Annotated in this window: 48 protein-coding genes and 3 pseudogenes (2 of these 51 cut by a window edge); 42 read left to right on the top strand and 9 right to left on the bottom strand. The window is 47.7% G+C overall.

Translation table 11 applies throughout. The annotated features are described in order from the left end of the window. From ACYU8Y_RS21735 to ACYU8Y_RS21720, 4 genes are all read right to left on the bottom strand, one after another. Nucleotides 1-291, bottom strand: partial view of a hypothetical protein gene (locus ACYU8Y_RS21735; protein ID WP_460940206.1) — the 5' portion only. It extends 612 nt beyond the left edge of the window; 291 of the gene's 903 nt are visible here — the first part of the coding sequence; it begins with the start codon at nucleotides 289-291; the stop codon falls past the left edge of the window. A gap of 367 nt (nucleotides 292-658) precedes the next feature. Continuing rightward, complete coding sequence (locus ACYU8Y_RS21730) at nucleotides 659-958, bottom strand: hypothetical protein (RefSeq protein WP_460940205.1); 300 nt, start codon at nucleotides 956-958, stop codon at nucleotides 659-661. 260 nt (nucleotides 959-1,218) lie between these two features. Then, entirely contained in the window at nucleotides 1,219-1,827 is a 609-nt protein-coding gene (locus ACYU8Y_RS21725; RefSeq protein WP_460940204.1) for an NADPH-dependent FMN reductase, read from the bottom strand. Between the two features lie 103 nt (nucleotides 1,828-1,930). Then, nucleotides 1,931-2,890, bottom strand: a complete 960-nt coding sequence (locus ACYU8Y_RS21720; protein WP_460940203.1) for a helix-turn-helix transcriptional regulator — start codon at nucleotides 2,888-2,890, stop codon at nucleotides 1,931-1,933. Between the two features lie 197 nt (nucleotides 2,891-3,087). On the opposite strand from ACYU8Y_RS21720, the gene ACYU8Y_RS21715 reads away from it, so the two are divergent. The 11 genes and pseudogenes from ACYU8Y_RS21715 to ACYU8Y_RS21665 all read left to right on the top strand — a co-directional run. Further along, nucleotides 3,088-3,753, top strand: a complete 666-nt coding sequence (locus tag ACYU8Y_RS21715; protein ID WP_460940202.1) for an RNA polymerase sigma-70 factor — start codon at nucleotides 3,088-3,090, stop codon at nucleotides 3,751-3,753. 52 nt (nucleotides 3,754-3,805) lie between these two features. After that, nucleotides 3,806-4,804 (top strand): FecR family protein, encoded by a 999-nt coding sequence (locus ACYU8Y_RS21710; RefSeq protein WP_460940201.1) that lies wholly within the window; start codon nucleotides 3,806-3,808, stop codon nucleotides 4,802-4,804. 24 nt (nucleotides 4,805-4,828) lie between these two features. Beyond that, nucleotides 4,829-8,218: a SusC/RagA family TonB-linked outer membrane protein gene (locus ACYU8Y_RS21705; RefSeq protein ID WP_460940200.1), complete on the top strand. Its 3,390-nt coding sequence runs from the start codon at nucleotides 4,829-4,831 to the stop codon at nucleotides 8,216-8,218. A gap of 39 nt (nucleotides 8,219-8,257) precedes the next feature. Then, on the top strand, nucleotides 8,258-9,925 hold the full coding sequence (locus tag ACYU8Y_RS21700; protein WP_460940199.1) for a RagB/SusD family nutrient uptake outer membrane protein: 1,668 nt from the start codon (nucleotides 8,258-8,260) through the stop codon (nucleotides 9,923-9,925). A 165-nt stretch (nucleotides 9,926-10,090) separates the two neighbouring features. Continuing rightward, nucleotides 10,091-11,851, top strand: a complete 1,761-nt coding sequence (locus ACYU8Y_RS21695) for an FAD-dependent oxidoreductase (RefSeq protein ID WP_460940198.1) — start codon at nucleotides 10,091-10,093, stop codon at nucleotides 11,849-11,851. A 23-nt stretch (nucleotides 11,852-11,874) separates the two neighbouring features. Then, nucleotides 11,875-13,869, top strand: a complete 1,995-nt coding sequence (locus ACYU8Y_RS21690; protein WP_460940197.1) for an FAD-dependent oxidoreductase — start codon at nucleotides 11,875-11,877, stop codon at nucleotides 13,867-13,869. A gap of 901 nt (nucleotides 13,870-14,770) precedes the next feature. After that, nucleotides 14,771-15,178 (top strand): hypothetical protein, encoded by a 408-nt coding sequence (locus tag ACYU8Y_RS21685; RefSeq protein WP_460940196.1) that lies wholly within the window; start codon nucleotides 14,771-14,773, stop codon nucleotides 15,176-15,178. Between the two features lie 465 nt (nucleotides 15,179-15,643). Beyond that, nucleotides 15,644-16,108: a hypothetical protein gene (locus tag ACYU8Y_RS21680; protein ID WP_460940195.1), complete on the top strand. Its 465-nt coding sequence runs from the start codon at nucleotides 15,644-15,646 to the stop codon at nucleotides 16,106-16,108. Between the two features lie 287 nt (nucleotides 16,109-16,395). After that, a complete protein-coding gene (locus tag ACYU8Y_RS21675; RefSeq protein ID WP_460940194.1) occupies nucleotides 16,396-17,022 on the top strand; it encodes a helix-turn-helix domain-containing protein in 627 nt (208 codons plus the stop codon). 112 nt (nucleotides 17,023-17,134) lie between these two features. Further along, a complete protein-coding gene (locus ACYU8Y_RS21670; RefSeq protein WP_460940193.1) occupies nucleotides 17,135-18,469 on the top strand; it encodes a serine hydrolase domain-containing protein in 1,335 nt (444 codons plus the stop codon). A gap of 152 nt (nucleotides 18,470-18,621) precedes the next feature. After that, nucleotides 18,622-18,762 (top strand): annotated as a pseudogene (locus ACYU8Y_RS21665) (transposase); the annotation flags it as partial. Between the two features lie 213 nt (nucleotides 18,763-18,975). Here the strand turns inward: ACYU8Y_RS21665 and ACYU8Y_RS21660 are convergent. Next, nucleotides 18,976-20,001 (bottom strand): LacI family DNA-binding transcriptional regulator, encoded by a 1,026-nt coding sequence (locus ACYU8Y_RS21660; protein ID WP_460940191.1) that lies wholly within the window; start codon nucleotides 19,999-20,001, stop codon nucleotides 18,976-18,978. Nucleotides 20,002-20,301: 300 nt separating this feature from the next. Here ACYU8Y_RS21660 and ACYU8Y_RS21655 point away from each other — a divergent pair, with 300 nt between their 5' ends. From ACYU8Y_RS21655 to ACYU8Y_RS21575, 17 genes and pseudogenes are all read left to right on the top strand, one after another. After that, entirely contained in the window at nucleotides 20,302-21,699 is a 1,398-nt protein-coding gene (locus ACYU8Y_RS21655) for a Gfo/Idh/MocA family protein (RefSeq protein WP_460940190.1), read from the top strand. 46 nt (nucleotides 21,700-21,745) lie between these two features. Further along, nucleotides 21,746-22,501 (top strand): glucosamine-6-phosphate deaminase, encoded by a 756-nt coding sequence (locus ACYU8Y_RS21650; RefSeq protein ID WP_460940189.1) that lies wholly within the window; start codon nucleotides 21,746-21,748, stop codon nucleotides 22,499-22,501. 87 nt (nucleotides 22,502-22,588) lie between these two features. Next, nucleotides 22,589-23,902: a dienelactone hydrolase family protein gene (locus ACYU8Y_RS21645; RefSeq protein WP_460940188.1), complete on the top strand. Its 1,314-nt coding sequence runs from the start codon at nucleotides 22,589-22,591 to the stop codon at nucleotides 23,900-23,902. A 70-nt stretch (nucleotides 23,903-23,972) separates the two neighbouring features. Then, the gene (locus ACYU8Y_RS21640; RefSeq protein WP_460940187.1) at nucleotides 23,973-25,190 is read left to right on the top strand and encodes a Gfo/Idh/MocA family protein; all 1,218 of its coding nucleotides are present in this window, start codon (nucleotides 23,973-23,975) and stop codon (nucleotides 25,188-25,190) included. Nucleotides 25,191-25,212: 22 nt separating this feature from the next. Beyond that, the gene (locus tag ACYU8Y_RS21635; RefSeq protein ID WP_460940186.1) at nucleotides 25,213-26,235 is read left to right on the top strand and encodes an FAD:protein FMN transferase; all 1,023 of its coding nucleotides are present in this window, start codon (nucleotides 25,213-25,215) and stop codon (nucleotides 26,233-26,235) included. Between the two features lie 622 nt (nucleotides 26,236-26,857). Next, nucleotides 26,858-27,068: pseudogene (locus ACYU8Y_RS21630) on the top strand (integrase core domain-containing protein); the annotation flags it as partial. Between the two features lie 308 nt (nucleotides 27,069-27,376). Continuing rightward, entirely contained in the window at nucleotides 27,377-29,515 is a 2,139-nt protein-coding gene (locus ACYU8Y_RS21625; RefSeq protein ID WP_460940185.1) for an outer membrane protein assembly factor BamB family protein, read from the top strand. Between the two features lie 153 nt (nucleotides 29,516-29,668). Further along, nucleotides 29,669-32,326 carry a glycoside hydrolase family 78 protein gene (locus tag ACYU8Y_RS21620; RefSeq protein ID WP_460940184.1) on the top strand — a complete coding sequence of 886 codons (2,658 nt, stop codon included), beginning with the start codon at nucleotides 29,669-29,671 and terminating at the stop codon, nucleotides 32,324-32,326. A gap of 634 nt (nucleotides 32,327-32,960) precedes the next feature. Next, nucleotides 32,961-34,013: a glycoside hydrolase family 5 protein gene (locus ACYU8Y_RS21615; RefSeq protein ID WP_460940183.1), complete on the top strand. Its 1,053-nt coding sequence runs from the start codon at nucleotides 32,961-32,963 to the stop codon at nucleotides 34,011-34,013. Between the two features lie 100 nt (nucleotides 34,014-34,113). After that, a complete protein-coding gene (locus tag ACYU8Y_RS21610; protein ID WP_460940182.1) occupies nucleotides 34,114-37,305 on the top strand; it encodes a SusC/RagA family TonB-linked outer membrane protein in 3,192 nt (1,063 codons plus the stop codon). Nucleotides 37,306-37,329: 24 nt separating this feature from the next. Next, on the top strand, nucleotides 37,330-39,021 hold the full coding sequence (locus tag ACYU8Y_RS21605) for a RagB/SusD family nutrient uptake outer membrane protein (RefSeq protein ID WP_460940181.1): 1,692 nt from the start codon (nucleotides 37,330-37,332) through the stop codon (nucleotides 39,019-39,021). A gap of 86 nt (nucleotides 39,022-39,107) precedes the next feature. Then, nucleotides 39,108-39,965 (top strand): sugar phosphate isomerase/epimerase family protein, encoded by an 858-nt coding sequence (locus ACYU8Y_RS21600; protein ID WP_460940180.1) that lies wholly within the window; start codon nucleotides 39,108-39,110, stop codon nucleotides 39,963-39,965. 2 nt (nucleotides 39,966-39,967) lie between these two features. Further along, nucleotides 39,968-41,128 (top strand): Gfo/Idh/MocA family protein, encoded by a 1,161-nt coding sequence (locus tag ACYU8Y_RS21595; RefSeq protein WP_460940179.1) that lies wholly within the window; start codon nucleotides 39,968-39,970, stop codon nucleotides 41,126-41,128. A 21-nt stretch (nucleotides 41,129-41,149) separates the two neighbouring features. Further along, on the top strand, nucleotides 41,150-42,043 hold the full coding sequence (locus tag ACYU8Y_RS21590; protein WP_460940178.1) for a phytanoyl-CoA dioxygenase family protein: 894 nt from the start codon (nucleotides 41,150-41,152) through the stop codon (nucleotides 42,041-42,043). Nucleotides 42,044-42,062: 19 nt separating this feature from the next. Next, on the top strand, nucleotides 42,063-42,980 hold the full coding sequence (locus ACYU8Y_RS21585) for a sugar phosphate isomerase/epimerase family protein (RefSeq protein WP_460940177.1): 918 nt from the start codon (nucleotides 42,063-42,065) through the stop codon (nucleotides 42,978-42,980). Between the two features lie 26 nt (nucleotides 42,981-43,006). After that, on the top strand, nucleotides 43,007-44,395 hold the full coding sequence (locus tag ACYU8Y_RS21580; protein ID WP_460940176.1) for a glycoside hydrolase family 140 protein: 1,389 nt from the start codon (nucleotides 43,007-43,009) through the stop codon (nucleotides 44,393-44,395). 85 nt (nucleotides 44,396-44,480) lie between these two features. Continuing rightward, nucleotides 44,481-45,392 (top strand): ThuA domain-containing protein, encoded by a 912-nt coding sequence (locus ACYU8Y_RS21575; protein WP_460940175.1) that lies wholly within the window; start codon nucleotides 44,481-44,483, stop codon nucleotides 45,390-45,392. Between the two features lie 114 nt (nucleotides 45,393-45,506). On the opposite strand, the gene ACYU8Y_RS21570 is transcribed toward ACYU8Y_RS21575, so the two are convergent. Further along, the gene (locus ACYU8Y_RS21570) at nucleotides 45,507-46,535 is read right to left on the bottom strand and encodes a substrate-binding domain-containing protein (protein WP_460940333.1); all 1,029 of its coding nucleotides are present in this window, start codon (nucleotides 46,533-46,535) and stop codon (nucleotides 45,507-45,509) included. Nucleotides 46,536-47,078: 543 nt separating this feature from the next. On the opposite strand from ACYU8Y_RS21570, the gene ACYU8Y_RS21565 reads away from it, so the two are divergent. From ACYU8Y_RS21565 to ACYU8Y_RS21545, 5 genes are all read left to right on the top strand, one after another. After that, entirely contained in the window at nucleotides 47,079-47,582 is a 504-nt protein-coding gene (locus ACYU8Y_RS21565) for a hypothetical protein (protein WP_460940174.1), read from the top strand. Between the two features lie 575 nt (nucleotides 47,583-48,157). Next, a complete protein-coding gene (locus ACYU8Y_RS21560; protein ID WP_460940173.1) occupies nucleotides 48,158-48,844 on the top strand; it encodes an ATP-binding cassette domain-containing protein in 687 nt (228 codons plus the stop codon). A gap of 182 nt (nucleotides 48,845-49,026) precedes the next feature. After that, nucleotides 49,027-49,311: a hypothetical protein gene (locus ACYU8Y_RS21555; RefSeq protein ID WP_460940172.1), complete on the top strand. Its 285-nt coding sequence runs from the start codon at nucleotides 49,027-49,029 to the stop codon at nucleotides 49,309-49,311. 147 nt (nucleotides 49,312-49,458) lie between these two features. After that, a complete protein-coding gene (locus tag ACYU8Y_RS21550) occupies nucleotides 49,459-49,797 on the top strand; it encodes a hypothetical protein (protein WP_460940170.1) in 339 nt (112 codons plus the stop codon). A gap of 24 nt (nucleotides 49,798-49,821) precedes the next feature. Continuing rightward, entirely contained in the window at nucleotides 49,822-50,178 is a 357-nt protein-coding gene (locus ACYU8Y_RS21545) for an immunity protein Imm33 domain-containing protein (protein ID WP_460940169.1), read from the top strand. Nucleotides 50,179-50,435: 257 nt separating this feature from the next. Here ACYU8Y_RS21545 and ACYU8Y_RS21540 read toward each other — a convergent pair whose 3' ends face one another. From ACYU8Y_RS21540 to ACYU8Y_RS21530, 3 genes and pseudogenes are all read right to left on the bottom strand, one after another. Further along, nucleotides 50,436-51,482 (bottom strand): amidohydrolase family protein, encoded by a 1,047-nt coding sequence (locus ACYU8Y_RS21540; protein WP_460940167.1) that lies wholly within the window; start codon nucleotides 51,480-51,482, stop codon nucleotides 50,436-50,438. A gap of 515 nt (nucleotides 51,483-51,997) precedes the next feature. Continuing rightward, nucleotides 51,998-52,522 (bottom strand): annotated as a pseudogene (locus ACYU8Y_RS21535) (transposase); the annotation flags it as partial. Nucleotides 52,523-52,653: 131 nt separating this feature from the next. Further along, nucleotides 52,654-52,791, bottom strand: coding sequence for an FAD-dependent monooxygenase (locus ACYU8Y_RS21530; RefSeq protein ID WP_460940166.1), 138 nt, complete (start codon nucleotides 52,789-52,791; stop codon nucleotides 52,654-52,656). Between the two features lie 93 nt (nucleotides 52,792-52,884). Here ACYU8Y_RS21530 and ACYU8Y_RS21525 point away from each other — a divergent pair, with 93 nt between their 5' ends. From ACYU8Y_RS21525 to ACYU8Y_RS21485, 9 genes are all read left to right on the top strand, one after another. Further along, nucleotides 52,885-53,274, top strand: a complete 390-nt coding sequence (locus ACYU8Y_RS21525; protein ID WP_460940165.1) for a hypothetical protein — start codon at nucleotides 52,885-52,887, stop codon at nucleotides 53,272-53,274. Nucleotides 53,275-53,285: 11 nt separating this feature from the next. Beyond that, nucleotides 53,286-53,621 carry a hypothetical protein gene (locus tag ACYU8Y_RS21520; protein WP_460940164.1) on the top strand — a complete coding sequence of 112 codons (336 nt, stop codon included), beginning with the start codon at nucleotides 53,286-53,288 and terminating at the stop codon, nucleotides 53,619-53,621. Continuing rightward, a complete protein-coding gene (locus ACYU8Y_RS21515; protein ID WP_460940163.1) occupies nucleotides 53,614-53,847 on the top strand; it encodes a helix-turn-helix domain-containing protein in 234 nt (77 codons plus the stop codon). The genes ACYU8Y_RS21520 and ACYU8Y_RS21515 overlap by 8 nt, the downstream gene beginning before the upstream one ends. A gap of 168 nt (nucleotides 53,848-54,015) precedes the next feature. Beyond that, nucleotides 54,016-54,501: a type II RES/Xre toxin-antitoxin system antitoxin gene (gene parS / locus ACYU8Y_RS21510; RefSeq protein WP_460940162.1), complete on the top strand. Its 486-nt coding sequence runs from the start codon at nucleotides 54,016-54,018 to the stop codon at nucleotides 54,499-54,501. A gap of 3 nt (nucleotides 54,502-54,504) precedes the next feature. After that, entirely contained in the window at nucleotides 54,505-55,023 is a 519-nt protein-coding gene (locus tag ACYU8Y_RS21505; RefSeq protein WP_460940161.1) for an RES family NAD+ phosphorylase, read from the top strand. A gap of 204 nt (nucleotides 55,024-55,227) precedes the next feature. Then, the gene (locus ACYU8Y_RS21500) at nucleotides 55,228-56,040 is read left to right on the top strand and encodes an oxidoreductase (RefSeq protein ID WP_460940160.1); all 813 of its coding nucleotides are present in this window, start codon (nucleotides 55,228-55,230) and stop codon (nucleotides 56,038-56,040) included. A 4-nt stretch (nucleotides 56,041-56,044) separates the two neighbouring features. After that, nucleotides 56,045-56,617: a Crp/Fnr family transcriptional regulator gene (locus tag ACYU8Y_RS21495; RefSeq protein WP_460940159.1), complete on the top strand. Its 573-nt coding sequence runs from the start codon at nucleotides 56,045-56,047 to the stop codon at nucleotides 56,615-56,617. Between the two features lie 119 nt (nucleotides 56,618-56,736). Next, nucleotides 56,737-57,147 (top strand): hypothetical protein, encoded by a 411-nt coding sequence (locus ACYU8Y_RS21490; protein ID WP_460940158.1) that lies wholly within the window; start codon nucleotides 56,737-56,739, stop codon nucleotides 57,145-57,147. 222 nt (nucleotides 57,148-57,369) lie between these two features. Continuing rightward, nucleotides 57,370-57,671 carry the 5' end (the start) of an AraC family transcriptional regulator gene (locus tag ACYU8Y_RS21485; RefSeq protein WP_460940157.1) on the top strand. The gene runs 514 nt beyond the window's last position, so the window shows 302 of its 816 coding nt (coding positions 1-302); it begins with the start codon at nucleotides 57,370-57,372; the stop codon falls past the right edge of the window.

The following is a 57,671-nucleotide window of genomic DNA, read 5'->3' as shown; positions in this document are numbered from 1 at the left end:
ACTTACTTGCTGATCAGCGTTATAAAGCAGATTAATTGTAACGCCATTCTCACTGCCGGGATTACCATACTCGTAGGTAGTTGTAATATGATCTAATTTTCCTTTAGGTGTAACTGAGGCTTTGATAATACTAGCAAAGTCAGGTATTACGACGTTCAGCAGTGAATCGTCCAATGCGCTGGGCCTTGTGGATGTTGGATCTGTTGTTGACGGTTCTAGCTGACCAGATTTGCAAGCCTGCAACAGAGTAATAGCTAACATAATGAAGCTCAACTGACGAAATAAATGCATAATGAAAGAGATTGGCTAACAAGTTTTATAAAATGAAGACACTGAATCCTATACAAAGTGTTGCATAGGAACTCTGATAAACTCATTGATTTACTACCGAACTCCATCGGTAGGGCGAAAGGTGGTCTTGTTAAGTACGATAAGTGAAAGTGGCAAAATCTTCTTCATGCATATAATGACCTCTCTTCCAACAAAGAGTTGAAATAATTTAAACTGTTGTATAGTGGCGTGGCTGTTGCAAAAGTCTTGCAGACCATTGAGAAGCTCAGAAAAGAGGGTGTTACAAGTTACGTTTTCTGCTTAGATCTACGGGTCGAGCAGTAATCGGCAACGCCATTTCGACTTTTGCAACAGCCGCGGCACTATGTTAATAGCCTAAGTTATCGAGGGCCATTTTTTGGCTAGTAAACTCCGACCAGGTATCGAAAAACTCAGTCAATGGGTATTCGTCGTCACCTGGTCCCGACCAAGTCAAATGGACAACGACTAATGTATCCCCTTCTCTGCCAAACAGTACATCATCGCTTGCAAAGCTCATTCCAATGGGGTCAAGTTGCTCTCCAAACAAAGGATGGCGAAAGGTCATCTCTGCTTGTAGCTGATTCTCAAGAACTGCTTTCTGGCTTTCGGAAACAGCTCCCCAAGGCTCTAACCAAGTTTGGTTCATCGAGTACTTTTCTGTTGTATAATTAATGTTCTGTTAGCTAAAGTACGAGACGCAAGGCTAACTACTTATAAATAAGCCGTTTCAGAAAACGCCCCATCTTATAAACAGATCCATGAAAACTTCGTCTACCCGGCACAAGCCTATTTAATAACGATTATTCGTCTCAAGCAGGAGCCTTACGTGAGATTATACCAGACGGTGAGGTTAGTTTGCGTTTCACAATGCTCGAAGGTCTAGCCCGAGTGAGGGCTAGACTCGTTCTAAGCTACTAAACTTGCCTTCTCCGCGCGTACGTTGCGCATCCCCTTCGCCCAGGCTAACAGTTGGGCCAGCATCAACTCGACTGAAGTCGTTAGGGGGGCAGTTGGAACAAAGTCACCCGTCCCAAAGACTGCATGCGTTGACACACATACCTGCGCCCGTACGGTGGCAATTTGAAGTTCTGGTAAAATAATACGGAGCGTCTCAGCGGCTCGGGAGCCGGATGCCCAACCCCCATAACAGACAATTCCGGCCGCCTTGTCATTCCACTCCTTGTAGACATAGTCCAACGCGTTTTTTAAGGCTCCCGGTATGGAGTGGTTGTATTCTGGGGTAATAAAAACATAGCCATCGAAGCTGTCAATTAATTTTCCCCATCGACGCGTGTGCTCATGTTGGTAGTTTTGCAGCGACGGATTGTTGGGCTCATCCAGGTTACCCAGCTCGTAATCAGCCAGGTCGATGAGTTGGTAAGCAGCTCCACCGTAGGCGTTGGCCCTCTCCAGAAGCCAGGAAGCCAGCTTGTCACCTCGGCGACCAGGTCGAGTGCTGCCTAAAATCATGCCAATACGAAGTTGAGTAGGGGGCATTTGGTTAGTAGCGTCCATGCGTGAAAAGTGTATTGAATTAATTATTCTTTTCGCAAAGGTCTGACGGTCTTTACCGATAAAATAGCCCTTTTGGGCGCATTACTGTTCGTATCCGGCGGAGCTATGGCTCTTTCTTTATTGATAAGGCCGCCTGGTAGCGTTTGGGGGTGAGGCCATACTGCCGTTTGAATAGCTGCGCAAAATGGCCCAAATTAGTAAAGCCAAGCTGGTGACCTACTTCCGATACCGACCACTGGCTTAGTAAGCGCCTGGCTTGCTGTAAGCGAGCTACCTGATAGTAGGCATAAGGACTGGTGCCGAATACCTGATGGAATAACTGCTTAAGTTTAGTTTCACCCAAGCCCACCGTCTGAGCCAGTTGAGCCAGGCTGGGTGATTTGTCTAGCTTAGCGAGCAGAAGAGCCTTCACCTGAAAAATGCGCGCTACATCCGTCGAATGCAATACCATGGAATTACCAATCGAGCGCTGGCCCAGTTCTCGAAACAGCCAATAAAGCAACTCCTGCACCTTGATGCGATAAAATAACCCATTCAACTCATCCTCAGGGCGTAGGGCAGTTATCTGCTGTAAGGCTGTCTGGATTTCAGGCGTGAGCAAGGCTTCCACTAACCGGGGTTGCTGATTGGGGAATAGGCTTAATGGTCCAGCCTGGGGGTGGCCCAACCAATAAGCTAACACGGTTTTTTCCACGACTAGTCCAACGAAGAAAATGAGGGTATGTGCGGGTAGGACGGTCCTGACGGTAAGGGTTGTGGAAGCGAGCTGTGCGGTCGACAGGTGACCAGCAGCGGCTAGAGCAGGGTCAACGGATTGAAATGAAACCAATAATCGTTCCGACTGATTCTCTTCGGCTAGGCGTTCTACGACGGTTTCTTCCTGCAGCCAGTATCGGTGAATGGTCAGCAGTAGACCAGGTTCGATGGAGACCAGCTTAATAAAGCCATTACCCAAGCTGGGTGGCAACTGTAGATAGCCATCCACCAGTTTCCCTCCGTGGGCCACGGCCTTGTCGAAAAGCATCTGTAAGCCATTCGCCACTGGGATCGAACGGGTTGGCATCAATGAGTTGTGGTTAGCTAATTCCCTGTACTGATTCACAATATTGCCGAAATAAATGATAGCAAGTACCCTTTAAAACCCAGTTAAAAAATCCCCCTTTACAAACGGATAATGGGGATTACGAAATAAATTTGAAAAATCAGTAAGGGTAAAATTGTGCAATTAAGTCTTTGATTCGTTTAAGTAATATCGAGTCAATGGCTACCTTTACAGTATTGTCCCCTAATGCCACGCCCGACCCCTGGCCCTCGCCATCCATAAACGAGCCCAAGCCAATGTCGACGGTATACGATTCAGAACTTTTTCTTCGGAAAACCTTTGAGCAAGACCCGCGCAAAGGTTTCGAGTTGCTGTTTCGGCAGTATTACACGCCGTTGTGCAGCCATGCCGTCCGGTTTGTGTACTCCCGACAACTGGCGGAAGACTTGGTGAGCGAAGTATTTTACCAGTTTTATCGGTCGGAGGCTTACAAAAAAATTCATTCGTCGTACGTCAGCTATTTGTTTACGGCGGTTCGGAACGAAGCCTGCACGCATCTTCGGAAAGAATTCGGGAAAACGGATTCTATTGAATCAACTACCGAAAATCACTTGTCGGGCAACCAACCGCAACCCGATGCGGAGGTTCACTTCAATAACCTCTTTCTGGCTGTCAATGAGGCTATTGGCCAGCTTCCGGCGCAATGCCGACGGGTATTTCTGCTGAGTCGCTTCGAGAATAAAAAATACGACGAGATAGCCACCGAATTGCAGATTTCGCCCCGCACGGTGGAAGTGCATATTTCCAGAGCGCTGAAACACCTGCGCCAGACGCTGCGTGAGGAGTGGACCTTACTGCTGCTTGTTTTCAATCTTTTTGCTTAATGGATTAAGGGGAAAAACGGCTTATAAAGTCTCCCGTTCAAATGCTACGAATATGACTCATTCGTTTTCGAAACAAAATCTGTTTGCCTATCTGGCCGGACAGGCTAACCCCCTCGAACGCCAGATGGTGGAAGAATGGCTGAAAAACCCAGCCAATATCGAAACCTTCCATGCCTGGTTGCTGGAATGGGAATCGGGCGCTATCCAGTTTCAGCCCGATCAGGAAGCGGCTTTTGCCAAATTGTCGCTACGTCTGGACCAGACAGTAACCCCGAACACACCGGAAGAAACAGCAACAACATTGCCTTTCAGCCTGTGGCGCTGGCGCCCGTATCTGGTAGCTGCCACCGTTCTGCTCGTCCTCGGCGTAGCTATCAGCCCACTACGTAGTAAAATCTTGTATCAAACGTACCAAACGGCAGCCGGCCAGACGCAAAACCTCCGGCTCGAAGACGGCACCAACGTTACGTTGAAACCCAACTCATCGATTCAGGTGCCACGCTTTGGATTTGCCGACGATATTCGGCAGATAGCACTCGCTGGGGAGGCCCGTTTTTCCGTAACGCACAAGCAGGATAATCAGCGGTTTGTCGTGAAAACGTCCGATCAGTTTCAGGTTGAAGTACTGGGCACGGAGTTTACGGTTTACGCGCGCAATCAAGGCACCAACGTCGTACTGGATCGGGGTAAGATTCGGGTCGATTACAAAACCGATACGCAAAAACAGCAACTGGTGATGAAGCCCGGCGACATGGTTATGCTGACCAAACAGGGCAACATTCACCTGCGCCCATTGGCCCCCGTAAAAGCCATCGACGCTGAAAAAGGGCATCTTTTTCAGTTTCGCAATACGTCGTTATGGGAAGCCTGCTACCTGATTGATGAACACTTCGGCCAGAAAGTAGAAGTAGCAGACGATTCGCTCGCGCAACGGACTATTTCTGGCAATTTTCACGCCCGCACGGCCAGCGAACTCCTTGATCTACTGACGGCTACGTTCACGCTACGCGTCGATTCGACCGATGCAACTCCCATTTTAAAAGATAACTGATTATTCCCCCTCTTTTTCTTAAATATGAAGAAAACCCTACTCCATTTAGGTTTGGTGACGGCTTCACTGACAGGATTTCCGCTTGTGAGTTCAGGTCAGACATTCGCTTCGGCTCAGGTTGTACAACGTCAGGCGAATCGAAGCGTACAGACCCAACTCAAAAATGTATTACTCGATTTGCAGCGCCATTACCGGGTCGAAATTGTGTTCGAAGACCGGATTATGGCCGGTAAAAATGTCTCCACCGACGCGCTGAACCTCAACGCATCGGTGGAGAAAAATTTAAATCAGCTACTGAAAAATACCGGACTACGTGTAAAGAAAATTCGGAAAGACACCTACATTATTACCGAAGTTGTCCGCGAAAAACCAAACGTATTGAGCCGGCCGGCAGAAGTTACTGAATCTACTCCCACCGCGGGTTCGTCTGGTGAAGCATCCGCTGTACACATAGTAGAAGCTACCGCCACCCGCCAGATCGACGTAGCAGACATCAGCGTTAGCGGTACGGTTATCGACGAATCAGGCGCCAGTTTGCCCGGTGTAAGCGTTGTGGTAAAAGGGACAACGCGCGGCACCAGCACCGACAGTAAAGGATTTTATCAGTTGAATGTACCTAACGAGCAAGCTGTATTGGTCTTCAGCTTTGTAGGTTATCTGCCGCAGGAAACCACCGTCGGCAACCGCACAACGATTGGCATCAAGCTCGAAAACGATACGAAATCCCTATCTGAAGTGGTCGTTGTGGGGTATGGAACGCAGAAAAAAGTAAACGTAACGGGCGCTGTTTCCAGCATTTCCAGCGAAGAAATCACCCGTCGTCCTGTTGGACAAACATCGTCGGCCCTGCAGGGTCTAATGCCCGGCGTTACCGTAACGCAGCGTTCAGGCCGTCCGGGCGGAGATGCGGGTTCGATCCGGATTCGGGGCGTTGGTACACTAGGCAACTCCGATCCACTGGTGTTGATCGACAATATCGAGGGTTCCATGAATAGTATCGATCCGAATCTGATCGAATCCATTACGGTGCTGAAAGATGCGGCTTCGGCGTCGATTTATGGATCGCGGGCGGCCAACGGGGTTATTCTGGTGACGACCAAACGGGCCAAAGCGAACCGAATTTCGATGAGTTACAACAATTACATCGGCTGGCAAACGCCTACCAATATGCCTAAAATGGCCAACGCCATCGACCATATGCTGCTGACCAACGAAGCGTATGTAAACGTTGGCCGCGCGCCCTTGTATTCCGACGGTCTGATTAATAAATACCGCACCGAAGGGGCTACCAACCGCGATTTGTATCCCGACACCGACTGGCAGCGCGAAGTATTGACCGGTTCCGGCTTGCAGCAAAGTCATTTTTTCAGCATCAACGGTGGCAGCGAAAAAATCCGATTTCTGACTTCTGCCGGTTATCTTGATCAGAAAGGCGTTATCGAAAATTCCAGTTTCCGGCGGTATACACTCCGGAACAACATGGACATTCAGATTTCCAGAAAATTCAGCGCCCGCGCTGACTTACAGGTTGTTGCCGCCACCACATTCGAGCCGGGACGGGGTTCGGAAGATGTGTTTCACTGGATGAACCGGATTCCAGCCAACCAGATTGGCATCAACTCGAACGGCACCTGGGGCGACGGCTGGAACGGCGACAACCCAATTGCCATGTCGCGCGATGGGGGCACCCGGAAAAATGACAGCCCGTACGTTATGCTCAACGCGGCTCTGGTATACAAACCCGTTGACGGAATCACGGCAGAACTTGTCTATTCGCCCAAATATGCGCTCTCTATCGACAAAAACTTCAACAAATCGGTACAGACTTATAAACCCGATGGTACGGTGAGCTTTCTGACTCCAGCACGTAGCAGTCTGACCGAAACCACCAACCGGTCGATGTACAATACGCTCCGGGCCACGCTTACCTACGACAAGGTATACGGCGATCACGGATTGAAAATACTGGGTGGTTTCTCGCGCGAGGATTTTCGTAACGACAACGTAACGGGCTACCGCGAAGGCTTTTTATTGCCTGATTATCAAGTCTTGAATGCCGGAGCGTCAGACCTTCAGCGATCGTCGGGTGGAGCTTCTGAATGGGCGCTCCAATCCGTTTTCGGACGTATCAACTACGATTTCAAACAGAAATATCTCTTCGAAGCCAACGCGCGTTACGATGGTTCGTCGCGGTTTTCGAAAGGACACAAATACGGATTTTTTCCATCGGTTTCGGCTGGCTGGCGTATTTCGCAGGAATCGTTCATGCAGCCGCTTTTGGGAACAATCAACGAGTTAAAGTTTAGAGCGTCGTGGGGTCAGTTGGGCAACCAGAATATCCAGGGCGGTAATTACCCGTTCATGTCGGCGCTGCAATTTGGGCCTTATACACTCGGCAAACAGATTGTCAACGTAGTGGCGTTGAATACGTTGGCCAACTCGGCTATCTCCTGGGAAACCACCGAAATGACTGATATTGGTATCGACGCTACGGTGTTTTCGAACCTGTCGGTTACTGCCGATTATTACTACAAACAAACGCGGGATATTCTGCTCGATCTGGACATTCCGGCCATTATTGGGTTAGGAAAGCCGTATCAGAATGCTGGTGTTGTCGAAAACAAGGGCTGGGAGCTTGGACTGAATTACAAAGGATCGATCCGGGATTTCCGCTACGATATCGGCTTCAACATTTCGGATGTTAAAAACAAAGTGGTCGATTTGCGGGGCGTGAATGGTGTAGGAACCCTGGCCAACCGCGAAGGCTACCCCATCCAGTCTATCTATGGATTACAGGCTGAGGGCTTATTCCAGACAGTGGACGAAGTATCGTCGCACGCGCAGCAGTTTGGCGTTATCAAACCCGGCGATATTAAGTACAAAGATCAGAACGGTGATGGCATCATCAACGGCAACGACAACGTAGTATTAGGCAACACCATTCCCCGCTTCACTTACGGCACTACGTTGAATGGCTATTACAAAGGCTTTAGCCTGAACATCGTTTTGCAGGGCGTGGGCAAAGCCGACGGTATGCTGTATGAGCAGGGCATTATGCCGTTCTTTCTGGGTGGTACCGTTCAGGAGCAACACAAAGATCACTGGACGCCCGAAACGCCGAACGCTACGTTCCCCCGGCTGGCATTCAGCGAGTCAAACAATGAAAAAATCTCCAGCTTCTGGCTACGTAACGCAGCTTACCTGCGTCTGAAAAATATTCAGTTCGGCTATACAATCCCTACATCGCTGACGCGACGGCTTGGTATCAACAACGTTCGCGTGTTTGCCAACGGTCAGAACATCCTCACATTCGATAAATTCTGGAATGGGTACGACGTGGAATCGCCAGTGGGCACAGGACGTAGCTATCCGCAGGTCAAAATGTACAGTTTCGGGATCGACGTCAATTTTTAAGCACCAGCGCCAATTATTCTATTCCTAAAGACTTTACAAATGAAAAAAATACACTACTGGTTTCTGGCAGTTATGTTGACACTCAGTACGACGTCCTGCGAAGATTACCTCGAACGCTACCCGCTGGAAGGCCCAGCCGACCAGTCTTATTTTGCCAATGCCAGCGAACTGGAACTAGCCGTCAATGGCTGCTACAAAGGCATGAATTTCCACCCGCTCGACGGTATGCCAACGCAGCTATTGCTCGATGACGGTACTGACCTTGGCTGGGATCGCAACAACAGTACACTGCAACAGATCGGGAAAGGCAGCCACGACAGCAACAACGGATTTTCGAAATCGGTATGGGATAACTCGTATAGAATTATCGGTCGTTGCAACTTCATTCTCGACAACATAGGCAAACTCGACGGCAAGATGGATGCTACGTTGCAGGCTCGCTACTGGGCCGAAACCCGCTTCGTTCGGGCGTATATGTATCACTATCTGATCGAACTGTTCGGTGGCGTTCCACTGATTACCAAAACGATAGGTCTGGAAGAATCACAGGTTCCGCAAAGTACAAAAGCCGAATGCGTTACGTTCATTATGAGCGAGTTGGACGCAGCCGCCAAGGATTTGCCTGTTAGTTATTCGGGTATAAATGCAGGCCGGGCTACAAGAGGAGCCGCTTTAGCCACCAAAGCACGTACTGCCCTCTACAACGAAAAATGGGCCGATGCAGCCACCGCTGCCAAAGCGGTTATGGACCTGAATTACCATAAACTGCACACGAATTACGGTCAATTATTCTCGTATGCCGGGCAGACATCGACCGAAATTATTTTCGCGCTTCAGTACCTGAAAACCAGTACGGTTGTCCACAGCACTCCGCAGAATTTTCTGTCGCGGAATGCGCAGGGTGCGTCCAACAAGGTTCCTGGCCAGGCACTTATCGATGCCTATGAGTGTACGGATGGGTTAACAATCGATAAATCGCCCTTATATAATCCGAAAGATCCGTTCAAAAACCGCGACCCCCGGCTCGATTTCACGGTGGCAGTTCCGGGTTCTAACTACTTCAATTTCAAGTTCGAAACCCACAAAGACAGCGTTAAAACGATTAACTACGCTACCGGTGCCCGTGTTGATAATCAGGACGCTATTCACGCGTTTGCTACGTATACCGGCTATTGCTGGCGGAAATACACCGACCTGACCGATGCGAACGATCGTAGCAATTCAGAACTGAACATTAGCCTGATTCGCTACGCCGAAGTATTGCTCATTTACGCCGAAGCCAAAATCGAAGCCAACCAGATCGACCAGTCGGTTTACGATGCCATCAATGCGGTCCGTCAGCGGCCTTCGGTGAATATGCCAGCCATTAAAACCGGCAAAACGCAGGCTGAAATGCGCTCGATTATTCGCAAAGAGCGCAAGTATGAATTGACGAATGAGGGTTTTCGGTTAATGGATATTCGTCGCTGGAAGCTGGCCGATAAGTTACTGGCGGGCAATTTCCTGGGTCGTATTCCGAAAGGTTTACTGGCTACGGCCCCCATCATCGACGCCAACGGTACGCCCGATTATAGCGCGGTACCGAACAAAGCCGACATGCGCGTTGTGGAAGTCCGGATTTTCAAAGCTGATCGGGATTATTTGTGGCCAATCCCCTTCATCGAAACCGTAACAAACAAAGCACTCGTCCAAAACCCTGGTTATTGATTTAATTGATAGTGAAGAATAAGATAACTAATTGATTGTCGGTTAATTTTTGTCATCCTGACGCAGGAAGGATCTTAAGGCTACCTTACTTGTGCAGTAGGGGACATTAAGATCCTTCCTGCGTCAGGATGACAAAAATGGACTATTCATTCTTTATAAACCCTTATGCCTACAACACGCCGTCGTTTTCTGAAAATCTCTGGCCTGAGCGGTCTGGCTTTTTCTGCGGGTCTGCCCGAATTGTATACGAATACAACTATACCTTTAGCCGATAGCGACTATGATTTGATTATTGTTGGTGGTACGCCCGGCGGCATCATGGCAGCCGTATCAGCGTCGCGAATGGGCAAAAGATCGTTGCTTCTGGAACGTACTGCGCATATAGGCGGCCTACCGGCCAATGGTCTCGGGGCGACCGATATTGCTACACGGGGAGCAACCGGCGGCCTGTTTCTCGAATTTGTGAACCGGATCAAAGCGCACTACGTAGCGAAATACGGTGCCGATTCACAACAGGCAAAAGATTGCGCTGATGGGTATCATTTCGAACCATCGGTAGCAGCCAAAATCTTCAATGACTTCCTGACAGAAAGCCCCAACGTTACGGTTATGACGATGCGGCAGTTCGACTTTGAACCCGAAAATCTGACCATTCAGAATCATCGAATTCAGGGCATTCGTGTACTGAACCGTATCACCAAAAAACCGGAAACGTATCAGGGCCGTTTTTTCATCGACGCTACGTATGAGGGCGATCTGATAGCCGCTGCGGACGTGCCGTTTTTTCTGGGTCGGGAAGGCAAGTCGGAGTATGGCGAGATAGGTGCCGGGCGAGTGTACAAATATTGGGCCGGGCCGGAAGGGCCGGGTTCGACATTCGCGGGCGACAATGCCGTACAATCCTACAATTATCGCCTTTGCGTGACTAATGACCCGAAAATCCGGGTTAAAATTCAGAAACCGGCCAATTACAATCGGGCGGAGTACGTATCGTTGATTAACGACGTCAAAACGGGCCATTATACAGGTGTGGCGATGTCGAAACTCACCGATGCGCAGCTAGCCGAGAACGAACGGAAAGCCAAAGCAGGCATCCGCCCCGAGGTGCCCGGTATGCCCAAAGGCATTGCCTGGTTAACGAACATGGTGAAGCTGCCCAACGGCAAAAACGACGGCAACAACCAGCACCACGCCTTCATCTCGACTGATCTGCCCGAAGAAAACTGGCCCTATCCAACCTCTGGCTGGGACTGGCGCGACCGCTTTGCCCAACGATTGCGTGAATACACCGAAGGCTTGTTTTATTTTGCTCAGAATGACCCCGAACTGCCCGACTGGTTTCGCAACGAATGTTCGGAATGGGGTTGGGCCAAAGACGAATATACCGACAACGGTCATTTCCCCCGGCAGCTCTACGTGCGCGAAGGTCGCCGGATGAAAGGCAAATACATCTTCAAAGCGCAGGATGCCATACCCGTAAAACCCGGTGAACGCCCTCCGCTACACGCCGACAGTATCACGGCCAGCCACTACGCCCTCGACTCTCACGCCGTTCGGAAACGGGAGCCAGGACGTATTCATCTGGACGGTTTTATCAGCTACCCGTCGGCAGTCTACACCGTTCCGTTTCGGGTAATTGTGCCCGATTCGCCCCTTGAGAATCTGCTGGCTCCGGTTCCGGCGTCAGCTACGCACATCGGTTTTTCCACGTTACGTATGGAACCCTGCTGGATGGCCCTCGGGCAAGCTGCCGGAACAGCAGCGGCTCTTTGTGTTCAGCAAAAGCAATCGGTTCATACGTTATCCGTTCCTGCCTTGCAGAAATCGCTGCTCCAGCAAAAGGCAATTCTCATTTACAGCAAAAGCATCAACACGGCTGATGCCAATTTTGAAGCGAATCAGTTAGCCGCTCTCCAAGCGAAATAAGGTGATCATCATTAATTGAACTCATGCGATACGTATCAATCATTTGTCTTACTTTTCTTTTAACGTATTCGGCCACTGCCCAGCAGCAGGTCGATATATGTGTTTACGGCGGCACGTCGGGCGGGGTTATAGCCGCTTACACAGCCCGAAAAGCCGGAAAAACCGTGCTGCTGATTGAACCTGGCAAACACCTCGGTGGTATGACCTCCGGCGGACTTGGCCTCACTGATATTGGCAATAAATACGCCATCACCGGCATCTCCCGCGATTATTACCGACGCATCGGAAAGCATTACGGCAAGTTTGAGCAATGGATTTTCGAGCCACACGTAGCAGAGGACTTATTCAACGAATATGTCAAGCGCGGCCAGGTGAACGTAGTGTATTCGCACCGGCTGGCGAGCGTGAAGAAAAACGGCGGCCAAATTCAGGAAATCGTTCTCGAAAATTCCGATAATCCATCCGCGAAACGTAGCGTTCGGGCCAAGATGTTTATCGATGCTACGTATGAGGGCGATTTGATGGCGAAAGCGGGCGTATCCTATACGGTTGGGCGCGAAGACAATTCGGCGTACAACGAAACGCTCAGTGGCGTTCAGCTCATGCACGGGCACCAGCTTCCCGATGGCATCGACCCGTATAAAACGCCCGGCAATTCCGAATCGGGGCTAGTTTGGGGCGTCAGTCCGGCCAAACTCGAACCCAACGGTACAGGTGACAAAAAAGTGCAGGCGTATAATTACCGCATTTGTTTGTCGTCGGACCCCGCTAATCAGGTGCCTATTACGCGCCCGGTGGGTTATGATTCGACTAAATTCGATTTGCTGGCCCGACTGATTGCCGCTCAGCCCAATAAAAAAACGCTCAACGATTATTTCATCTGGAGCGGGATGCCTAACAAAAAAACCGACATCAACAACCGGAACGGCTTCTCGACCGATATGATCGGGATGAATTATGACTACCCCGACGGTAGTTACGAAAAGCGGGCGCAAATTATCCGCGATCACGAGCTGTATACCAAAAGTCTGCTGTATTTCTTCGGTCATGATTCGCGGGTACCGGAAGAACTTCGGCAGTCGATGCTGAAGTGGGGTTATCCTAAGGACGAATACACCGACAATGGCAACTGGTCGCCACAACTCTACATCCGCGAAGCCCGTCGGATGGTGGGTGCTTACGTAATGACGCAGGCGAACTGCCAGGCAAAAGAAGTGGTGACCGATGGCGTTGGTATGGCCGCTTATCAGATGGATTCGCATAATATTCAGCGCATTGTCATCGAAAAAGATGGCAAGAAAATGGCGAAGAACGAAGGCAACGTAGAGGTTGGCGGTTTGGGACCTTACCCTATTTCGTATCGTGCGCTGATTCCGAAGGAAAGCGAATGCCAGAATTTGCTAGTTCCGGTTTGTCTGTCGGCAACGCACATTGCGTATGGTTCTATTCGGATGGAACCTGTATTTATGGTGCTGGGCCAATCGACGGCACTGGCAGCCTCGATGGCGATTGATGGGAAAACCAGCGTTCAGAAAATCGACGTTACCAAACTCCAGCAGAAGCTAAAATCCGACCCATTGTCTGATGGTAGTACGGCTGAAATTCTGATCGATAACGATGACAAAACCCACGTAGCAACGACAGGTTCATGGCGACTGGAAACCAAGAGCAAAGGCGGTTACGGCCCGTCGTATCTGGTGAATGAAGAATCTGCGGGTGGATCTGTTAAATTTACGCCTGATGTTGTCAAAGCGGGTAAGTACCACATTTACACCTATTTCCCCCGTCTGGCCAAGACAGCAACGGAACTAGGCATCACCGTTTCGAATGGTAAGACAAACAAAATTATCCCAATTAAACCCGCCGGTATTGTGGTTGTCGGCCAAGCCTCCGGTGAATGGGTTTCATTGGGAGAATATGAACTACCTAAAGGCAAAACTTCGTCGGTTGAAATCGTTGCCAAACAACCCGACGGCCCCGTGGTGGCGGATGCCGTCTTATTCGTTCCAGCCTTCTAAGTACCTCATACTGAAGCCAGGTAATTGAGCAGGCACAACGGGGAGTTCTCGTAAAACACTGAGAATATTCTCACAAAAGGCTACTACTTGCTCATAAAACACCCCAATCATGTGTTTGCTTCATGATTGGGGTGTTTTATGAGCAAGTAGTTATACCGGAGTTTTTTTCTTTGGGTATCCTGTAAGAAATTAAATAACAGGAAAACTTATGCTTCACGTTAGTCACTGAAGTTGATAGCTCCAAATCTTGATATGAAAAGTAGTTTGACCTTAGTGTGCTTAATCACCCTTTCCGGTTTATCGGCATTCGGTCAGTCAACGCCCCTAAGTAGTAAGCCGGATTCGGTTCCCGCTCAACAACGCTATCACTTTAAGTTGGCTTCAAATAATAGCCCAAAGCAACAGCCGTGGGCGACTGTATTTTTCTATCCATCCAAGAGTCGATCAGACAATGAAATCCGTCTACCCCTCGGTGTTAATCAAACGACCGTTCGACTTAGTTCGGGGGATCGAGTGCTTCAGGTCGATGAGGATTACGTGTTCATTCCCAACGCCAATCGAATCCGAGTGTTGGATGAGGATGCCCTGACTGCACAATATCCAATTAGGATCACTTACCAGGAAATAGCAAGTACAGATAACAAACGGCTTAATTTACGATATAAGCCCTAGAGCCTCATAAAAGGAGTAGCCGATGTAAAAGTCGATATGGCTACGATCTGACTAGTAAAACCAGCAATTCTTAGCCGTTAACTGACTGGTAAAGAGCTATTCATTTATAGCGTTTTGTTGTCCCCTGGATTTTTGCGGCCGCATGGCCGGTCCCGCAACGGCACGGTCCCGCAACGGCGGACCGTGCCGTTGCGGGACCGGCCATGCGGCACTTATATAACAACCAGTAATGGTCAATCTTAAGTACTTTCTCATTGATATTCAGCAGGGAGCTTATTTGGATGCTGCTATAGAGATACCACCTAAATTAGCGGAAGAAACTGGTTTCTGGCGATTCTTGGCCGCACTGTACTTGTACTACATGGCAATACTCATTCTGTCAGGAGGGGTATTGGCGAAACTGGTAGGCCCCTTGCATCTCGATTTTGTACAAGCCTCCCTACTCACGGGGGCTATCCCTTATTTTTTCTACCGACAAGTTCTAAGGCGTTTCGTCATCAACCGGTTTGATTTTGTCTTAACGGATGCCCAAAAAACAAAGTGCGTAAAACTCTACCGCTACGTTTTCGCTGGTGCATTTGGCGTTTTTTCCATTGCTATCAGTATTGTCTATTGTATATCTAAGAGATCCTTCTGAGGTTAAATAAGACGTACATAATCTTTCTTATTTCCACTAACATAAGTGTCGTGGCTGTTGCAAAAGTCTCGAAAGGATTGATTTGGCCCATTTCTAATTTGGAAACAAGAGTCAGTAATGCGAGGGCTAGTACTGGAAAGGACAGGTTTGTGGTAAGAAATAGTACGTAGATTCTTAGGTTGATGTCTGTAAGTCAGTAAACGCCCGGATTATGGAGCAGATGAATATGGCTTCATCGTTTCCTGATGAAGCGTATACACGAATACTGTTCGTCTCAGGTGGGAGCGTTTATGAGAATAAATAAAAAATAATTATTGGACATAGTTTGTTGTTCTTGCTTACTTAAGGGTGAGTATGCTGGGTTGGGTAGAATTTTCCATGATTCAAACGATTTTTGCAACCGCAGCCACGCCACTTATACACCAAAAAAGCACATGTTCGTTTGCCTGATAAACACTCAACCTCATGAACAAACTATTTCTGGTTCTTCCGCTATTAGGGCTTTTTAGTTGTAAATCGGACGATCAACCCGCGGACGTGGCTGCTCGCGCTTCGGGCAAATACATTGTTCAAGTATACAGTGTGTTCGGAGACACTGTATACTCAACCAGCGGTATCAATAAGATTGGCGTGAGCGACTTTTATATAGTCGTTGACCGGAAGGGGCCAGATTCGGTACGAGTAGGGACCTTCTACACCCGCAAGCGCTTGCCCGTTCGTTTTCTAAAAGATGTTCGTGTTACTGAAACCAATGGCAAGTTTCAATTATCAGCTACTAACTATGTTGCTTCGGGTTATCAGGGAATTATAGAAGGAAACACTTTCAAGGAGCGAAGTATAAATGCGGGATTGCTGATTCCGCTTGTTGACTCACTAAAAAGTACCTATGTTCCTTCTCCGGCAGGTATAGTTATCTCGGCTCAGAAGTAAATTAATTTCAGAATTTAACGATACGAGCGTTTTAGGAGAATATATAAATGAGTTACCACCATCTGTTCTGAAAGCCTCTAAGTATCAGGTGATGTGATTGGCACATTCTCTCAATAATCGAACCTACCTAAAACAAACGATATTCACGGTTCAGCTTCTTGACTGATCAGGGGCTTGACATCGGCCTGGTCAATGCAAACACCCTGCGACGACGGTAAAATAAGGCACAGCAGTAGGCGAAGTGACACACACTTATGAATAGCTTTGGGCCTAAATTCTATCGGCCCATGGAAAGTAGTGCCACCTCAACCGACAATGCCGCTACTCAACGTGAGGAGATGAGCAGCCGGATCAAAACCTATCGCCGACAGCGCCACCTTTCTCAGGAGGAGCTCGCCCACTTAGCCGGGCTTTCCCTGCGCACCATTCAGCGAATCGAAAAGGGGGAATCGGTGGGTAGCGCCTATACGCTGCGCACCTTGGCGAGCGCTTTACAGCTAAGTCCGGAAGACTTGACGGCTCCCCAATCACCACCCAACACTGTCTCAAACCCGGCCAGCTTAAACTACCTGCTTAGGCTAAACTGGAGCGCCTTAATCGGTATTATCCTGCCCCTGGCCAATATTATCCTACCGGCCATCCTGCTTTGGCGCTACCGACACGATCCACTGGTTAGGCAGCGTGGGCCGCAGATCGTTAGCTTCCAGCTTATCTGGACGATGAGTACCCTGTTGATGATGCTGGTCATCCCCTTACTATTGGCGGGATTGTCTTTCCTGGTAGGAATGCCCTTTCCCTTATTTATCCCCGTCTATGGGATTGGTCTGGGCGTGAATCTATTCTTCATCTTTCGCATCGCCCTACAATTGCCCAACCCATCATCATTTCTCGATAAGTTGCCTAGGGTGCTCTGAATCAGCCTTGTCACAGAATTGGCGGGAAAATGGCATACCTCTTGTTTAGGGAATTGGGCGCGGAGAATCGAGATTTGCCAACCGAATCCGGTTCAGCAATCGATCATCGCTCATGAGTAGCAAACGTATAACTTTTCTCCTGGTCATAAGTGTGGTTCTTTCCGCTAACGCTCAGCCCGTCAGGCAACAAATTAAACACCTAGTCGATACCTATGCTGCGTTAGGCAAATTTAACGGCAGCATCCTGGTGGCTGCTCAGGGTAAACGCTTACTCAATAAGGGCTATGGCTACCAGGATATCAAACGGAAAACGCGCAATAATCCCCATACGATTTACCAGATTGCCTCCCTTACCAAGTCCTTTACGGCTACCCTAATCTTAAAGCTGGTTGAATCAAACCGCCTGGCCTTAACCGATAACGTCAGTCAGTTTTATCCGGATTTCCCCCAAGGCGATCGCATCACGATTGACCAATTATTATCCCATACATCCGGCCTTTCGGACGACGATTCGAACACCAGGACGAACATCTATTCAGGTTCTGAGGAAGCTAAATTTTTGGCAGCCTTGCGAGATCGGGCCTTGGATTTTAGCCCCGGAACGGACTGGAAATATAGTAATGCGGGCTACATCTTGCTGGGGTACCTTATTGAGCATGTAACCGGCATGAGCTACTATGAAGCAATCCAAACCTACCTGTTTTCTCCACTTGGGATGAACCACAGTAGTTTTGATTTTATTGGCCTGTCGAGTCCCAATAAGGCAACGGGCTATTGGGAGTTCCCCCAAAACGATACGGCTCGTGCGGCCACCCTGATTGACTATCGTGGCCCCCGTGCCGCCGGAGCCATCTATTCCACGACCGGTGATCTCTACCAATGGCACCAGGGCTTACAGAAGGGTAAACTGGTCAGTTCATCCTTACTCAACCAGGCGTACACCCCCGTAAAGAACGACTATGGCTATGGTTGGATGATTGATTCGGTGAGTAGGGCAAAAGTGGTTTGGCACAGTGGTGATATCTGGGGTTTCAAGTCCGAGTTAGCGCGTGTCCCCGCCGATGACATCTGTATCATCATGCTCAACAACATGGAAGACGTGGATTTGCATATCATCGCTCGCAAGATTCTGGCGATTCTTTATCACCAACCTTACCAATGGCCTGCCCACACGAAAATTCAGCTTAGCACCAGGCAGTTGCAGGCGTATGTAGGGGAGTACCTGCTACGGCCCGGGGAATGGATTAAAGTAAGTCTGGAAGGCAATCGTCTGAAGTCCACCACTACGCGCAAACAAGAGCTTTATGCCCAAAAGAAGGATTATTTTCTGTTGGATGATGGCCGTGAACAACTCGGGGTTGTCTTTAACCGAAACTCCTCGGGCTTAGTGACGGATTTGTCGTTTCGTCTTGGCGAGCGGAAAGTGGTCTGCCCCAAAAAGCAATAGTGCTGGACGATTTAGTGTTGATGTATGCTGACAGTACGTTTGGCGGTCATTTTAAAGAGCAGTTAGAAACCATATATGATATGCGGGCCATCATTCCAAAGTCTCCCATCACCAATCAACCTGCTAGTAATAAGCTAATTATTTACCAATGACGATGGATAGTGGAGCGAACTATTTCTTGGTTAGGCAACAATCGACGGTTGGCTAAGGACTACGAGCGTACCCTCTTATCTGCCCAAGCTTTTATTTGGATCGCTCACATCAGGCGTACCATTAAACGAGTTTGGCCATAACTCAAACAACTTCTAAACCGGCGTATTAGTAGGCCGGAGGAGTTACGCCGACAGGTGGATGCGTGGGTTACTGAGCGCAATCACCGCGCAGCCAAGGTGCATTGGAGATTTATGGTAACCACTGCCGAAACCAAACTCAAACGGTGGTATGAACAGGTGAATCCTGCTAACAAGGGCGTCACTACAAGGACTAACTTGGAAGAGTACTTACTGCTAAAAGTTCTTACCCTTAAATGTCGACTCCCTGACGATTAATTCTCCTGGTAGGACGATTTCATTCCCTTTAAAATTACTTTTAGCAATATGTTTCATAAGCAGTTCACAACATTTCATCCCAATTTCATAGGCTGGCTCTGCTACCGTTGAAAGGGTGGGAGAAATAATTTCGCAGATTGGATCGTTGGTAAAACCTATTACGCCAACCTCTTGTCCAACTTTTATATTTTTCCTTTTTAGGGCGACAATCGCGCCAATTGCTTTCCTGTCATTCACCGCAAATATAGAATCTGGAACTGAATCGTTGTCACGAAAAAGAGTTTCAATATCTCTTTCACCCGCTTTTTGTGAAAAGTCCGAATAGACTATCCATTCATCATTTACTGCCAGATTGTTATCTTCCAATGCACTCAAATAGCCTTGCATCCGGTTTTCTGTAAGAAATCCTCCCTTTGGGCCAGTGATGTGTGCAATGTTTTTGTATCCGCCCTCGATTAGGTGTTTTACAGCCATATAAGCACCGTTGTAATCATCCTGCATCACTTTCGAAACGTTTATTGTATTTGGCACCCGGTCGAAAAATACGACTGGCAAACCATCCTCAATCATTTCTTGAAAATGCGTACACAAATTGGCAGGTGAGCAAATACAGGCTAGAAGCCCATCCAGACTGCTAACCGACAGATCCTTGATTATTTTCTTTTCTAGTTCTTCTGAATCGTTGGTGATGTACAAAATGATATTGTAATTATTCTGATGGGCTACTTCCTGGATACCGGTAATGACAGTTGAGAAATAATAGTTGGTAATAGCAGGGATGATCACCCCAATTTTATGTGTACTCCTTTTGACTAGTCCTGTTGCATTAAAATTTGGCTTATAGTTCATTTTTGTAGCCATATCAGTAACCAATTGCTTGGTCTGTGGGCTGACATCATGGGCATCCCTAAGTGCACGGGACACAGTGGCAACTGATATTCCGAGTGCGTGCGCTATGTCCTTAATCGTAGTAAATCGACGCATGTACTTTTTTGGGAATAGATACAGGAATTGAATTAGCGATAACGTTCTCGCTAATATTTAGCTGTTGACGGACATATAACCAAGCAAATTCATTGTAAAATTGTGTCCGTCAGTAAGGAAACGCAAATGAAGAACCAATTTACAGCCTTCACCTAACAAACGGGATTGACCAAATTTAGCGATTTGTTAGCTCTAGCATTGGCAGCCTACTGGTTGGCAGAGATGACTTTGTATGCAACACATACATGTAAACGATGTCCTCATTCTAAGAATTAATCTGAAGGAAGTGAAAAGGAACTTATGAAAAAAAGAGATTTTTTAAAACTTACAGCCTTAGGTAGCATTGGCATATTCAATTACGACACGGCAAACGGACGGCAGCAGTCTCAAGCCTTAGCGGGTTCCCAAAAATTTAACATGAGCGGGTATGCAGCGCCCAAGATAGATACCGTACGTATAGGGTACATTGGGCTTGGTAATCGGGGTTCCCAAGCCGTCACAAGAATCCTAAGTCTTGAAAATGTAGAGGTTAGAGCCATCTGTGACATAAGGTCGGATATAGCTCAAGCTTCTGCCAATAATTTCATAAACAAAGATCTAAAGCCCGCTGTTTACGCTGGTTCGGCGGATGCCTGGAAGAAGCTGTGTGAGCGCGATGATATTGACTTGATTTACATTTGTACTCCCTGGAGCCTGCATACGCCTATGGCCTTATACGCCATGGAACACGGAAAGCATGTGGCGGTTGAAATTCCGGCGGCAAAGACGGTGGACGAATGCTGGAAACTGGTTGAGACGTCGGAACGCACTAAAAAGCACTGCATGATGCTCGAAAACTGCTGCTATGATTTTTTTGAATTGCTGACGCTGAATATGGCTCGGCAAGGCTATTTTGGCAACATAATACACGCTGAAGGGGCATACATTCATGATATTTACGATTCTTTTTTTGATAAAAATAAACGGTACAATCTTTGGCGCTTGAAAGAAAACCAAAGAAATGGCAATCTGTATCCGACGCACGGATTAGGTCCTGTGGCCCAAGTCCTGGATATTAACCGGGGAGATAAAATGGACTATCTTGTCAGCGTGTCCAGTAATGATTTTATGCTGTCAACTCGTGCTAATAAGCTTTCAAAGGAAGATCCTGATTTTAAACAGTTCGAGGGAAAAACCTTCCGGGGAAACATGAATACAACCACGATCCGAACAGCAAAAGGTAAAACCATTATGCTGCAGCACGATGTAACTTCGCCCCGGGTTTATTCAAGGCTGCACCTGATTAGCGGCACAAAGGGCTCTGCTCAGAAATACCCGTTATTATCTGACACAAACAAGGGACGCATTTCGCAGGGTCATGAATGGCTGAGCGATGAGCGTTATAAATCGATTGAGGAGACATACACCCCTGACATCATAAAAAGGATTGGTGAGCTTGCCAGAAAAGTCGGCGGGCACGGCGGTATGGACTTTCTAATGGACTGGCGTTTAATTGATTGCTTGAGAAATGGTTTGCCATTAGATCAGGATGTATACGATGCGGCCTCCTGGAGTGTAATTGCTCCGTTAACGGAATGGTCCATAGCCCATCGTTCCAACTCGATTAATATTCCTGACTTTACCCGCGGTGCCTGGAAGACTAACAAACCAGTAGATACGACTCTCCAACACGGTGGGAATACAGGAGTAAAAGCGTAACGATATAAATCTACTTACCAGTATTCATATTAATAGATTAGTGAAAATGAAAGTTATTATAACTCCGGATAAGTATGAGTTGGGAAATGAAGCAGCGAAGTATGCTTCTGAATTGATCCGTGAGGCCATTTTAGTAAAAGGCCAGGCTAATATTATACTGGCGACAGGAACCAGCCAGTTCGAAACGCTTGACCGATTAACAAGTGAAGATATAGACTGGTCAAAAGTAACGATGTTCCATCTGGACGAGTATGTTGATCTGCCAGTGACACATCGAGCGAGTTTTAGAAAATATCTCTCGGAGCGTTTTATCGAAAAAGTATCTCCGCTCAAAGCCGTACACCTGATCAACGGGGAAGGTGACACTGCACTTGAACTCGAAAATTTAAATAATATCATCAGCCAGCATCCAATTGACGTAGCCCTTGTGGGCATCGGCGAGAACGGGCATCTAGCGTTTAATGACCCACCGGCAGATTTTGACAATCAGACGCCATATCTGCTTGTAAATCTGGATGAGTTGTGCCGCAAACAACAGTTGGGCGAGGGGTGGTTCACAAGTTTTGATCAGGTTCCCAGGCAGGCTATAAGCATGTCCGTGAGTCAGATTATGAAATCGAAATATATTATTTGTTCTGTTCCCGATGAACGAAAAGCATTGGCAGTCAGCAATAGTCTGCAGCAGCAGGTAAGCAACCATTATCCTGCGAGTATTCTGCAGACTCATCCGGCGTGCACATTTTTCCTAGACAAAAGTTCATCATCCCTGTTGTCGAGTGAATTATTAGCAGAAATTCTGTAAGATACTTAATAATCGGAAGCCGGATTTTTGCTCACCATAAATGCCAGCCGGGTTATAGAAGAACACTGATATACGATCTCGAAAGTGATGAAACCCCCGCAATCCGACCAGTATGCTATGCCAAATCCGCGAAGAGACTTTTTTAAAACCTCTTTTTCAGCCTTGGCTCTTTCGTTTACTTCCAAAACAAATTTACTGCCTTCTGTCCCAAACTCAAGACCTGTGATCATGAGAGAGGTACCCATTACTGAAAAAAGTATCATCGGAGGCTATGGAAACTGGGCCGCGTCACTTTTAAAACCTGTGCCGACGTTGTCGTATCGAAATCCAAAGTGGAAAGATCTTTCATCCTGGCACAAACTGGCTTCGGCAAAGGCCTCAGAAGTAATAGCAAGCCCTGCCCGCAGCGCCATTCCACCCACAGTGACTGTTGACAAACAGTACATTTATGACGGGCTTGAGTTTGAAGAAATCTCATGGCAATTGCCATACGGAAGAAGAACGAAAGCAATCGTTTTGAAACCACAAGGTACTTCCAGGCCGTTGCCAGCTATATTGGGACTGCATGATCATGGCGGGAAAAAGTATTTTGGGTATAGGAAAATTGTCAGAACGGGTGATGAGCAACATCCACTTTTAAAGGAACATCGGGATTCTGATTATGGTGGAATAGCCTGGGCCAATGAAATCGCCAAACGTGGATACCTGGTAATGGTGCACGACACATTCGCTTTTGGAAGCAGACGGGTACTCTATGAAGATTTGCAGGGACTCGAAGACAGTCCGGCCAATATCATTGGCCGGACGGATGGTGATCCGGAAACAAGCAAAAACATTGAGGTGTACAATGCATGGGCAGCAGAACATGAGCATATTATGGCCAAATCGCTGTTTTGTGCCGGAACGACGTGGCCAGGTGTTTTTCTTTCCGAGGATCAGAGTGCGCTCGATATTCTATCCGCCAGAACAGATGTGATAGCCGGCAAAATAGGATGTGGCGGCTTGTCAGGAGGAGGACTACGAACGGTCTATCTGGCAGGTATGGATACGCGTATCAAATGCGCCGTCTGTGTAGGGTTTATGAGTACCTGGAAAGATCTGGTTTTAACCAAATCCGTTACGCATACCTGGATGACGTTTACCCCACTTTTACCCAACTATATTGATTTTCCAGAAATTCTTGGGCTACGGGTTCCATTGCCCACGCTTGTTCAGAACAACAATCAGGATGTACTTTACACGCTGTCGGAAATGAAAGAAGCTGACAAAATTTTGGCAGAGGTTTTTAAAAAAGCAGGCGCTTCAGAAAACTACGTCGGCAAATTTTACGATGGTCCGCACAAGTTTGATGCTGCTATGCAAACCGACGCCTTCAATTGGTTTGACAAATGGCTGAAGTAGCTTCAGAATAAACGTGATTTTGTAAAAGCTACAAAATTTTCTATACTCATCTACTATGAATACTTGAAAAATGATATCTACACAAAATACGCCAAGGAGAAAATTTATTACATCAGGGTTAACGGCGCTGGCGGGACTATCGGTAATCTCACAACCTGGTTTTGGTGCAAGGTTTAAAGCGCAGGACAAAATCAGAGTAGGTATTATCGGTACAGGTTCCCGGGGGACTGGTTTAGCTTCTTTGATTAAACAAATACCCGGCTTTTCGCTGATGGCCTGTTGCGATACAATTCCTACAAATTTGCAAAATGGAATAGCATGGGCAGATAAAAAAGCCACTGCGTATACGGACTACCGTAAGTTGCTCGATGATCCAAGCATTGCTGCCGTTATTATTGCAACACCTCTTTACCTACACTATCCGATGGCCGTAGCAGCGCTGGAAGCGGGCAAGCATGTTTACTTGGAAAAATCAATGACCTATGACATTCCGCAAGCTATGGATCTGGTTAAGCGAGTGAAGAAATCGGGGCTGATTTTCCAGATAGGTTACCAATATCGTTATTACGGCTTGTATCACCGAGTAAAAGAGATTATAAACCAAAACTGGTTGGGAAAAATAACGCATTTTGAATGTCAGTACAACCGAAATTCTAATTGGCGCCTGCCGGTTTCGGATCCAAAGCTTGAACGAACAATCAACTGGCGAATGTACCGAGAATATTGTGGAGGACCATTGTCTGAACTTTGTGCGCATGAAATCGATGTGGTTAATTTCATGCTCGAAAGTCATCCGTTAAAAGTTGTTGGATTAGGAGGCATAAATTATTGGAAGGACGGTAGAGATACCTATGACAATATCAGAGCGGTCTACGAATACGCAAACGGAGTAAAAGGGAGCTTTACGTCAGTCCTTTCAAATGCTTATAATGGGTACAGCATCCGCATTCTCGGCGATAAAGCGACGGTAGAAATTCTGCGCGACCAGGCCTTCATCTATCCCGAAAACACGAATAATGCTAAAGGTACCGTTGATGGTGTAACGGGTGCAACGCTCGCATTAACCACGCAAGGGCAGGGAATTGAAGTGGAATATTTAAAACCCGGCGAAGAGAACAGGGAACCTACAATGGCTGCGCTGCTGGATTTTCTCACCTGTATCCAGACAAATAAAAAGCCGGTGTCTAATGTTGAAACGGGGCGCGACGGATCCATTGCCATACACATGGGTAATGCCGCTGCGGACACGGAGTCCGTTCAGGTATGGAAGCCTGAATATTCAATCTGATGGTACGATTAGCCTTTTTCTCTTGCGAAAAAAACAATTAACCCCAGCAGTTTTGGCCCTCACCATTTGGGTCAGCTCCTGTATGCGAACTGGCGTGAACGTTCCCTTGCAACCCTTTTACATCCAAGGGACTACACAGGGAACCACTTACGTAATTACCTATTATGCAGGCCAAGAGCGCATAAAGAAATCTTCTGTTGACAGCATTTTCAGCCAGCTCGATCAATCGCTTTCTATCTACAAACCCTATTCACTTATCAGTCAGTTCAACAATTCAGAGCGGGGCATTGAAACCGATGTGCATTTGAGTAAAGTCGTAAGAAAATCACTTGAAGTTTGTAAAGAAACCAACGGGATCTTCGACATTACCGTTTACCCGCTTATAAACGCCTGGGGTTTTGGAACGCAAAAAACGAATACTTTGCCCGATTCTGCCTACATAAAATCACTGTTACCCTGCGTTGGTTCTGAAAAAATCTTATTGGATAAAAACCGGTTGAACAAAAAACTGCCCTGCGTGAAAATCGATGTGAATGGTATCGCTCAAGGTTACAGCGTCGACGTTATTGCCAACTTCCTTGAATACAGCGGAATCCAAAATTACCTGGTAGAAGTGGGTGGCGAAATCAGGGTAAAAGGAAGGAAATACCCCGAAAGTATTCCTATGTCCATTGGTATTGAAACGCCCTCTGAAAATGAATTCGAACAAACGGATATCCGAAAAGTTTTCAGCATCACAAATGGAGCGGTTACCACTTCCGGAAGTTATCGAAAATTTCGAAAGGCGGGTTCGGTACAGATTTCGCATATAATTGATCCAAAATCGGGGTTTTCAGCACAAACAAATTTGATAAGTGTTACTGTTTACGCCAGCGACGCAATCACTGCGGACGGCTATGACAATGCCTTACTCGCCATGGGTTTGGACAGATCACTGGCATTTCTGACTACTCACCGGCATTTGCAGGCTTACTTCATTTACAAAAAAATGGATGGTCTGTTGGCGGATACAGCCACGACCGGATTCTACAAATTTCTCAAATAAGCTGCTTCTTATTTTATTATTCAAACGGCCAGGAAAGGGCCGTTTTCTGTGTACAATAATTATTGTTGATTTTCGAGAACGTTAACGGAAACGTTCTCGCTACTATTTTCGCCAAATATCATTGAATAGACTTTAATTCATGGTAACATCGTCGTGAGGAAAATTTAATACTGATAATCTAGTAAACTACCAGACAATATTTTTTCGATTCACAGATGTGAAGCAGAAAGATATTGTTTGAAAAACTCTCCGTATACCTATATGGCCTGTGTCGCTAGACGGGCTGGGACGCTTTACTAAGCTCGGTGGTTCGGTAATGATTATGGGACTTCGTGGAAATGCTATTCTGCCACTTCTTTATGGATACTGACCTCCTCCCGGAAAAGCGTTCCAGTATAAAGTAGAGAAAATCGGGCAATTGTGCCATCTTAAACAACCAGACAATTGCCATGAAGAAGAACAAATTCACCGAAGCGCAACGGGGTGGCCCGAGCCATCGTCTTTGCTCTCAAACAAGCTGAGACTGGAGTAGCCGTGGCCGAAGTATGTCGCAATCGGACGGCCGAAGCCGATGGGTATTAGCGAAGCTACCTGTTACAATTGGAACCGGGCCGCCGGTGCGGATGAGTGCTTGAACGCTCATTGGTTCTTGTCGCTGGAAGATGCTCAGGAAAAAGTTGAACACTGGCCGGGGCCGCCCGTGCGGGCAGGAATACAATAACTTCCGACCTCATAGCTCACTCGGTGGGCTAACGCCAAATGAGCCGGGCCGCCGGGCGGTTGGAAAGATAAAAAGAAAACCAACAAATGAACGTCCGATCCTCAATCTTTGACCGGTACGCTTTTCGGGAGGACCTCAACGTCTGGACAACCAATATAAAGTATTAAGTCTGAAAGTTGGTTTTGCAGGTGGCGTCATTGTAGTGCTGTGTAATCCGCTCACAGCGTTGACCAATTTCAGACAAACTAATTCTTAAATTTATTCAAACCAGCAGTAGATATACGACTACTCAATCCTTTAGTGTACGTACACTATGTATATTTGTCGGCGTCAAGCTCATGTCTGAAGGAGAGAGATTGCCTGGACAATGCGCTGACTTGTATAGTTTATCAATCATATACCATCATCATACAGCATCTAATGGCACACACGGTTCTCTTTCGAAAACTTGCGCCGTACAAGTACACCATAGCTTTTCTAAGCGTTTCGGTATTGGTCTTTAGTTGCCAGCGGATGATGGGCAATCGTAGTAAGACCATTCAAAATTTGGATTGGGCGGTTACGAGTGGGGATGCCGGTGTAACGCGTTATTCACAAGCGGATCAGATTACAAAAGAAAACGTTGCCCGGCTGAAGCCGGTGTGGACGTACCATTCAGGAAACGCCAAAGGAAACGTACAATGTAACCCGTTGATCATTAACGGAGTGATGTACGTAACGACCCCGGCTCACGAGGTTGTGGCCGTGAACGCAACTACGGGACAGGAAATCTGGAAATATAATCCGGCTCGACCCAATGAGAAAATGGGCGGGATAAACCGGGGACTTGCCTTCTGGCGGGACGGTGAAAATCAACGCATTTTGTTTACCGCCAATAACTACCTCTGCGCTATTGATGCCCGTACCGGAAAAACGGTAGACACTTTTGGGCAAGGAGGCCGGGTCGATTTGAACGAAGGGCTGGTCCGGCCAGCGTCCGATATGAAGATCACCTCGCCGGCTTCGCCCGTTATTTACAAGGATATTGTCATCATAGGTTCAATGAGTTGGAGTGCCCCGGCAAACGTCAGCGGATTTGATAGTCGAACGGGTAAAAAACTGTGGACCTTTTATACCATACCCAGGCCGGGTGAGTTCGGGTATGAGACCTGGGATAACCCCCAATTCTGGAAAACAGGGGCTGGGGTAAATGTGTGGGGAGGACTATCCGTCGATCCACAAGCAGGCATGGTCTATTTCGCGACCGGACAGCCAAAGGATGATTTTTACCGTCCCGGAAAAAAAGGCTCCCAACTCTACGGCAACAGCATCGTTGCCCTAAACGCAACGACTGGCAAACGGGTCTGGCATTACCAGGTGATTCACCGTGATCTGTGGGATCTGGATTTGCCAAGTGCACCTATTCTGGCCGATTTCAATTACAAGGGAAAGAACGTGCCCGGCGTCGTCCAATTAACCAAGACGGGTGCTATTTTTCTGTTTAATCGATTGACAGGGGAGCTGCTTTCGGACGTGGAAGAACGCCCGGTTCCAGCGTCCAGTTTAGCCGGAGAAAGTGCCTATCCAACCCAGCCGTACGTAAAATGGCCTAAACCTTTCGCAAAACAAGTTGTAACGGAGGCTGATCTGACTAATCTGTCGCCCGAAGCGCATGCCGATGCTTTAGCTCGCTTTCGAAGCGCCGATACGGGCTGGTACATGCCGCCTTCGCAAAAAGGGGTTATTTATTACGGAATACATGGTGGGGCCGAGTGGAGCGGAGGAGCTTACGATCCAACTACGGGTATGCTGTACGTGAATGCCAATGAATTAGCCTGGCATATCAAAATGATTGATATCAATGCAAAAGAAGGCGTTGCCGGGGCATTGCAGCAGCATCCGGGTCGGCGGGTTTATCTTGAAAAAGGGTGCGTAGGATGCCACGGCGCTGAGCGGCAGGGCAACGGTGGCATTCCCGCATTAACCAGTCTGACAGGAAAATACAAGAAAGCCGACATCGTGCAACTGGTGAAAAACGGTCGCGGAGCTATGCCCGCGTTCTCCCAGATTCCAGAAGACGAGATTCAGGCACTCGCCGAATTTCTGTTGAACATGGACAGCCAAACGGTAGTAAAAAAAGAGAATCGTCAACCCGTGTACCGAGCGGCTAACTACACCAAGTTTTTGGATAAAGACAACTACCCGGCGACGGCTCCGCCCTGGGGTACGCTCAATGCCGTCAATCTGAATACGGGGGAAATAGCCTGGAAGAAACCGCTGGGTGAATACGCGGCCTTGGTGGCAAAAGGAATTCCACCAACGGGTACCGAAAATTTTGGGGGCTGCATCGTTACCAAAGGCGGATTGGTATTCATTTCTGCCACACGAGACGAAAAAATCAGAGCTTTTGACAAAGACACCGGTACCATTTTATGGGAAGCGCAATTGCCTTTTGGTGGTTACGCTACCCCCAGCACGTACACCGTCAATGGCAAGCAGTACGTCGTTATTGCGGCAACTGGCGGGGGAAAGCTCGGCACAAAAACGGGCGACACCTATGTTGCTTTTGCCCTGGATTGACCGTCTCGTTTTTAGCCTAGTTTCTCGCTTGTTCAATACGTACCGGGTATACAACAACCCGTTTTTTACTTCAATATGTCAGCTCTGAACCTTACCGCTATTTTTTTAACGCCCGTTTTTCAAATCCTTCGTATAAGCCTTGGTGTTTTGCTTATGGCTACCACTGCTTACGGACAAACGACTGGTAAGCCGGTTCATTTACAATGCGAACACCTGGTCAATCCGTTAGGTATTGATGCGGCCCAACCACGATTGACCTGGCGGTTGGATGACAGTCGGCGGGGAGCAGCCCAATCGGCTTACCAACTCACGGTTGGCACCGATTCAATAGCCGTTAGCCAGGGTCAGGCGAATGAGTGGACTTCGGGTAAACTAACGTCAAAACAACAGCTTGTGCGCTATGCCGGGAAACCGTTACGTCCCTTCACCAAGTACTATTGGCAGGTAGAAGTGTGGGATCAGGACGGCGTAAAGTTGGCAACGAGTAGCGTAGCCAGCTTTGAAACCGGCATGATGGATAAAAAAAACTGGCAAGGGTCATGGATCAGCGATAGCCGGGATATCAATCTTAAACCGGCTCCTTATTTCCGTAGGAGCTTTCAAGCCGCCAGGAAGATCAAATCAGCCAGGGCGTACATAGCCGTAGCGGGCTTGTATGAACTATACATAAACGGGCAGAAAGTGGGCAATCATCGCCTTGATCCCATGTACACACGTTTTGATCGCCGGACTCTTTACGTAACTCATGATGTTACGTCTCTTGTACAATCCGGTAAAAACGCCATCGGGGTGCTGCTCGGTAACGGTTGGTACAACCACCAATCGACGGCGGTCTGGTACTTTCACGAAGCGCCCTGGCGCGGTCGCCCTACCTTCTGTCTAGACCTGCGTCTCACGTACGACGATGGATCGGTTGAAACCATCACGTCCGGTAAAGACTGGAAGACGGCGCTAAGCCCGTTGTTGTTCAACAGTATTTACACCGCTGAGCATTACGACGCCCGACTGGAGCAACCCGGCTGGAACACGGCAAATTTTGATGACCGCAACTGGAAGGACGTTATTTATCGGGCAACACCGTCCGAAACGATTGTTGCTCAGGCGCTTCAACCCATCCGCAACGTCGAACGGATTCCAACGAAAACGTTTAAAAAGCTTAACGATACGACCTATGTCTTTGACTTGGGGCGTAACATAGCCGGGGTGAGCCATATTCGGGCACAGGGATCGGCGGGAACCGTGCTTCGCTTAAAGCATGGCGAACGACTTTACCCGAATGGACACGTTGACCAATCAAACATCGACGTCCATTACCGGCCTGTCGGTACCAGTGATCCATTTCAAACGGATCTGTTTACCCTTAGCGGCAAGGGAGACGAGTCGTTTATGCCGTTTTTCAATTACAAGGGTTTTCAGTACGTAGAGGTGACCAGCAACAAGCCGGTCGAGCTAACGGCTTCGAGTCTGACGGGCTACTTTATGCACAGCGATGTACCCCCAATTGGTCAGGTAAAATCGTCTAACCCAACCATTGACAAGATCTGGTGGGCCACCAACAACGCTTACTTATCAAACCTGTTCGGCTACCCAACGGACTGTCCGCAACGGGAGAAAAATGGCTGGACCGGCGACGCACACATCGCCATTGAAACGGGTCTTTATAATTTCGATGGTATTACGGTGTACGAGAAATGGTTGGCTGATCACCGCGACGAGCAACAGCCCAACGGCGTATTGCCCGCCATTATTCCAACCGGTGGCTGGGGCTACGAATGGGCCAATGGTCCTGACTGGACTAGTACCATTGCGATTATCCCCTGGAATGCCTACCTGTTCTACGGCGATTCAACGTTGCTGGCGGATTGCTACGACAATATCAAACGCTATGTTGATCACATCAATGAGCAAAGTCCGTCGGGTCTAACGGAGTGGGGGCTGGGCGATTGGGTTCCGGTTAAATCAAAATCACCAGTAGAGCTTACTTCGTCAACGTATTATTACACAGACGTTTCTATTCTGGCCAAGACCGCTAAGCTGTTGGGTAAAGAAGCCGATTATACGTATTACTCCGCGTTGGCCAATAAGATTAAGTCCGCTATCAATGCTAAATACCTGAACCGGCAAACCGCTCAATACGGAACAGGTCTGCAAACCGAACTAAGCATTCCGCTGTATTGGGGGCTGGTTCCCGAAGAACTAAAAAGTAAAGTAGCCGCTAATCTGGCCAAGCGGGTTGAAGCCGATAACTTTCATTTGGACGTTGGATTACTCGGAACGAAAGCGATCCTGAATGCGCTAAGCGAGAATGGCTACGCCGATGTAGCGTACAAGATAGCCTCGCAGGAAACGTTTCCTTCCTGGGGATGGTGGATCGTGAACGGAGCGACAACGCTCTACGAAAACTGGCCGATTGATGCCAAGAGCGATATATCCATGAACCACATCATGTTTGGGGAAATTGGTGCCTGGTTGTTCAAAGGCATTGGTGGTATCAAGCCCGATCCGCAACAACCTGGTTTTAAACATATACTCCTTAAACCGCAGTACGTTATCGGCCTAAATCATTTTGACGCTACTTATGAAAGTCCTTATGGAACCATTCGCTCAAGCTGGAAACGGGTAGGCAAAGGGATTGCTTATACCGTGGTTGTCCCGCCTAACTCAACCGCTACCGTTGAGCTTCCCGTTGCCAGCGGACAAAAAGTGTTTGAAGGTAACAAGCCTTTCACCCAGGCTTCACAAAGCGGTCAGAACGCCACTAGTTCGACATACACGCTCCAATCCGGTACGTATCAGTTCGATATAAAGTAACGATTTGCTGCGTTGCGTCTTGTTCGGAACCTATGCTTTGACCGTACATTCATTAAATAGTACGGTGATGATGTTAGGTGCAAATTTTTAATAAAATAAGTACAAAAATATTTGGTCTGTTTCCTGATAGTTTATACTTTTGACAAGCATAGTTAACGTACACTATTTTAAAGTGTACGTTAACTATGAAAGCCCCTGGTTCTATTCACATCGTATTAAGCAATAATTAAGTTTGACCGTCAGATAGTATTGGCTGGAATTCGTAAAACGCGTGATAGGGTGCTGGGTGGGTGGTGTCGGTTTTGAGAAACCGACACCACCCACCCGCCGATATAACCATTGAAAGACATTGGATTGGGGCAAAGCCAACATTTCAGGCAATACGGGTTTGATAGACTAGCTCCATCAACAGGAGGAGGATAAAACCGCCTTTAACCAGTACATTGAAAGATGCACTTGGTAATAGTACGTGTATTGAATAATCAGGCAGTACAAGCTGCTTGTAAAGTAACACGTATATGCTATACCGTTAGTAATTGCTAATTCAGTTTTATAAACTGGTATTTTCTATTGACACTGTTGAAGGGCAACGATCTGAACCTGTACAGATGCGAAACATTCGGACCATACACAGATGAAGCAATACTTCAGCGCGAGCTTACTGTTTTTAGTCTCTCTTGGCATAAACTTGCCCCGTGAGCCGGATATGTCCACGTTGACCAAACGGCCGCCTGCCGCTTTCAGTCTCAATTTAGCGGGTGCTGAGTTTGGTGCCGAGATGCCAGGTAGATACGAAAAAACGTATAGCTATCCGGGAGTTGCTGACCTGGACTATTGCGAGGCCAAGGGTATGACGTTGATCCGATTGCCGTTTCGATGGGAGCGAATCCAGCCCGAGAAAAATGGTAATCTGGATGCTACGGAACTGGCTCGAATGAAAAAGTTTGTAGAAGACGCCAAACAACGGGGAATTTGGGTGATTCTGGATTTGCATAATTATGGCCGACGGTTCATTGGCGGAACGGAACAATTAATCGGCTCGCCCCAGCTTTCGGTAGCCGACCTGGGCGATGTATGGAGAAAACTGGCAATTGAGTTCAAGGAGTATGACAACATTTGGGGGTATGGGTTGATGAATGAGCCCCACGATATGCTAACGACTACGCCCTGGTTTACGATTGCGCAAAGCAGTATCAGGCAGATCAGGAACGTAGATTCAAAAACGGCTATACTGGTTGGAGGAGATAGCTGGAGTTCGGCGGAGCGATGGCCACGGGTTAGTGACAACCTGAAAAACCTGGTTGACCCGGCAAATAACCTATTGTTCGAAGCGCATATCTATTTTGACAACGATGCATCCGGAGCCTACAAACATAACTACGACGACGAAAAAGCTAGCCCAACGACAGGCATTGAACGCGTCAAGCCTTTTGTCAACTGGCTACAAACAAACCAGTTAAAAGGATTCATTGGAGAATACGGCGTGCCCGACAATGATCCGCGTTGGCTGGTAACGCTCGACAACTTTCTGCAATACATCCAGACCAATTGTTTGGGTGGGACGTACTGGGCAGCTGGTTCGCGCTGGGGTGATTATTCCCTGGCCGTAACGCCAAGGAAAGGGGTAGACCGGCCACAGATGCAGGTACTTGAAAAGTACAAACAAGCGAATAGAGCTTGTCAATAAACCAATGATCCTTCGTACTAATCCGGCTTCGAGCAGGCTGGGTTGCTATTGCTTTCTTTTTCCTAATCTCTAGTACATACCTTCTAAACCTTGATTTTTTATGAAGCAACACTATGTATTGTGGTTCCTCCTGCCACTCTTGCTCGTCTCATCAATCGGATGGGCGCAGTCAGTTACGGTTAGAGGGACCGTCAAAGCAAACGACACGGGTGAGCCCCTACCCGGAGTAAGTATTGGTATCAAAGGAACCACAACCGGTACCATAACGAACGCGGACGGGAAGTATACGTTGACGGCTCCGTCGCCCGACGCCGTTCTGATTTTTTCGTTTATCGGCTACACTCCTCAGGAGATTAAACTGGCGGGACAAAGCACCATCGATCTGTCATTACTACCTGACGCCAAAAATCTGAATGAGGTCGTAGTCATTGGGTATGGTACGGTTAACAAGCGGGACCTGACCGGTTCAGTTGGCGTCGTTAAAGGACAGGATCTGCTGCGAAATATTCCGATCAGTGTCAACCAGAGCTTACAAGGGCAGATTGCCGGGGTAAACGTAAACAAAGGGGATGGCGCGCCGGGCGGTGGTATCAGCCTGCTGATTCGCGGGGCCAACTCGTTTACGGGTAGCGAACCCCTGTACGTTGTCGACGGCATTCCGTTCACGTCAGCCGGAACGCCAGCCGGTGCGGAAGGTACGATGCAGACGATCAACGTACTGTCGAGCCTTAACCCGCAGGACATCGAAAGTATCGAGGTGTTGAAAGATGCCTCAGCGACCGCCATTTACGGATCGCGGGGGGCCAACGGTGTCGTACTGGTCAATACCAAAAAAGGTCGGGCCGGTAAAGACCGCGTGGAATTTACGGTCAATACCAGCGCGGCTCAGGTATCGAAGAAAATTCCGATGCTTGATGCCTATCAGTATGCCTTGTTGCAGAATGAAGCCTATGCCAATGCGAGTAAATACATTGGAACGGCGCTGGAAGTACCGTTTCCAGGGCAAACGGGCAAAGACCCCGTAACGGGAGAAACCGTATACCTACCCGGTCCAGCCGATTACCTGAACGGTCTGCCCCAAGGCACATCCTACCCCGCCGGGTTTAAGGGAACCAACTGGCAGGATCAGATTTTTCGAACGGCGCTGACGCAGGATTACACGCTGAACGTTTCGGGGGGTAATGAGCGGGGTACGTATTCGATTTCGGGAAATTACCTCGATCAGCAGGGCATCATTCTTAACTCGGGGTTTAAGCGGTATGGTATACAGTTCAACCTGGAGCGGAACATCGGGCGGTTCCTGACCATTGGGACGAGTAATAACATTGCCTACTCAACCTACCAGTTTGGTAAAACCAACACCTCCGGCGCGCAACCCAGCCTAATTAGTTCGACCATTTTCTTCCCACCGACGTATCCGGTCGATGATCCGAACTCCGTGCTGCGTGAATCGCAGATCAACAACTCGAACCTGGCTAACCCGTACAAAACGACGCAGTCGGCCCGTGATATGACCTACTCGACTCGCGTCTACACAACGGCGTTCGTACAGGCCAATTTTACGCCGAACCTGAACCTCCGTCAGCGCATGGGTTATAACTACAACCTCAATAAGCGTGAGGTGTACTACGGTCGTGACCTGAATGAAGGCCGGGCACCCGTCAATGGCTATGGTATGATCGGTGATAATAACTACTCACAGTTTACAACCGAATCGATTCTGACCTACAAGAAGGTGTTAGCCCAAAAGCACAGTATCAATGCTGTTGGCGCGTTCACGTACGAAAAAGGCGTGTCCGATTTTTACACGATGTCGGCTACCGGCTTTCCGAACGACCTCAACCAGAACTTCAACTTACGGGCGGGACTTCGTCCGTCACCGCTGCAAAACGGTCGGAGCGATAATTCGCTTATGTCGGTACTGGGCCGGATTAACTACGGCTATAACGGCAAATACCTGTTTACTGCTTCGTTCCGCCGGGACGGTTCAAGTAAGTTTGCCACCAATAACAAGTGGGCTAATTTCGCATCGTTCGCGCTGGCCTGGAACGCCGATCAGGAAGCGTTTATTAAAAATCTTGGTATCTTCTCTACCCTTAAATTCCGGTCTAGCTACGGACAGACGGGTAATCAGGGCATCGGTCCGTACGGAAGCCTGTACACGACTATCATTGCTAACGTACCGTTCAACGGGGTGGAGCAAAGTGGTTTCGCCGTTGATAACGGACGCGGACTCGTCGATCCAAATATCCGCTGGGAAACAACGTCTCAGTACGATGCAGGAGCTGACATCGGACTGCTTAACAACCGGCTGAATCTGACGGTCGATCTGTACTACAAACGTACGAAAGACCTCCTGCAAACCATCCAGATCGCACCCAGCAACGGCTTTTCAACGATGCTAACCAACTACGGTACGGTTGAAAACCGGGGGTTGGAAATAAGTGCTACGGCGGCTCTTATTCAGGGGCCAGCCTTCAAGTGGGATTTTAACGGAAACATCTCGTTCAACCGAAACAAGATTTTAGATCTGCCAGCTGACCAGTTTGCCCCCCGACTGTACTACCAGTACGATAACATCTTTATTCAGCGGAACGGCCACTCGATTGGTGCTGTGTACGGGCTAGTCGAAGATGGATATTACAACACGGTGGAAGAAGTGAGAGCCGACCCGCAGTTTTCTAAACTCAGTGAAACACAGGCCAGAGCCAAGCTTGGGGAAATCAGGTACAAACAAATGGATAACAACCCGTCCAGCCTCAGTGAAAGCACGGATCGAACGATTATCGGTAATACAAACCCGAATTTTACCTACGGTTTTACAAACAATTTCAGCTACAAAAATTTCAGTCTCAGCATTTTTTTCCAGGGCGTACAGGGCGGGAGTATCATCAATACGAACCTGTTTAAAATTCGGATGAACCAGCTCGGAAACGCACCCCAATGGGCTTACGACACCCGCTGGACGGAAGAAAACAAAGAAAACGCCAAATGGCCGAGAGCCGATGCGTCACAGCTTCGGGTTATGCTGTTCTCGGATCGCTATCTGGAGGACGCTTCGTACCTGCGGTTGAAGACCGTCAATCTGGGCTATACGTTCCGGTCGCCGTTTAAGTCGGTCGAAAGCATCAATGTGTACGGGAGCGTCGGTAATTTATTCACGATCAGCAACTACAGCTGGTATGATCCGGATGTCAATTCGTTTGGCGCCGATGCGTCGCGCCGGGGGGTGGATATGAACTCGTACCCCAACAACCGAACCTTTACCCTGGGCGTAAAAGCCGCTTTCTAACGAACTCCTAAGCCTTACCTCGCCATGAAAAAAATACAAGTAGTCACCAGTTTGCTGATCGCCCTGTTGAGCAGTGCCTCCTGCAAAGAAGCCCTGGAAGAAACACCCTACTCGTTTGTTGGCCCTGACCAGATTGGCACGACTACCGAAGCCGATGCGAAACTGTGGGTCAACGGTGTGCTGAATACGCTGAACAGCGGATCGTTTTTTGCCTATGCCGTGTACAATCGGCCACTGGAAGTTGATGCCGATGATATTACCGGAAAAGATTTTGCTTTTCAGGCCATGGGAGCGGGTAACTTTCAGTCTACGTCCGACATCAACACGTTCTGGGGTGGCCCCTACACGCTGATCGAACGGAGCAACTACGCCATCACCAAGATCAATAAGATGACGATTGACGAGAGCGCGAAAAACAATGCGCTCGGTCAGCTATACTTTCTAAAAGGCTGGGCTTATTCTCAACTGGTAAAAGCCTTTGGCCCTGTACCTATTTTCAAAAAGTCGGTTACGGAAGGCGAGAATGCCAACCAGCCCCGCGCTTCCGTGAGTGACGTGTATACGCATATCGTTGAGAATCTGAAGCAGGCCGAGCAACTGCTATACACCCGCACGAATGCCAAATACGAAGCGGGACGACTAAGTCAGGAAGCCGCCAAGACGCTGTTAGCCAAAGTGTACCTGACGATGGCATCGGGGGCGTTGAAGGGAGCACAGGTTACCGTATTGGGTGGCAAACAATATGAAACCGTTGGTAACGTGAGACGGCGGATTCCACCAACGGCGCATACCTATACCAAGCAGGTGGTAGCTGGCCATGAATCGTTCAATGCCGCTACGTATTTCGAGCTGGCCCGTCAGAAAGCCAAGGAAGTGATCGACATGCAGAAAGCTGGTTCACCCATCGGTCTTTTTTCGAAATACATGGATGTCTGGAGCATCGCGAATCGCAACCGGGGAGAGCATCTCTGGCAAATGAACGCTATTTCGGGTTCTGAGCAATTCGGCAATTTCCTGTCCTATCATTACGTAGGGTTTCTGATGGCCAACGGAGCTATCGACGGTGCGTTATACGGTATGTCGGACCACTGGTACGAGTTATTCGAAGACAACGACCAGCGGATTACGGACGGGGTTCAGCACCGCTGGCGCATGTTCAGCAATGCCGCCTGGCATTATTATCCGGGTAAAGACAGCCTGAAGGTAAAAAACAGCGCGACCGTTTCGACGCGTGAAGGCTATCTGCCAACGGATATTTATTCGCCCGATCAGTTTCACATAGCCAAACTCAGCAAGTACGCGCAGGTTGCTGATCGCACGGTTCAGCGGGCTGATATGCCGTTTCCGTTCATCCGCTACGCCGAGACACTGTTAATTTTTGCCGAAGCTGAAAACGAAGTAAGCGGTCCAACGTCAGCGGCTTATGAAGCACTCAATGCCGTACGCACCCGGAGTGGCGCTAGTCCCGCACCAACCCTGAACCAGCAACAATTGCGATCCTATATTCTCCAGGAACGTCAGCGGGAATTAGCGCTGGAAGGTCACCGTGCCTGGGACTTACGGCGTTGGGGTATCTACCTGCAAGCCATGAACGAAATCGATATCGACGCTAATAATATCATCAAGCGTCGGCAGGAAAAACACTTGCTGTTGCCGATACCACTGAATGAAATCAATGGTAATACGAGTATAAATGAAAACAATCCGGGTTGGTAAGTAACATAGTTTTGGCGAGCCATTGCCTTCGTCCCCAACATAAGGCAACGGCTACGAATGTTTGATTAATCATTAACCCGTATTGTATGAAAGTAGGCATCGATAGTTACTGCTATCACCGTTTGTTTGGCGAGGTGTACGCCGGACAAAATCAACCCGAGCACCGCCTTTCGTTTGAGGATTTTCTGACGAAAATTAATGGCCTCGGCATCGATGGTGTTTCACTGGAATCCTGTTTTATACCCCAGTTTGACGATTCGTATCTGCAAGGGGTCAAAGCGCATCTTGATGCGTCCGGCATGGATCGGGTGTACGCCTGGGGCCACCCCGATGGTCTGGAAGGAGGCAGCAATGAGCGGGCATTCGACGAAATGGTACAGCACATCGAATACGCCCGGCTGATTGGTGCCGATGTGATGCGCGTTGTGGGTAGTAGCCTGATGTTCCGCTTCGAGCCGCACGAGCCGCAACTAGAAAAGTTGACCCGAATGTTTACGGAAGCGACCCAAATTGCCGAACGTAATGGCGTGAAGCTAGCCGTTGAAAATCACATCGACTATAACTCCGACGAAATCTTGCAGCTAGTCAAAGGAGTGAACTCACCGCACTTCGGGGTAAACTTCGATTCCGGTAATTTCCTGCGGGTATTGGATGACCCGATTCAGGCGATGGAAAAGCTGGCCCCTTACGTGTACGCGACGCACATCAAGGATTTACGACCCGTCAAGGGCGTTCCGGTCAATGAGTGGTATTTCTTCTCCTGCGTACCCACTGGTGAGGGTCTGATCCCGAATGAAAAGCTCGCGCAGCTATTGAGTCAGCACAACTACTCCGGTTTTCTGGCGGTGGAGGTCGATTTTCTGCATCCCGATTACACAGACCGGGAAGAGGATGTGGTCAGGCAAAGTATTCAGGCACTCAGAACGATAACGGCAGGACTGTAAACATGGCCAAGCAACTCAACATTGGTATCGTCGGCTACAAGTTCATGGGCCGCGCCCACAGTAATGCCTGGAAAAAAGCGCCCTTATTTTTCGACGTACCAAGCCAGCCGGTGCTAAAAGTGGCCTGCGGACGGCATCAGGCGTCTTTACAGGAATTTGCGCAGAAATGGGGCTGGGAGGAAACCGAAACCGACTGGAAGAAAATGATCGCCCGACCCGATATTGACATTGTCGACGTGGCCCTTCCTCAGAACCTTCACTACGAAGTAGCTATAGCTGCGGCACGGGCTGGAAAACACATTTTTTGCGAGAAACCGCTGGCTATGAACACCCGACAGGCGGAAGAAATGCTGCGGGTGTGCGAAGAAAATCACGTAACGCATTATCTCAACCACAATTACCGGCGTTTGCCAGCGGTTCTGCTGGCTAAGAAAATGATCCAGACTGGTAAGCTTGGTCGACTCTTTCACTGGCGATGTGCGTATCAGCAGGACTGGATTGTTGATCCAAACTTCCCGCTGACCTGGCAACTGCGAAAAGAAACCGCACAAGCCGGTCCGCAGTGGGATTTGAATTCGCACGCTGTCGATCTAGCCCATTTTCTGGTCGGCGACATCGACACGGTTTCGGCCCTGACCACCAATTTCGTTACCGAACGCCCACTGGCCGACGAATCAACGTCGGGCAACCTGACCGCTGAAACGCTCGGTGACCAGAGAGGTCCCGTTACGGTTGAAGATGCGGCTTTGATGCTGGTTCAGTTTCAAAACGGCGCGGTTGGCTCCTTCGAAGCTACGCGTTTTGCCACCGGTAAAAAGAACGGCCTCACCTTCGAAATCTACGGCAGTAAAGGGAGTGTCAAATTCGATCTGGAACGCATGAACGAGCTACAATACTATTCGCTAAACGACGAGGCCGGTGAGCAAGGCTTTCGGACGATTCAGGCTACCGATCCTACCCACGCCTATATGCAGGGCTGGTGGCCGCCGGGGCACATCATTGGCTACGAACACACGTTTGTGCATGCGGTCGTTGACTTCCTTTGGGCTATCGACGGCAATAAACCGATTGAACCGAATTTTTCGGATGGCTTACGAATCCTCACTGTGCTTGAAGCGGGTCTTGAATCAGCTGCGACAGGTCAGCGCGTTAAACTCAATTAAAACTAACTAAATCTCAATGCCATGAGTGTGTCTAACAAAGAGAAATTCGAAACGGATGGCTACGTGATCATCGACGTACTGACCGAGACTGAAATCGGTGAATTTAGAGCGTTGATGGACGCGTTGATCAGTCCTAAAGTTAAATCGACTGATACGGAAAAACGAAGTTCGTCTTTTCAGCATTTAGGGGATGAGATCCGGGATTTTGGCAAAGAAGCGCGTCAATATTATTTTCATCTACTGACCAAGCCCGGAACCGAAACCATCCACCACGCCTTCCACCATCCGGTCATTTTAAGAGCGGTGGAAGAACTAATTGGACCGAACCTCATCGTTAACAATGCCTCTATTCTGGCCGCCAACGAGGGTACGGAATACTCGTTAGGGTGGCACCGGGACATCATTCAGATTCCACAAGCTGAAATCGAAGACTGGTTGTTTTCGCCCGAACGGTTCCACAACAGTGTACAGATCAACCTACCCTTGGTGGACGAAAATTCGCTCTGGGTGGTTCCGGGTAGTCATAATCGCCCGAACACGGAAGCCGAAAATCAGGCTTTCCAGGGTTCCAAACATTATGCCCCCGTTGGCGTCGAGATGCCGGGTGGAATCGCGGTCCCGTTGAAAGCCGGGCAAGCCGTATTGTACAACAACAACCTGATTCACCGAGGCTTTACGGAGAAGATGAAAATTCCGCGACGGACCTTGCACATGGGTTACCACAGTGCTGCGTATCCACCAACGTGGCATTTTTACCTGCTGAACGGCGATCTGCTCACGCCGGAATACATGGCAACGCTCAGCCCTACCATGCGTGGTATGATGGAAGAATACCTGGCTTGTCGTCGGCAATATCCCGACATGAGCCAGACCTGGAAACGAGAATATAATTTCCCGGACGAGCAGTTAGCGTAAATTACTTAAAATGAGGGGTATGAGACGATTGTTTGACATTAATTCATTCCTGATTGTCGCCCTTTTCCTGCTAACGATGGGCAGTCGAACCGTCAACGGACAGGGAAAGAGCAGCACGAAGAACATCTACGCGCGTGACAATCTGGTCGCCTGGTGCATTGTCCCGTTCGACGTCAAAGAAAGAGGACCTGAGGAACGGGCGCAGATGCTCAATAGCCTCGGTATTACGAAACTGGCCTACGATTGGCGCGAGAAGCACATTCCTACGTTTGACGCCGAACTGGATGCGCTCAAAAAACACCACATCGATTTGCAGGCTTTCTGGCTTTATTCGGGTCCTAATCCCGAAACCGATAAAGGCTTGGTGGCGATACTGGACGTATTGAAGCGGCACAACGTGAAGACGCAGATCTGGTGCATGATCGGTGGTATAAAAGGACTCGACGCCATGACGCAAGAGGAGAAGATAAAAGCCGTGGCTAAACCCGTGCGCTACATTGCTGACAAAGCCGCCGAAATTGGCTGCACTGTCGGTTTATACAATCACGGCGGTTGGTTTGGCGAACCCGAGAACCAACTCGCGATTATCGATTTCCTCAAAAAGCCAAACATTGGCATTGTCTATAACTTTCACCACGCCGAAGAGCAGATTGACCGGTTTCCTGTTTTCCTGCCCAAGATGCTGCCACACCTGATGGCCCTAAATCTCTCTGGACTGAAGAAGGGTACACCGGTCAAAGTGGTGCCCATTGGTCAGGGTGACGCCGAGCTGAACATGATGCGCATTGTCAAGGCGAGTGGGTACCGTGGTCCGATTGGCATTATCAACGAAGAGACTGCACCCGACGCCGAAGTGGGTTTACGTATGAACATGGATGGCCTAAAACGCGAACTAAAGGAGATGGGGGATTCGGCAGCGCTTAAAACGTACAACTAGATTTACCTGTTAACCAATCGCCCTACTTGAAAGTCTCCATTTCACCCTTTATTGTAGCACTGGCACTAAGCCTGATGGTAGGTGCTACGTTGACGCCAACGGTCACTCATGCGCAATCGGATCTGCGCGTGAGTGATAACGGTCGTTTTCTGGTGTATACCAACGGCAAGCCCTTTTTTTATTTAGGCGATACGGCCTGGGAACTTCTCCACCGCCTTAACCGGGAAGATGCCGTCAAATACTTAACGAACCGGGCGGATAAAGGCTTTACGGTCATTCAGGCCGTCGTGCTGGCGGAACACGACGGCCTGCGCGACCCCAACGCGTATGGACAGGTGCCCTTCGTGGACACAGACCCGATAAAACCGAACGAAGCTTACTTCAAGCATGTCGATTATGTAATTGAACAAGCCGAAAAGCTTGGATTACACATGGCTTTGCTACCAACCTGGGGTGATAAAATCAATAAGGATAAATGGGGAATAGGGCCAGAAGTTTTTAACGAACAGAATAGCTACGAATACGGTAAATTTATTGGCAATCGCTACAAAACAAAGAAAAACATCATCTGGGTAATCGGCGGTGATCGTAACCCCCGTAAGGGCTCGAATGACGTTCAGGTTTGGCGGGCGCTGGCCAATGGAATCACGGAAGCGGCTGGCGGTAAAGACAACGTGTTGATGACGTTTCATCCACAAACTGGATCGTCGACCTGGTTTCACCAGGATGACTGGCTGGATTTCAATATGTTGCAGACTGGCCATTGCCCGGATGTGAACGTTTGGGAGAAAATAAGCCACGACTACAGCTTATCGCCGACCAAACCGACTATGGACGGAGAGCCTTTGTACGAGGATATACCGGTGTGCTTTGATCTGAAGAAGAATGGCTATGCCGATGTAAACGACGTACGGCGCAAGGCTTATCAGGATTTATTTGCAGGCGCCCACGGCCATACGTACGGTTGCAATAGCGTCTGGCAAATGTATGAGCCCGGTCGAAAACCCTACATCGACCCTGCCAAACCCTGGTTTGAATCGCTGGATTTGCCAGGGGCAGTCTCGATGACGTACGTCCGGAAGCTGATGGAGTCACGACCCTTTCTGGAGCGTATTCCGGATCAGTCGATGATTGTGACGAACTACGATAACCCTAAAGACCGTATTCAGGCGACACGCGGCAAGGGCTATGCGTTCATTTACTCGTCGTCCGGTCAAGCATTCGAGGTAAAGATGGGTATCCTATCGGGAAAGAAAGTCAAAGCCAGTTGGTACAACCCACGCACTGGCGCAGCTATGGCGGGAAAAATGTATCTAAACACGGGTGTTCAGAAATTCACCCCACCATCGCAAGGCAACGATCAGGACTGGGTATTGATCCTGGACGATGCCAGCCAGCGGTTTACCAGATTATAGAACGAAGCGAGTCCGTTTATGTACCCTATTGTCTATAAAATCCCCTAACGCTATTCTTTAGGTGATGCTTAAAAAGATAGTATTCATGAAAATTAGCCCGGCAAAACGAGGAACTCAAGCCATTCTACAAACTTGGGGGAAGATAGTTATGGTATTGTTGATGTGTGGTTTACTGGCGCAAAGCTCGTTAGCTCAATCAGCGAAACAGCCCAAAAAGATCGTCTTGATCGCGGGTAAGAAATCACACAATCCCGGAGAACACGAATACCTCAAATCGGTACGGTTACTGAAAGTGATGCTGGACCAGGCGCCAAACCTGAACGGTATGCCGACCGAAATACACGCCGACGGATGGCCCGCCGATCCGACTACGCTGGACGATGCGGACGTTATTTTTATGTATGCTGACGGGAGCGATTTCGGTATGGCTAATGATCCCCTTTTTGTGGGTGACCATTGGCGCATCCTGGAGAAGCAGATGAAACGAGGGTGTGGCCTGGTGCTTATGCATTATTCTACCTTTGCGCCACAGTCTCATAGCCAGATGTTTTTGGAATGGGTAGGGGGGTATTTCGATTACGAAAGCGGAAAGCCGGGCGCTTCGGGAAAAGAAGCCTGGTACTCGGCCATCACTACGGAGACGGCTCTGTGTAAACCTGCCGTGCATCCCGTTGCACGGGGCCTAGTCCCTTTTCAGCTTCGCGAGGAATTCTATTACAAGATTCATTTTCAGGAGAAGGATACACGATTAAAACCAGTACTAACAGCCAAGCTGTCGGGCGTTGACGAACAAACGGTAGCCTGGGCCGTGGAGCGCAAAAACGGCGGGAGAGGATTTGGTTTTACGGGTGGTCACTTTTACGCCAACTGGGAGGAGCCTAACTACAGAAAGCTGCTGCTGAATGCCATTGTGTGGGCTGCCGGGGGGCAAGTACCCGCCGGTGGGGTCGAATCACCATTCTATACCGATAAGCAGGTTCAGGAGTATCTGAAATGATTTTGTCGCTGTAAGGGTCAGCTTTCGGTAGTGCATAGTTGCCGAGCATATCTGCTGCTCTGGCGATAAGTATTGAACGACCAGTATCTGAACTGAAGCCAAGACACGTTGACTTTATTTCGTGTAATACTTCAGGTTCGATTTCATGACAATATCAATCGGGAGGTAGTAATTTTTATGGAGCTGTTTTTTTAAAAGCACGTTTTCGTACAGCAGTTTTATGCCATTATACGCTTGAATCTTAGGCTGTTGGCTGATGATAAAGTTGATGATGCCGTTTTGGAGATAGTGAATCGTTTGAGGTATGATGTCGTACCCAATAAGCGTAAGACCGGTGAGGTTCTGTTTTTCAACAATGGGAGCAATGTGCTGAACGCCGTTGACGGTGAAAATGCCCTTCAAACGCGGGTTATCAGCGATCTGTTTCATTAGCTGCTCTTCGAACTCTTCCTTCATGCCCTGCCGGGATTCCATCTTGACGAGTTCAAACGAATGGGGTTGCGGAAGTTGGTCAAAGAACGCTCTAAACCCTTCTTCGCGCTGATCGAACTGAAGATAGTTGTCGTGCTCCTGAACAACATTGACGATAAGCACGCAGGAGTCACTGGGTAAACAGTAACTAAACAGCTCAGCCGCCAGAAACCCACTGTCGTAGGCATTCTGCCCGATGAAGGAAGTGGTGTTCTGATCTGGAATATTAGTGTCGAACAACAGGCAGGGCACACCTCGCTCCTTACAGTCTGTAATTAATTTCAACGACTCCTCGTAAAATACGGGTACCATAAACACGCCATCAAACGTGTCACCTATGATCTCGTCAACCTGCTCCTGAAAAGAGGTTTTACTATTTTGATCAAAGTAGAATACTTTGGTGTAAACGTCGAATGAACTGATTTCTTTTTCGGCCTGAGTAACACCAACAATGTGCTCGTTCCAGAATGGTATATCAGCAGTAGCCTTAGGGAGCAACACAGCAAGCAAATACTCTTTTGTCGATTTAAGGCGACTGGCCATAAGATTGGGCTGATAATTCAGCTCTTCGATGGCTTTCAGAATACGTTCGGTTGTTTCTTTGGATACGCCACCCCGGTTGTGCAAAACACGGTCGACAGGGCCAATCGAGACATTAGCCCGTTCAGCAATATCCTTGATACCTATGGTTCTATTCTTATGTTTGATGGCGATCGGCGTTTTCTCAAAATTAGTGAAATTTGCTTTTTGTTGGGTGAAATAGGAAGTCCTGTCTCTTTAGAGAACCATAATCTTTATTCCAATGATCGTGTTTCTGTTTTCGCGAGAGGGTGCATCGGTCAGCAACAGAAGGTGATGTATATAGTCAGTAAGTAATCAAGCAGATCTTATCACTAAACTACTACACTAGCTGAAGAAATCATCGATAAGCTTACCCGAATCATCAATCATCCATTTGTATTCAGTAAACTATTTCGTCTCGCGGGGGAGCGTTTGCTGAGATAAATTAAAAGAACCAGTTTTGTACTTTTCTTAGTGAAGTTGAATAAGTAATTTTATGTTAAGAGAATATTCCTAGATCATACGCCCTATACATGCCCTGAAAACAGGCTAGATTGTAACTTGGAAAGGGCAGCAAAAGACTGGTATTATGTTAATGGAATTTCTGTAGATTGAGGTCCTTAAATAGCCTACTATAAAGTGCTAACTCAAAATATGGACAGGGCCGAAAGTAAGATCGAAGAATGGCTTCTAGATGCAATTGTCAAAACAGACTTAGAGGGTATTGCCCTAGACAGGCACATTGATCAGTTCGGGATCTATCAACCTACCAACAAGACGGAACTCTTCGAGAAAGCTTGCTCAGTCATCAACTTAGTAGCATCTATCTTAACCCAAGAGGATACCAGAAATCTGGGTATTTATCTACATATTGACTTAATCAGTGATAGTACTATGTTGAGCGGGGCACCTAGAAGTATTGATGAGTTACTCGACTTGGTTGAAGAACATTCAATACCTGAGATCGTGATCTATAAGCCAGTTGAATCGGCTGATGTTCCACTTAATGAGTTTTATCGAACGACCTTACCTTTCAAACTACTGAATCTTCATTCTCAGCTGATAGCTATTTACAAAGAGTATAGGAGCGGGTTCTCAATCAGTGAAGAATACCAAAGAGAACTTAATATTATATTTAGGGTCAGTAGCCTAGCTTGACATAAAGGCAGTGACTGTTGCAAAAGTCTGAAACGGGTGTAATGGCCTTAAATAAGTTGTTAATTTCACCCCATTTACAGAGCAAAACCTGCTTACCTTATAGGGATTTTTGTAGTCCTATTGACTTTTGCAACAACCACCTGGATTATATTAATGAATTTCTTTAAGAGTATATTGGGATATACTTAAGTCGAGTGAATAGGAATAATACAGTTTTGACCTACTGCTTTCAGTGTTAAAGCTTCTTTATTTTTTTCTACCTGTGGTCAAAGGGTCTATATTTCTCAAATGCTACAACTTCGTGTCCTGTTGATCTTGTACAGACAGATCTGCCCGTTGACGCTAGCTACATCTCTAATGATGTGGTTAATAGCGGGATACCCTACTCTTGGGTCGGACAAATTCGTGTCTTTTATTCCGAAATTCTTTTGGCTGCGTACCCTGACTCAGCTCCTGATCTGGTACCTTTTTCGACTAACTAACCGGAAAGGGTTTATCTTCTATCATCACTTTGGACTATCTGAGATCCAATTAGCTGGTGGCGTGTATATTATTGACCTCCTGATATTTAGTCTATGCATTTGTCTAGCAAGCCTCATTCTTCCATAACCAGACTGGAGGCCGATAGCATTTGGTTGGAATATGGTAACCATAAAATTTTACAGAACGTCTATTTGCGAGTCGATAAAGGCCAGATCGTCGGCTTGTTGGGCCGAAATGGTAGCGGGAAATCATCTTTGTTAGAGATCATTTATGGTAGCAAGTCTTCTCAAAACAGTTCCGTTCGCATCGATGGCATTTATGTCAGCAAGTTATATCAGCATCGAGGAGTACTGGCTTATCTACCCCAGAAACACTTTGTCCCTAGTCATTTGACAGTCCAACAAGCTTTAGGTCTTTATCAATCCGATTTACCAGAGGCTAGCGTCTATTTCCCTGAGTTAAACGAGTTAAGCTCCTACCGTTTTAAGCAACTGTCCGGTGGCCAGCAACGCTTGGTAGAAACCGTTATGGTACTTACCAGTCCATCGCCATTAGTTATCCTGGACGAGCCGTTTTCAAACGTAACGCCTGTACACATTGAAACGCTAAAGACTTGGCTAGTATCTCTGAAAAGTAGAAAGGGGATTCTGATTACAGATCACTATTATCAGGATGTGCTGACGATTAGCGACAAAATCTATTTCTTAAACATGGGTGGTCGTACTATTCAGCTTGAGCATCCAGTCCAGCAGCTAAAAGACTTCGGATATATAAGCTAGTTTCGCTGTTTTATAAGTGGCGTGGCTGTTGCAAAAGTCGGCCTTGGGCCAAAACTCCCTTTTCAATCTCCTGTTTTCAAGGGTGAATTTCACCGAATTGGATGCATGAATTAGGCCAAATCAATTGCTTTTCGACTTTTGCAACAGCCACAGCACTTATATAACAAGATTTTCCTAAAGATATGGATGAGATAAGAGCAAGATCATTTAAGATCTCACTCGCTTATGTAGGAGTTGGAACTATAGCACTATTTGCAATGGGGAACAAAACTCTTAATCAACATGAGTTAATTTCTGGGATTATTTCAATTGTAAATATCGCCACCATGCCTGTATGTTTCTTGGGGTTTGGCATTTTATATGGAGGTGGTAGAGAAGCTTGGTTAACTGCTCTCGCAACTCAGCTAGTTGTATTTGTATTATTCTGGTATCTATTGAATAAATATTTGATAAGGAAATCAAGATGATTATAAGTTTATTCTCATAACATAACGATAGTGGCTGTTGCAAAAGTCGGAACAAGGTATGGAAGCCCTTTCGAACACCCAATTTTGGACGAAAGAAGTAGCCTGTAGGGGCCCCTTTGTTGGCCTTACTGGTGGCCTACATGACTTTTGCAACAGCCACAGGATTATATAACAGAAAAGTACTCGATGAACCAAACTTGGTTAGAGCCTTGGGGAGCTGTTTCCGAAAACCAAAAGGCAGCTCTTGAGAATCAGCTACAAGCAGAGATAAGCTTTCACCATACTCTGTTTGGCGAGCAACTTGAACCCATTGGAAGGAGCTTTGCAAGCGATGAGGTACTGTTTGTAAGAGAAGGAGGTGAGTTAGCAGTTGTCCACTTGACTTGGTCGAGACCAGGTAACGACGAATATCCATTAACTGAGTTTTTCAATACTTGGTCAGAGTTTGCCAGCAAAAAAATGGCCCTCGATAACTTGGGTTATTAACATCAAGCAGATCATACAACAGAAATGAGTGAGCAAGTTTCTCAACAAGTAGTGTGTAAACGTTATCAAGCTCCGTTTCTTGATAGTCCGTCTAATCTCAAAGTTGGTATATCTCAAAGCGTAAGAGACAAAACTAGACCTATTCATGGCTTACGACTTGAACCAGAGGTAGACACGACCGGATGGTACATTTGGTCAGGGGAATACTCAGAAGATGATAGCTTCTTTATCCCTTTACACGTGTCACACGTAGCAGATTGGGAACCTCAGTTACTGAAGTACTTAGGTTTGGCACCTGGTTGGCGTTTTCTGGTTAACCCGGAGGAGAATTACGAGGATGTTTGGTATGATCCCAACCTATTGTCTACAGCCAACAAATAGCTTTTACCTAACATAATGCCACTTATACAACAGAACGTATGCTACTGGTTTACTGTACACAGAAACCAGTAGCATACGCTTCTTCAAGTAATGCAGGAAAGCATTGTTCAATAAGGACCAGCTATTGAAACAGATACTTGAAGAAATCTTTGTCTCGCTTAGGAGGGAATCGTGAGATCAATGAATGTCATTAAGAAAAGCCTTTTTCTAGCAAATCATACAAACTTAATTCGCTGTTGGCTCACTGGCAGTCTTACTTATTTGGTCTTTTGCTTTGATCCATCATCCAGACGCAAAAACCGAACTGCATTGTTGTAAAATATGTCCCGTTTTTGGGCCGGGCTTAAAAATGGAGCCGACTCAATGGCCTTAATGCCCACTTCAATAGCCTGGGGCCAAACCATTTGATCGGAGCCAAACATCACCCGTTTGCCAAAACCAGCATCGATAATCCGTTTCAGATAGGCATGAAATTCTACTCGGGGTAGAATATAACAGATCACCCCCACATCCACATATGCCTGAGGATGGCTATAGAGTGTGGCTAACAGGTCATCCCCCAGCGGCCAGCCAGCATGAGCGATGGCTACCCGTAGCTTAGGGTGGCGCAGCATGGCTTCTTCCGCCGTAAAAGCGCTATGTAAACGGGCGCGATAAGCGGGGGCACCAAAATAAGCCACCCCTGGCGGGCCTGTGCCGATGTGGACACTAACGGGTATATCAAATTCCTCCGCCAGTTTCAGATAAGGCTCGACAATCGAATCCGACAGGGCAATACCCTGATATTGCAAACACAGCTCACCAAACACTTTGACCGCTCCGGTCTGAAAATAATGCCGCATGGAATCCAGGGTGAGGGTGGGATCACCGATGGTAAACAAGATACCCGGTATGATCCGGTCGGGGGCTTGTTGTTGCCAACGTCGTACATAGGCCATTGGACCGCTGGCGACCCCAACGATGTTATACTTTTTGAGGAGGTTGAGGGTTTGGTTGCGTAAGGCGTCGTCGGAAGGAGCTGACGTTAAGCAGGTAGCACACATGGTGGTGGATTTAAGCAACTGGTTCATATAGCCCATGCCCCCGCCCTGTTTAGGGTCTTGGGCCGACCAATCACGATAAGGAGCGCCAATAGTCACGGGTGGTGGTCCCTGATCGGTAAAGGGGATAGCATGCAGATGCATATCGATGATAGGTAAGCGTTTAGCGGCAGATTGTGCCCACAAGGGCCACCCGCTAACGATCAGTAAGGCCCCTACGGCGATGAGCCTCACGCACGAATAGGTAGAGAAGGAGTTAGTCAAGGGATGAAGATGAGGTCAAGTCAACAAGATAAGGGCAAAAGCAATCCGTTTCATCTCTCTTTATTGATCGGTAAGCCAAGTGATTGTGCTTGACTGGTTAAGACGACTACACTGGAGACTTATGTGCCTAATTGCGGGAGGTATTGGGGTAAATCCTCATTTTGTTTGTGCGAGTCATAAAGTCTATAACCGCTCACGCGGGAGCCTTTTATGGAACGATTATTATTCGAAACTCTCAGTTCCAGTTAGTAACCTACAGATTATTATCCCTGTACCCACTTCTTAGGGTATATTTTGGAATATTATACTGCCTGCTGGTTGGATAAAATGGAAATGAAGGCGATCTGAAGCATAGCCTCCCAACTTTCTATGCTTTTCTCCACATCCCGAAACAACCGACGACGAAAATTGAGCCAACTAAAACTTCGCTCGACAGACCAGCGATTCTTTGCTGGCACAAAACCTCGGCCACTTTCAGGCTTTTGTGCTATTTCCACTTGCCAGCCATGCTGGCCTTATACAGGCTCGACAAGACTCACTTTATAGCCGTGATCGGCTGCAATCACTTTCAAGCCAGGAGCTTTGCCCCGCAACCGGTCTATTACCAACTTGCCTGCTTCGTTGTCAGAAGTGGAGGCTGAAGTCACAGCCAACGCCCAAGGCAAACCCAGGCGATCCACGGCAATGTTTCGTTTGCGGCCATTGACCTTCCTATTGACATCCAAGCCCGTTTCTTGGTCAATAAACTGCATAGTGCGAACACTCTGACTATCAATGGCTACCAGACTGGGCGTTTCCTCTCGTTGCTGTCGCTTCCGTTCGCTCACCATCAGACTGTCCAACAGTTGCACCCAAACACCCTGCCGTTTGAATTGGTGGAAATAACAATGAACAGTCTGCCAAGGTGGTGATCCTTTAAGCCGGTTCAACTCCCGCCATTGTAGGCCCGTATAGTTCACCCATAGAATGGCATTGACGATGGTACGGAGCGAATGCCAGCGTTGACGCTGGTCATCTACAATTTTCGCTATAACTTGCCATTGAGAGTCTGTCTTATCTTGGTAGCCTGAGAACTTCCAAGATAAGACAGACTCTCGTTTTTATTCTATCCAAAACATACTCTCAGGAGAATTTGAAGTTTTCCTAGCTTACTCACTATCTCTTGAAAATATTAACCATGGGCCCGTCGTTCGAGGAGAACCACATCTACGCCCGCTAATTTTAACTCATTGGCTACCATGAGTCCGCTTGGACCGGCTCCTACCACGGCGACGGTGTAAGATATAATGGGTTGCTGATTGCTGTGCATGATTAATTAATGATTTGACAGGACAAAGGTGGCGGTCGTCTTTCCGATAAAATACCGATATTAGGTCAAAAAATAGTCCAAAACGGTACAGATATGCCTCCGGAATCGGTAGATAGTCAGTCCTTAGCCCAGTTGATAACAGCACCTAAGCAACAGTCAATACCCGACGAAGCCCAGCTAATCCCCGCGCATATCGGGGTGGGGTATATCAAACGCATTAGCTTGGGATCATCGATTGAGCTGATGATCCAGCAATACGAAGTCGTGGCGGACGTAACGCTCGAGCGACTGGCAGCCGCCGATCAGCAGGACCGCATCGTTTTTAGCTTTCGCAATATCTTCAGCCAACCGCCCGATCGTACCGATTCCCCAGCGACAACCCAGCGTAATGCCCTGCCTTCGGTACAAATCAGCTCGGGCAATCTGGAATTGGATTTCTTTTTCCCGCCAAAACCAGGATCAACAATCTACTGCTTTCGGTAGAGGTAGGCGTGTTGAGAGGTTGGCTTAACCATCAAGCCGATCATCTGCTGATTCAAACCATTCTGTCGGCCACAGAGCCCTACTTGTACGATGAGGTAGCCTCCCCGGCTATTCAACAGCTGGCCGATGGGATTCTTAGCGCAACCCCACCGGCAATGGTGCATGATTTTTATCTGCAAATTAAGGTAGAGGAACTGGTCTACCTGTTATTGGTGGAATTGCTCAAACGGCAAGACGTTGGCCATTATCCAGTCAATGCAGGTGATGTCAGGCAGCTGTATGGGATTCGGGATCAGCTGTTAGTGGATTTAAGTAAGCCACCTGGCTCGCTTAGCGGGCATGAGTGAAAGCAAAATGAAACGCTTATTCAAGCAAATTTTTGGGGTCAGTATCTATCAGTATTTCCAGACTCACCGGCTTAACCAAGCGGCCTACCTAATCAAGGAGCAAGGCTTATCCATCGCCCAGACGGGATACCAGCTTGGCTTCTCCAATCTGAGTCACTTTAGTCGAATTTTTGAGAAGCATATTGGAAGCAAACCCAAGAAATTTTCAGTTTCTAGCCAATCATAGCTATCTCTTTTAACGCCCATTTCTTGGAGCAGATGCATGATAAATTCTTGCGTCTACTTCAGTATCATTAAATGGTCAAGTAGTCTAAGACAACCCATAAACTTTTTTTTGACTATACGGGTTGTAGTTACGTAAAATGTCAGTAATGTTGCTGACAAATTGTTACTCATGAAAGCAACTACCGAGAAAGCTCCTAAAGCCAGGTCAGATGCCAAGAAGAGCCCGACAAACCAACTTATCTTTGAGCCAGCCAATATCATGTTGCGCATCTTACCCGAAAGAACCGGTCCCTTCGAGCTTATCGCTCAGTCCCGCTCCGGGGTGGCCCATGCCGAAGTGCGACAGCTGGCTTCTTTGTTGGAGCTGACGATTCGGGAGTTAGCCATATTACTATCAATGAATGAGCGGACGATGGCCCGTCGCTTAGTGAGCGGCTCCTTAAATAAGGTGGAATCAGAACGGCTCTTACTGCTCAAAGCCCTGGCGGCCCATGGCCTGCGCGTGTTTGAAGATCAAGGCAAGTTTAATCGCTGGTTACGCCGGCCTTTGGAGATTCTGGAAAGTCAATCTCCTCTACAACTGCTAGACACAGCTACTGGCTTCCAGGTAGTGGATCAGATCTTAGGCCGCATTGAGTACGGCGTTTACAGTTAAGCAATGCCTTTAGTCTACCGTATTCAAAAAAAGCAGTTCATTGAGTCAGTACTTACGGGGGAGGGGGCTCGATTAAACGGTGGTCGCTGGAATCCACCGGGTACTTCCTTAGTCTACACGTCAATGACCCCGGAGCTGGCCTTACTGGAAACGCTGGTGCACTTAGATGGTACGCCGGTGCGCGATCTACCGCCGTTTGTCCGGGTAAGCATCGAGCTACCGGATGCCATTGAAGAGATTCACTTATCTGAACTGCCCGCCGGTTGGGATGCGCTCAAGTATCCCGAAAGTCTACCGCAGTTTCTACTACCCAAGTTAGTTTCTAGCCATCCCGCCTTGGCCTTTGCCATTCCTTCGGTGATTGTCAAAAATACACCTTCGCGCAACATCCTGATCAATCCTTTGCACCCGCTAATGAGTCAGGTGAAGGTAGTGGAAGTAGTAACTCATGAGTTCGATGAACGATTACAGAAGCAGGCTAAGATGCCAGCTGCTGCTACCTCTCGGGTTAAGAAGAGCTGAAAACGGTATACATAAGTATACTATCCCGTCCCGGTCCCCATGTGGTGGAGCGGCTCATATCGTTCAAGAATACAAGGGTAATTTGAGACTAGGCTAGTCAGTGGTTATTTCTTCTGCTTATCGTTCATTTTTGCCAAATGGCAAATGGCCTCTTTTTGTTTAATGAGACCTTTGTCAGGTTGTTTAATCGAAAATATTAACAAAATGGCAAAGACAGTTTTAGTAACAGGGGCCTCATCAGGCATTGGTAAAGCAACGGCTATTTACCTGGCCCAAAATGGATATAACGTGTATGGTGCGGCACGCCGGGTAGATAAGTTGCAAGCTTTACAGAGCTATGGGGTTCATGCCATTGAAATGGATGTCACCGATGATGAAAGTATCTTAAAGGGGATGAATAAAATAGTCAGCCAAGCGGGCCGCATCGACATATTAGTTAATTCAGCGGGTCTTGGTTCCTACGGTGCACTTGAAGATGTACCGATGGCAGAAGCCAGAAATCAAGTAGAGATTAATCTGTTCGGGGTAGCCAGACTCATTCAGCTAGTATTACCCAGTATGCGTAAAAACGGATATGGTAAAATCGTCAATATTTCCTCCGTGGGCGGAAAGGTAGGCCTGCCGATGGGCAGTTGGTACCATGCCAGTAAATTTGCCATTGAGGGCTTGAGTGATGCCCTGCGTAATGAAGTAAAACCCTTTGGTATCGACGTCATCGTCATTGAACCGGGCGGCACAAAATCGGAAATGATCGAAATCGGTGGCCAGGATCTGATGCGCGTTTCAGGCCATACGGTTTACAATAAACTGGCCGCAGCCCTGAAGAAAACGTATGAAACCATGGAAAAGACTGCCGTGGAGCCGGTGGAGATTGCCAAACTTATTCAAAAGAGCATCGAGCAAAAAAAGCCTAAGGCACGGTATGTGGGTGGGGCAATGGCCAAGCCCATGATGATGTTAAAATGGCTCTTATCTGATCAGTTGTTTGATAAAATGTTGATGACCCAATTGAGCTAACTGGATGATGGAGTCACTGATCAACTATCTGTTACAGTTCGGAAATCTCAACCCAATGCAGGTCGAACTCATCAAAAGCAAAGCCACGGTAAAAGCTATAAAAAAAGAGGCCTTTTACCAGGAAGCCGGTCAAACCCCCCGCGAGGTTATTTTTCTGACTGAAGGAGTCATGCGCATCTGTTATTATAACAATCATGGCACTGAGATAACCAAATACTTTCTGGATGAGGATCATTTTATCGCCGATGTGATCAGTTTTAATGCCGGTGTGCCATCGAGTGAATACATACAGGCTGTTACGGACTGCACCTATGTGGCTCTCTCGAAGCGTTCCCTGGAGGAGTTATCGATGACGATCGTTGGCTGGGAGACGATTATCGCCAAAATAACGGCTAAGGGGTACGCCGACAAGGTGAATCGGATCAGCGCCATGATGGCTGATGATGCAACAGGACGTTATCTTAAGTTCCTCTCCGAGTTTCCCAACCTGGCGAATCGAATTCCGTTATCTTATCTGGCCTCTTATTTGGGCATTACCCAGTCGTCGCTGAGCCGAATAAGAAGGAATATCCAATAGCAATCTATTGATGTTTTTTAATTGAGCATTTAGTGAGATCTCATGGTCGAGTCCAAAATTTTGGTAGATTGGCTACTATACAAGCACATTTATAGTAGACCTAGTTTATACAAATCGTCATGAAAACATCAGTCGGGTTGCTATGTCTGATTGGTACGTTGATGGCATGCCACCAAATGACTGAGCAGACTGGGACGGTTAGATTCTTGCCACTCCAACTCATCGAAGGTTACGGGCCTTTTCATCCTGGCTTTTCGCCAATCGATAACTCCGGCAAAGATGCACCACTATGGGCTGAAACATACAGTGAGGTTAAAGGAATACCAACTCGGTGGAGTAATACCCAGGTTTGTCATATCTGGTTGAATACCCATCAATTTATCTATCAACAAGTCTTAGCGGGGCATATCAGCCAGCTCGATTACCGAGGATTACAAAAGGGTTGGAACTGGTCACCGGATACAACCAAGCTATCTAAAGCACCAATTAAGTGCTATCTATATCCACGAACTAAACAGAATTTTAAATAAATGAGTAAGGACAGCAGATAGTTGGTTAGGGATAGCCGTTGCCATTAATTAAATTAAATCGTATTTTAAAGTGCGCCAAAGGCCTCTTCGTCTTATGGAAGAGCCTTTCTTGAGAAAAAGTAGCTCACGATTCTTTTACCATTTCGATAGTGTTCAGGAAAGTGTGTCAAGTTAGTAAATCATAACTTGACACACTTTCCTGAACACTATCCATTTGTTGCTATGCTCTTTAAGGCAATCAGACCTCAAAACAGAACCCTAAAGAAGTACATTCAATACATACTTTTCAACCAAGGCTTTGATGCCAACGGTTATACCTCATTTACGTCTTATCCAAACCGTAATATTTGTTTAGGCATCATTCAGGGACAGTTAACGGTCCAACCCAACGGCAACAAGATTCTTCATCAACGTCAACTGATTAGTTCTTACATTTCAGGACTTCACACTATTCCTAATACGCATTACGTAGCGGGTTGTCTGGATGAAATTTGCATTGATTTTACGGTAGCAGGATATTATCG

The sequence above is a fragment of the Spirosoma humi genome (genome assembly GCF_054776575.1).
This window is presented reverse-complemented; position numbering and strand designations above follow the sequence as displayed.

Coding starts and splice junctions, on each gene's coding strand:
- ACYU8Y_RS21730 (WP_460940205.1), bottom strand. CDS start 958: ATGAACCAAACTTGGTTAGAGCCTTGGGGAGCTGTTTCCGAAAGCCAG.
- ACYU8Y_RS21725 (WP_460940204.1), bottom strand. CDS start 1,827: ATGGACGCTACTAACCAAATGCCCCCTACTCAACTTCGTATTGGCATG.
- ACYU8Y_RS21720 (WP_460940203.1), bottom strand. CDS start 2,890: ATGCCAACCCGTTCGATCCCAGTGGCGAATGGCTTACAGATGCTTTTC.
- ACYU8Y_RS21715 (WP_460940202.1), top strand. CDS start 3,088: ATGGCTACCTTTACAGTATTGTCCCCTAATGCCACGCCCGACCCCTGG.
- ACYU8Y_RS21710 (WP_460940201.1), top strand. CDS start 3,806: ATGACTCATTCGTTTTCGAAACAAAATCTGTTTGCCTATCTGGCCGGA.
- ACYU8Y_RS21705 (WP_460940200.1), top strand. CDS start 4,829: ATGAAGAAAACCCTACTCCATTTAGGTTTGGTGACGGCTTCACTGACA.
- ACYU8Y_RS21700 (WP_460940199.1), top strand. CDS start 8,258: ATGAAAAAAATACACTACTGGTTTCTGGCAGTTATGTTGACACTCAGT.
- ACYU8Y_RS21695 (WP_460940198.1), top strand. CDS start 10,091: ATGCCTACAACACGCCGTCGTTTTCTGAAAATCTCTGGCCTGAGCGGT.
- ACYU8Y_RS21690 (WP_460940197.1), top strand. CDS start 11,875: ATGCGATACGTATCAATCATTTGTCTTACTTTTCTTTTAACGTATTCG.
- ACYU8Y_RS21685 (WP_460940196.1), top strand. CDS start 14,771: ATGGTCAATCTTAAGTACTTTCTCATTGATATTCAGCAGGGAGCTTAT.
- ACYU8Y_RS21680 (WP_460940195.1), top strand. CDS start 15,644: ATGAACAAACTATTTCTGGTTCTTCCGCTATTAGGGCTTTTTAGTTGT.
- ACYU8Y_RS21675 (WP_460940194.1), top strand. CDS start 16,396: ATGGAAAGTAGTGCCACCTCAACCGACAATGCCGCTACTCAACGTGAG.
- ACYU8Y_RS21670 (WP_460940193.1), top strand. CDS start 17,135: ATGAGTAGCAAACGTATAACTTTTCTCCTGGTCATAAGTGTGGTTCTT.
- ACYU8Y_RS21660 (WP_460940191.1), bottom strand. CDS start 20,001: ATGCGTCGATTTACTACGATTAAGGACATAGCGCACGCACTCGGAATA.
- ACYU8Y_RS21655 (WP_460940190.1), top strand. CDS start 20,302: ATGAAAAAAAGAGATTTTTTAAAACTTACAGCCTTAGGTAGCATTGGC.
- ACYU8Y_RS21650 (WP_460940189.1), top strand. CDS start 21,746: ATGAAAGTTATTATAACTCCGGATAAGTATGAGTTGGGAAATGAAGCA.
- ACYU8Y_RS21645 (WP_460940188.1), top strand. CDS start 22,589: ATGAAACCCCCGCAATCCGACCAGTATGCTATGCCAAATCCGCGAAGA.
- ACYU8Y_RS21640 (WP_460940187.1), top strand. CDS start 23,973: ATGATATCTACACAAAATACGCCAAGGAGAAAATTTATTACATCAGGG.
- ACYU8Y_RS21625 (WP_460940185.1), top strand. CDS start 27,377: ATGGCACACACGGTTCTCTTTCGAAAACTTGCGCCGTACAAGTACACC.
- ACYU8Y_RS21620 (WP_460940184.1), top strand. CDS start 29,669: ATGGCTACCACTGCTTACGGACAAACGACTGGTAAGCCGGTTCATTTA.
- ACYU8Y_RS21615 (WP_460940183.1), top strand. CDS start 32,961: ATGAAGCAATACTTCAGCGCGAGCTTACTGTTTTTAGTCTCTCTTGGC.
- ACYU8Y_RS21610 (WP_460940182.1), top strand. CDS start 34,114: ATGAAGCAACACTATGTATTGTGGTTCCTCCTGCCACTCTTGCTCGTC.
- ACYU8Y_RS21605 (WP_460940181.1), top strand. CDS start 37,330: ATGAAAAAAATACAAGTAGTCACCAGTTTGCTGATCGCCCTGTTGAGC.
- ACYU8Y_RS21600 (WP_460940180.1), top strand. CDS start 39,108: ATGAAAGTAGGCATCGATAGTTACTGCTATCACCGTTTGTTTGGCGAG.
- ACYU8Y_RS21595 (WP_460940179.1), top strand. CDS start 39,968: ATGGCCAAGCAACTCAACATTGGTATCGTCGGCTACAAGTTCATGGGC.
- ACYU8Y_RS21590 (WP_460940178.1), top strand. CDS start 41,150: ATGAGTGTGTCTAACAAAGAGAAATTCGAAACGGATGGCTACGTGATC.
- ACYU8Y_RS21585 (WP_460940177.1), top strand. CDS start 42,063: ATGAGACGATTGTTTGACATTAATTCATTCCTGATTGTCGCCCTTTTC.
- ACYU8Y_RS21575 (WP_460940175.1), top strand. CDS start 44,481: ATGAAAATTAGCCCGGCAAAACGAGGAACTCAAGCCATTCTACAAACT.
- ACYU8Y_RS21565 (WP_460940174.1), top strand. CDS start 47,079: ATGGACAGGGCCGAAAGTAAGATCGAAGAATGGCTTCTAGATGCAATT.
- ACYU8Y_RS21560 (WP_460940173.1), top strand. CDS start 48,158: ATGCATTTGTCTAGCAAGCCTCATTCTTCCATAACCAGACTGGAGGCC.
- ACYU8Y_RS21555 (WP_460940172.1), top strand. CDS start 49,027: ATGGATGAGATAAGAGCAAGATCATTTAAGATCTCACTCGCTTATGTA.
- ACYU8Y_RS21545 (WP_460940169.1), top strand. CDS start 49,822: ATGAGTGAGCAAGTTTCTCAACAAGTAGTGTGTAAACGTTATCAAGCT.
- ACYU8Y_RS21530 (WP_460940166.1), bottom strand. CDS start 52,791: ATGCACAGCAATCAGCAACCCATTATATCTTACACCGTCGCCGTGGTA.
- ACYU8Y_RS21525 (WP_460940165.1), top strand. CDS start 52,885: ATGCCTCCGGAATCGGTAGATAGTCAGTCCTTAGCCCAGTTGATAACA.
- ACYU8Y_RS21515 (WP_460940163.1), top strand. CDS start 53,614: ATGAGTGAAAGCAAAATGAAACGCTTATTCAAGCAAATTTTTGGGGTC.
- parS (WP_460940162.1), top strand. CDS start 54,016: ATGAAAGCAACTACCGAGAAAGCTCCTAAAGCCAGGTCAGATGCCAAG.
- ACYU8Y_RS21505 (WP_460940161.1), top strand. CDS start 54,505: ATGCCTTTAGTCTACCGTATTCAAAAAAAGCAGTTCATTGAGTCAGTA.
- ACYU8Y_RS21500 (WP_460940160.1), top strand. CDS start 55,228: ATGGCAAAGACAGTTTTAGTAACAGGGGCCTCATCAGGCATTGGTAAA.
- ACYU8Y_RS21495 (WP_460940159.1), top strand. CDS start 56,045: ATGATGGAGTCACTGATCAACTATCTGTTACAGTTCGGAAATCTCAAC.
- ACYU8Y_RS21490 (WP_460940158.1), top strand. CDS start 56,737: ATGAAAACATCAGTCGGGTTGCTATGTCTGATTGGTACGTTGATGGCA.